The following is a 57,671-nucleotide window of genomic DNA, read 5'->3' on the forward strand; positions in this document are numbered from 1 at the left end:
CAGAAGTTTTATTTACAGGTATTAAAGTAATTGATCTTATCGAGCCTTATGCAAAAGGAGGTAAAATTGGATTATTTGGAGGTGCTGGAGTAGGTAAAACAGTATTGATCCAAGAGTTGATTAACAATATAGCAAAAGGTCACGGTGGTCTTTCTGTATTCGCTGGAGTAGGAGAAAGAACTCGTGAAGGAAATGATTTACTTCGTGAGATGTTAGAGTCAGGAATTATCAAATATGGTGATGACTTTATGCATTCTATGGAAGAAGGAGGATGGGATCTTTCTAAGGTTGATAAAGAAGTAATGAAAGAATCTAAAGCTACTTTCGTATTCGGACAGATGAATGAGCCACCAGGAGCACGTGCTCGTGTTGCACTTTCTGGTCTTACGATAGCAGAATATTTTCGTGATGGAGCTGGAGATGGACAAGGAAAAGATGTACTTTTCTTCGTAGATAACATCTTCCGTTTTACACAAGCAGGTTCTGAGGTGTCAGCACTTCTAGGTCGTATGCCATCAGCGGTAGGGTATCAGCCAACACTAGCTACAGAGATGGGTGTGATGCAGGAGCGTATTACTTCTACTAAGAAAGGATCTATTACATCTGTACAGGCAGTTTATGTACCTGCGGATGATTTAACGGATCCAGCACCGGCAACAACATTTGCTCACTTAGATGCAACAACCGTATTATCTCGTAAGATTGCTGAGCTTGGTATTTACCCAGCGGTAGATCCATTAGATTCTACATCAAGAATTCTTACAGCCGATATATTAGGTGATGAACACTATAATTGTGCACAAAGAGTAAAAGAGCTTTTACAACGTTATAAAGAATTACAAGATATTATTGCTATCCTTGGTATGGAAGAATTATCTGAAGAAGATAAGTTAGCGGTAGGACGTGCACGTCGTGTACAACGTTTCTTATCTCAGCCATTCCACGTAGCAGAACAGTTTACAGGTATCCCAGGATGTTTAGTAGATATTAAAGATACTATTAAGGCATTTACGATGATTATGGACGGTGAATTAGATCACTTACCAGAAGCAGCGTTTAACCTTAAAGGAACAATCGAAGAAGCTATCGAAGCTGGTGAGAAAATGTTAGCTGAAGCATAAATTAGTATAGAGAAGTTAGTACTGAAGTAGTGAGAGTGATTTTTCTCCTTATGTGCTAATTACTCAATACTCAATACTTATAAAATATGTATTTAGAAATAGTAACTCCAGAAGCAGTTTTATTTAGTGGCGAGGTAACTTCTGTTGCTGTGCCAGGTGTGAACGGAGAATTTCAGATGTTGGATAATCACGCACCAATAGTTTCTTTATTAGGAAAAGGAAATGTGAAAGTGTATGGAGATATGAATCTAGAAGAAGAAGTAGCAGAGAAGTTTTCTAAAGAAAATGGAGTTACACTTCTTTCTATCAATTCTGGAACTATCGAAATGAAAGATAACAAAGTAATCGTTTTAGCTGACTAAATGTATTTTTATTAGTTATTACAATTCTAAAGATTATTATATTTAATCCCTGTTATATACTAACAGGGATTTTTTTATGTTTTTTAATAAGTCTTTTCCATATTCTACGTCCTTTAGGGATCATTTACTGATTGCGACTATTTTAAGTTTTCTGGTAGTTTTTATACTAATTTTTTTACAGCCTTTTGGAGCAGGTAATTTTAATAACCCATATAAGAATCTTTATTTTATAGGATATGGTATTATCTCGTTGATAGTCTATATTGCTCTTTATTTTTCATCAAGTTGGTACTACGTTAGTAATAAAACATGGAAATGGAAAGAGGAGTTAGTATTTAGTTTTCTCTACGTTTCATTAGCTATTATTATTGCTTTTTTCTATACAGAACTATTTATAAATAAGAAACCAGAACATATTTATCTTGATTTTTTTGTGACTTGGTTTAGATTAATGTTTTTTGGTTTTGGAATAATTTTATCTATAGTATCTATGTTTGTAAGAAACTACTATGGAAAAACTAATGAGAGTGAAAAAGAAATTAATAAGGATTCTGATAAAGCAGTCTTGCTAAAAAGCTCTTTGAAAAAGGAATCTTTTTTGGTGGTATTAGCAAAAGTTATCTATGTTAAGTCAGAAGATAATTACGTGAACATTTATTATGAAGAAGATCAAAAGATAAAGAAGAAAGTAATGCGTAACACACTTTCTTCGGTATTTGATCAATTAGAAAGTATGATTAGAGTCCATAGATCGTATATTATTAATCCGAGTTATATTTCTTCATTAGAAGGTAATGCGCAGAATGGTAAAGTGCGTTTGGATAATATAGAAGAAGTCATTCCTGTGTCTAAAACTTATTTTGATGAGGTAAAATCCCATATGAATTGACCCCAGAAAAGTAAAATTTCACCACAAAAAATATTTCTCTACCACAGAAAGTATGTAATCATCACATTCTTTTTTTTGTGTGTAGTATAGCACGTTTATTTGAATCATTAAACGATTAGAAATATTACAAATGAAGACATTTATTAAAGCAGGAAAGATAGTTATCGCAGCAACAGTTCTCTTGATAGTTGGGAGTATACTATACATCAGATTTTCTAGATATACTGATGCAATGATTTATCACACCAATGGATTAGAATATGAAAGTTTTGAAACCTCTATGAATCATTCAGAGTACTATTTTGAAATTGATCAGAATACTCAATTACATGGAGTTCTTTTTAAACCGAAGACTCAGGATCCAATAGCTACTATTATTCATTATTCTGGTAAGGGTATGCATTTAATGGCATCCCAAAAGTATTATGAGATTTTAACGAAAAAAGGATTTCAAGTATTTAGTTTCGAACGTAGGAATTTTGGAAGATCTACTGGAGTAGCTGATAATTCATTAATGCTAAAAGAAGATGCTTTGTATGTATTTGATAAGATCATAGTTGATGAGAATATGACAGAAAAACCAATAGTGATTTGGGGGCAATCATTGGGAGGATCATTTGCTATAATGAATGCAGCAGAGCGCAGTGATAAAATAGCTGGAGTAATTGTAGAGGGTACGTTTAATTCGTTTCCTGATATAGGAAAAGTATATGCCAAAGCAATAAACTTAGAAAACTTCAAATGGATGATACCATTGTTAATGAATAATGATTTTCCTGCTGAAAAGGAAATAAAAAAGATAAGTAAGCCAGTAATCATTATCCATAGTGATACTGATGAACAGGTTCCTTATGAGTTGGGGAAGAAGCTTTATGAAGCTTCAAATAAAACAAATACTCAGTTTTGGGAGATTAAAGGAAAGCATATTAAAGCGATATTTGATTATGAAGATGAATATGTTCAAAGGTTTATGGATGTAATAAATTGACTAGATGTTTTTTTGTTAAGTAATTTTTAAAGAAAGATAACATTCATAACTTTTGATCAATGTTAGTTTCATAAAGTCTTAAAGTTGAACTAAACCAAACTAAGAATTACAGTATTATTTTTAGTGTTTAACTAACTTTTAAATTACCAAAACATGAAAAAAAATCTTGCACTTTTAGTTTTAATTACAATCTTTTGTGGATGTGAATCAAATGAGGATATCTACCTTTTTGACGAGAAATTACCAGAAAATAAAAACTCTAATTTCTATTTGGATTTAGCTTATCAGCATGCTCCGGTACATTATCAAGATGTAGATCGCACAGGTTCTCATGGTTTAAGTGGAAAAGCAGATTATATTACTCGTTATGACTTCGATGGTGACCTTAATGCTAAAAATAATTGGGATAATATAGCTAATTCTTCCAGAAAAGGAAACGCTGTGGGATATTATTCTGTGGTAGAAACAAGTACGCATTACTTTATTACGTATGCTTTTTTTCACCCTAGAGATTGGACGGATATATGGTTTTTGTATCATTTTGATGAACATGAAAATGATCTGGAAGGAGTGCTTACTATAGTTAAAAAAGATACCTCTACTTATGGTAAAGCGATCGGAGTGGTAACGGTGTTTCATTCGGATTTTTATTCATACAAAGCTTCTAATTCTGGGTTAACCAATGGAAATGAAAGCATAGATGGAACTTTGACTACACAAAATCATAACGGAGTTAGTCGATTTAAAACTTCTGCCGAGGCAAAAGGTCATGGTGTCAAAGCACACGCAAAACAACAACCGGGAGGAAGCGATTATGTAGTATATTTTCCAAGTAAAACTACTAGCGAATACCCATCCGATATTTATGATAGAAACGTAAAATATAAATTAGTTAATATATTTGAAAATGGAGGTATGTGGGATCAGCGTTTTAATACTAATCTTTTTAGTAATGCTAAATCATTTCAGAAATCCTATGGTAATGGAAGCGCCAATGCACCTTGGAATTGGGATGATAAAAATGACGGAGGCAATCAAGGTTTATTAGCAGGAGGTATTGCATATTATCCTGCGCATTTAGTGGATGAATATTTTAATGGACTAGGAAGTTTTAGTAAAACTTATATCTACAATCCATACTTGGGGATAGAATAATCAAAAATAATGTTGAATGTATATAGAGGAGCCAAAGCATAGATGTACTTGGCTCCTTTTTTATATTATAATTGATTAAAAATTAGATTATAGTAAGAATTTTGTATAAAATTATGTTAAAGAGATATTTGTAGGTAAAACGTTTTATACATTTCGGGGAAAACATAGCTAAACGTAATGATTAAGAACATAATTGCTCTATTTTTTTTCAGTTTTACAACATTGATTTTTGCTCAGAAACGATCTTTGACCCATGATGATTATGATTTATGGAAGAGTATTACTGATACCAAAATTTCTAATTCAGGGAAATTAATAGTTTCCGTGATTGAGACCGCTACAAAAAGAGGAGATGGCTATATAGAGATTTATAATACAGAAAGTAATAAAAAATTCACTTTTTTTAACGGATATGATTCTTCGATCACAGAGGATGAGAGTTATGTAGTTTTTAAACGAAAACCGAAGCATGAAACTGTACGAAAAGAGAAAAAGAAAAAATTAAAAAAAGATAAAACTACAAAAGATGATCTTTTTGTTTACGATGTAAAAGCCAATAAAATTTATGACTCTATTACAAGAGTAAGCTCTTATAAAGTTCCAGATGATTCTAATGGTTGGCTGGTAATAGAAAAATTTAAGAATAAGAAACCAGAAAAAAAGAAAAAGGATACGCTAAAGTCTAAAGCAAAAGATACAGTAAAACTTAAATTAGGAAAGGCATTTAAACAGAATTATGCGCTGGTATATGATCTAAAGACTAAGGAGCGAGACACTATTTTGCAGATCAAAGATTTTGTTCTTTCAGAGAAGGGAAAAAAGTTCTACTATACAAAGAAAGATGAAAAGAAAAAGAAAAAAGATATAGGCGTTTTTGAATATGATATTGTTTCTAAATCCAAGTTTTTGATAGATTCTACTAGATATATTTATAATAAGTTATCGGTTGATAAGAGTGGAGAACATTTTTCATTTATAGCTGCTAAAGATTCCACTCACGTAGATTCTTTGCAGTATGAGTTATTCTATTATAAAAACCAAAAGCTAACAGACTTAGTAGATGTTTTAGGAAAAAATCTGAGAAACAATTGGGAGTTAGAAGATGGCCAGACATCCTTCTTTTCTGAAAATGGCAGTAGACTTTATTTTTATTCTAAACCTAAAGTAGAATTTAATCAGGATACGACACTTTTAGAAGATGAAATTCCGCAAGTAGATGTGTGGAACTGGAAAGATAAAATGATACAGCCTGAGCAAAATGCACGGTTTGAGGAATTAAAAAAAAGAGCGTTTATATCATATTATGACACAGAGAAATCGTCTGTAGTACATATACAGGATGATACATTTGAGGATCTTATTTTCGATAAAGATCAACAGCAAAAATACATATTAGGAGCTACAGGAACCCCTTATGATAGTGAACGTTCTTGGTCGTTGCCTTGGACCAGAGATTTTTATGTTATAGATACATATACAGGTCAAAAACGTTTAGGACTTACCAAAACTGCTTTACGACCTTTTTTGTCCCCAGATGGGAGGTATGCATTATATTACGATATTTTTAAGAAGCATTGGTTTTCCTTGGAATTATCTACTCTAAAGAAAGTTAATCTTACAGAAAAAGTAAAAGTTGCTTTTTATGACGAAGATGACGATCATCCAATGCTACCCTATCCTTATGGTTTTGGAGGTTTTGATAAAGATGGGAATGGCTTAATTTATGATAAATTTGATATTTGGAAGGTTTCTATGTCTGGAGAAACTAAGCCTATTAATATTACTGCCATTGGTAGGAAAAAGAACATAGAATATAGAACAGAAAGGTTAGATTCTGAAAATCGAGATAATGCATCTTATTCTGGTCAAGATTTATTGATTACAAGTTTTGATAAGACTACTAAATCCTCTGGGTTATATGTTTTGAGAGATAATAAATTAGTTGAAAAAATTAAACCTACTGAGTTCTTTTTAGATGAATACAACAAAGCAAAAAAAGGAGAAGTTATTACTTTTAGGAAACAAAATTTTAATACGTTTCAAGATCTACATTATACCAATAATAATTTTGAAAATATAACCCAAATAACAAAGGCTAATCCTCAGAAAGAAGAATTTAAATGGGGTACTGCAGAGCTTTTTAGTTGGAAAGCTTATGATGGTACCAAACTAGATGGGATTATTTATAAACCAGAAGATTTTGATCCCTCTAAAAAGTACCCTCTTATTACTTATTTTTATGAAAAGAGGTCCGATAGTTATAGAACATATTATACACCTAGACCAAGTGCTTCTATCGTAAATCCATCATATTTAGTAAGTAATGATTATATCATGTTTGTGCCAGATATTGTGTATGAGGATGGAAAACCTGGTCCAAGTTCGTATAACTGTGTAGTTTCTGGAGTAGAAGCTTTAGAGAAATTAGGCTATGTAGATAGTGATAACATAGGAATTCAAGGTCAGAGTTGGGGTGGATATCAGGTAGCATATTTAGTAACTGTGACTAATAAGTTTAAAGCGGCAATGGCAGGAGCTCCAGTAAGTAATATGACATCTGCATACGGAGGAATTCGATGGCAATCTGGACTGAGTAGAGCATTCCAGTATGAAAGATCTCAGAGTAGAATTGGAAAGAATTTATGGGACGGTTTTGATTTATATATTGAAAACTCTCCGTTATTTGGAATTCCTAAAATAGAAACTCCCTTACTTATGATGCATAATGATAAAGATGGAGCAGTTCCTTATTATCAGGGTATAGAAATGTTTATGGGTATGCGTAGATTAGGAAAACCTGCTTGGTTGTTGGTATATAATGATGAAGCACATAATCTTAGAAAAGAAAAGAATAGACAGGATTTATCTATTAGAATGATGCAATTCTTCGATTATTATTTACAAGATAAACCAGTGCCAACATGGATGACAAAAGGTGTTCCTAGGATTGATAAAGGAAAAAATCTTGGGTATGATTTAGATAAAAAACCTGTGGAGGTAGAAAAAATTACTCCCAGTTCCAATAGATAATATGCCAAGATATCTGGTCAGCTTCATAAATTAGTAGTGTTTTGAAACCTATAGCATTATGAGCGTTTAAGGAGCGTATGTTGTCTGAAGCTACTTCAGTAATTAAAAGGTCGTATGTATTCTGTAGTTTGGTTTTCATATGTTGATATAAACCTCTAAAAATACCTTGGCCGCGATACTCTTTATCAACACAAACTTGTCCCATGACGATATATTTGTTTGGTTGATCTAATGAGTTTTCTATTTTTTTGAACATAGGTTTGAGAACTTCAATATCGTTCCCAAAGTCCGAAGTCATACATAACGCATAACCAATAACTTTACCGTGATCTTTAGCAATAATATGAGGTTGTTGGTCATTCATCTTTTTTAAGATTTCAAAATCATGTTCTACCGTAACAAAACCTTCTTTTTTCTTCTCTTCTGAGGAAATTGAAGTAGTTAGATTTTTTTGTTGAAGGAGAAGGATTTGTTCTAATTCTTCGTGAGATGTTACAGTCGTATATTTTAGATGTTGAATAGTCATCTTTTTAACTTTAGAATTTAGATATAAAGATAGTATTATACACCTATCTTTGACCAAAATATTTTTATGTCAAATCAGTTTTTAAATCTAGGAGTTGCTGCTCCTTTGCAAAAGAGTTTAGAAGACTTAAAATTTTCTACTCCTACAGATATTCAGGAGAAATCAATTCCTGTTTTGTTACAAAAGAAAGATGATTTTGTAGGATTAGCAAAGACAGGAACAGGGAAAACAGCAGCTTTTGGTTTGCCTTTATTACAATTAATTGATTTAGATACTCCAAAAGTTCAGGCGGTAATCCTTGCTCCAACAAGAGAATTAGGACAACAGATTTATGATAATTTAGTGTCCTTTTCTACCTATTTACCTACCATGTCGATCGCTTCTATATGTGGAGGAATTCCTATTAAACCACAAATAGAACGTTTAAAAAACACTACTCATATCGTAGTGGCAACTCCTGGACGTTTAATTGATTTAATAAAGCGTGATAAAATTGATATCACAGCTGCTGATTATTTGATTCTTGATGAGGCTGATGAAATGATGAATTCCTTAAAAGAAGGATTAGATGAAATCGTTGCAGTCTTACCAAAGAAAAGAAGGACTATTTTGTTTACTGCTACAATGCCAGGGACCATAAAGCAATTAATCCAGAATTATATGTCTAAACATGTGATTCAGGTGACTGCAGATATGGAAACGGTTGGTCATCAAGGAATCGATCATCAATATGTGGTTGTAGAGCCTATAGAAAAATTAGAAGTTCTCATGCATTTTCTTAGTGCTAGAGAAGGAGAGCGTGGGATTATTTTCTGTAAAACGAAAGCGGCAGTTAATAAATTGGCAAAAAACTTAGCAATTAATAAGTTCTCTTCAGGAGCACTTCATGGAAGTTTATCGCAGCCTATACGAGATAGGATTATGGGGCAATTTAGAGAAGGTCATATTAATATTCTTGTCGCTACAGACTTAGCTGCTAGAGGAATCGATGTAAAAGAGATATCCTATGTGGTGAATTACCATTTACCAGATGTGTATGATACCTATGTACATCGTAGTGGACGAACGGCAAGAGCTGGAGCCAAAGGGCTTTCATTAACAGTATTGCAAAAAGAAGAAGTTGAGGATTTAGCCGAATTTACAGAAGAATTAGGAATTACATTTAAGGAATTCAAAAAGGCAGATCCGCAAAGTATAGAAGAGAATAATACACTTTTGTGGGCTAAGAAAATATTTAAAACTAAGCCCAATCATGATGTGTCAGCTGAGTTTAAAGAAAAAATTAAAACTGTTTTCCATCATCTTACAAAAGAAGAATTGATCGAGAAAATACTAGCTAATCATTTGAAAGAAAAAATGAATATTGTTTCTCTAAAAGAAGAAACTCCTAAAAAGAAAAGGAGATAGTTATATGTAATATCTTATTGATAATTATTAGAGGATAAAAAAGAAACTGTAATTGTATAGCTTGTCTATACAATTACAGTTTCTTTTTATAATTATAATGTAATATGAACCTAACCTTTCATGCGGAGAGATCAAAGGAAATACTGTCTAAATTTTAATAAGGATGACTAATTGAAGAGAGTCTAATAATATTTCCTATTGTAGATGTTACCATTTTCCAATCGTTTATTTTACCAAAAGAAAAATCTCTATGATACATATTGTGAGTATTTTCTTGTTTAATAATACCAATATCAACGACGTTTAATGAGCCGTTTTCAAAAACTAAAGCTTCAGAAGATGTCTCGATAGCATTAATATCATATATCTTTCCATTATAAAGAGGTTTGATTTTCGCAACATTTGTATGTCCAACTATGATTTGGGATGCATTATAGGTATCAAGAATAGTATCGATTTGTTGTGGAGTTGCTTTTTTAACTTCATCGTTTTGTCTAACGTAACCTCTGTATTGCGTAACACCTGTTTTTCCTAAAATAACCTCTTTTAGGTTATCATCTACTGATTTGTTTTCCCAATAATCCCACATTGCTTGATTAATTTGCTGTAAACTAAAGTTTTTGTTAGCTGTATCTGGACTTATTCCGCCATGGGTAATAATCATAGAACCAATTTTAACAATAACGGGTCGAGTTCTTAGCCATTTTCCTAAATAGGTTTTATCAGAAAAAGCATCTTTAAAAGACATCATTTGTTGTATTGCGTATAGGTTAAGAGGATCTACTCGACTAAAATTTCCTTTAAGAATATATTGTTCGTGATTTCCAATAAGATAATGTATCATACCGCCAGCTTCTCTTGCTTGTTCTGATAGAGCAACTATTTTCCATAAGACTTTACTAACTTCATTACCACGGTCAACCATATCGCCTGCAATTACTAAATGGTTTTTATTAAAGTTCCAATTTCCTTCAGAATTAATAACATTTAGATTCTTTAGCGTACAATCCATGTATGTATAATCTCCGTGAATATCACTTATAAATGCAATTTTATCAGGAGCATTGTTTATTTCAATTGCAGGTTTGTTGATTTTTGGTAACATAAAATCTAGTTGTTTATCTCCTGTATATATGCTAAAATTTTTAATACTGTTATTGTAATTTTTGTGGTGTACAGTACCATTAAAAAACCAATCCACTGATATGTCCTGATTTTTATCATAAGTAACTATAGGTCCTTCTATAAAATCCTTAGTAAAACTGGTAGAATCAGCGGTACCTGATAAGTTGATATTGATATCTATAAATTTTTCTTTTATTGGCACTTGAAGTGAGGTGTATATTCCATTTTCAGAAAAGAAAACAGAACTTTGATTGAGCTTATACAAGATAAGAGTAAGCATAATTAGAATTATACCTAAAACTGGATAAAAAATGAATACGCGTATTTTTTTTGATTTTTTCATGAGTTTAATTTTTAAAATGAGACAAAGGAGTGACCTATCGAGGCTTTTTGTGAGCTCAATAAATTGATAGTTAGAATCCTTGGAATTCTATAGAATTTTAGTAATGGAAAGGGTTTTTACATAAAAGTATCTAAGAATAGGCTAAGTAATAATGCGATTGATTTCATTTGATTGATTGGTTTAAAAAATTAAGGTTGGTATTCCAGAATATCAGATGGTTGACATTCTAATGCTTCACAGATTGCTTCTAAAGTAGAAAAACGTATAGCTTTAGCTTTTCCTGATTTTAGAATAGATAAGTTGGCCGTAGTTATGCCTATTTTTTCTGCCAACTCTTTACTTTTCATTTTTCGCTTAGCGAGCATAACATCTAGATTTATAATTATTGGCATAGCTATATTGTTAGTTCGTTTTCTTCTTGTAGTGTAAAACCTAATTTGAATATGGTAGCAATAAATGCTGCAAAAATACCTAATCCCAAGTGTAGCAGTCCAGGAGTTATATCGTTAAAAACAATTTTGTTGCTTATCAGAATTCCTATAATTACATAAGCTATGGGTAAAATTAGATTTAATATGGTAAACCATCTTAAGTATTTTATAGCTTCTTCTGTAAAAAGTTTTTCAGCACTAAATGTTTTAAAAATCAAAGATAGTACTAAGAAAAACGCTGAATACAGTATTAGAAAACAGAAAACACCTATAAATGTAATTGTATTATAACCTCCTTTTATCATAGAAGTCGTAAAAGGGATGTATATCTGCAATTCATCTGATTCCGTGATAATAAAATTATTACTTACTAAGGATACTATTAGAAATAGTAGAAAAGCTCCATACCCCATCATTATTAATCGTGTACTATAGAATAATACAGTTGATAGGGATTTTTTTCCAAACATTTTTAGCTCCATAATTATACAGTTAATTGGTTTTCGGATTGAATTTCTACTCCTCTTTTAAAGATGAATGCAATAATAAAAATAATTCCAGCCATGAAAAGGAATTCAGAACTTCCCCAGTCTAATTCAAATATAAATCCCTTTTTTTGTAACCACTTGCAATAGTGATTTGCTATATATGCTAATAAACCTGTCCATAAGGATACATAACTAATAGAAGAAATTAATCTGGCTACAGCTTTGGTAAAGGGTTTATCAAAGTCAATTATTGAAAAAATCTTAATTACTAAATAGAACAAATAAGCTTTTAGAGCAGTTACTGAAATAATTAATGATAATACAAAAGTATAATACTTAACAGAAGACTCGTAAAGATTAGACAAGTCTATATTTAGATATAGGTTTTCTGTGGCTTCTGGGTTTATTAATAGACTAATTCCTCCAGATATTAGTAAGGCTCCTAGTTTGATACATAAGCCAATAAATAATATCCAGGATACTATTTTCATTAATGTTATAATTCGTTTTGTTTCCATAATTATTATCGTTTTACGATAACAAATATATAAAAATTATTGAAAAACAATAATTTTTTATCAAAAAAGAATACTTAATTGTTGTTTTTCAAAATTACAAGTATAAGCTAGAATAATTCTAATGGTTCCATTTTATTGTATTTTTACGGCATGAATGGTTTTCCAAAAAAACTTGAGAAAAGACTTAAGGATAGAGAAGATAATATGGCATTACGCAGCCTTTCTGAACAAGCTGCGGTAATAGATTTTGCATCGAATGATTATATAGGTTTTTCTTCTTCTAAGTTAATTTTTGATAATACTCATAAATCATTAATAGAAAAAGGGATTCATCAAAATGGCGCTACAGGTTCTAGATTATTGTCTGGGAACCACCCATTATATGTTGAAACAGAAACAATGCTTACCACTTTTCATAATGCCGAAGCTGCTTTGATTTTTAATTCTGGATATGACGCAAATGTTGGTTTTTTTTCATCTGTTCCGCAAAGAGGCGATATCATTTTATACGATGAATTTATACATGCTTCTATTCGAGATGGAATAAAGATGAGTAATGCTAGGTCTTATAAATTTAATCATAATGATATAGATGACTTAAAACAAAGGCTTCAACAAACTAGGGAGAATAAAAAAAGTAGTAGCGAACCTTTAGAAGTGTATGTCGTTACAGAATCGGTGTTTTCCATGGATGGAGATACACCTGATCTAGGTGCTTTTAGTACATTTTGTAAAGAGAATAAGTGTCAGCTTATAATTGACGAAGCTCACGCTACAGGAGTTTTTGGAGATAATGGTGTTGGTCTTGTCCAACAATTAGGATTGGAAGATAGAGTATTTGCTCGTATACATACATTCGGAAAAGCGATGGGTTGTCATGGTGCGGCTATATTGGGATCTTCTGAGTTGAAAAGCTATTTGGTAAATTTTGCCAGAAGTTTTATTTATACTACTGGATTACCTCCTCATTCTTTAGTTACAATTCAGACTGCTTTGATAGAACTCCAGACAACATTGGAAATTGAAAAGTTAAAACAGAACATTTTATTTTTTCAGCAAAAATTAGAGGAAACAAAACAGCGATCTCTTTTTATAGAAAGTAATTCAGCAATTCATTGTTGTGTTATTTCTGGTAATGAGAGGATAAAAAAGATTGCATCGAAAATACAGGAAAAGGGTTTTGATGTTAAGCCGATTATGTCGCCTACAGTTCCTGATGGAAAAGAACGATTACGATTTTGTCTACATAGTTATAATACAAAAGAAGAACTTGCAGAAGTTTTAGAGTTGTTAGCTACCTTTACCAAAAATTAAAAACACATCATATCATGTCTAGTAATTCTGAGACAAAGTCAAAAAAAATATTCATTACTGGTATTGGAACCGATGTCGGAAAAACGATTGTGTCGGCTATAGTCGTAGAGGCATTAGAAGCAGACTATTTTAAACCAGTTCAAGCAGGAGATCTTACATATTCAGATACAGATAAAGTAAAAGAATTAGTGTCTAATACTACTTCAAAATTTCATCCAAATAGTTATGCATTGCAAACTCCAATGAGTCCTCACGCAGCAGCAGAAATTGATGGGGTTACAATAGATTTAAAAACAGTAAAATTGCCGGAAACTAATAATGATATTGTTGTTGAAGGAGCGGGAGGATTATTAGTTCCTCTTAATGAAGAAGAAACTATTCTAGATCTTATAAGTTCTGATTATAAGGTAATAGTTGTTTCTAGACATTATTTGGGCAGTATAAATCACACATTGCTAACAGTAAAATTATTACAAGAAAAAGGATTTGATCCGGTAATTATTTTTAGCGGAGAAGAGCACGTAACTACAGAAGATATTATTCAGAAAATGACAGGTGTTCGAGTTATAGGTAGAATAGATAATGAACCTTATTTTGATACTATGGTGGTAAAAGAGTATGCATCCGTTTTTAAAGATAAATTAGAAGCTTTATGAATTTAAAAGAAAGAGATAAGAAACATCTTTGGCACCCATTAACACAGCATAAAATTCATCCAGATGCATTGCCAATAATAAAAGCAGAAGGAGCTTTGCTATATGACGATCAAGGGAAAGAATATATTGATGGGATAGCTTCTTGGTATACCGCTATGTATGGACATTGTAATCCATATATTTTGAAAAAAGTAGAGGAACAAATGCGTAGGTTAGATCAGATTGTTTTTGCAGGGTTTACGCATGAGCCTGCAATTAAGCTTTCTGAAGAACTGATTGATATATTGCCAAATAATCAGGAAAAGATATTTTTCTCTGATAATGGATCTACAGCAAATGAAGTAGGGATTAAAATGGCATTGCAATATCATTTTAATAAAGGAGAAAAAAGAAATACGATTATTGCTTTTCAGGATGGATTTCATGGAGATACATTTGGAGCTATGTCTGCATCAGGATTATCTGTTTATAATGGTCCTTTTGAGGATTTTTTTATTGATGTACAACGAATTCCAACACCAAACAAAGAAAATTTTGATGAGGTAATAAAACAATTACTAGGGATTATCAATTCATACAATGTAGCTGCTTTTATCTATGAACCTCTTGTACAAGGAGCTAATGCTATGCATATGTTTGATACAGAGTGTCTTAATGAAATTCTAAAAATTTGTGCAACGAATAATATCATTACCATTGCTGATGAGGTGATGACCGGTTTTGGTAAGACGGGAAAAGACTTTGCCTCGGAATATATAGAAACCAAGCCTGATATTATTTCTATGTCTAAAGCTTTAACTGCTGGTTTTGTGCCCATGGCTGTTACTAGTTGTACTCAAAATATATATGATGCATTTTTAGACGATTCTGTTGGTAAAGCATTCTTTCATGCACATACATACTCCGCTAATCCAATAGCGTGTTCTGTTGCAATAGCCGGAATAGAACTTTTGAAATCCCAAGAAATTCAAAATAACATTAATACTATTATTAAATCACATCAGAATTTTGATGCGATCATACGAAACCATTCTAAGGTAAAAACTACCAGACAAAAAGGAGTTATTTATGCGTTAGATTTAGATATAGAGATGGATCGTTATGGCAAAAAAAGATATGAGATATTTGATCATTTTATGAAAAATGGGGTTTGTCTTCGTCCGTTAGGAAAAACAATCTATCTATTACCGCCTTATGTTATTAAGAAAGATCAGTTAGATAAAATTTATGATACAATTATTTCTGTTTTAAACTCTTTGTAAACAGATAGCTATAAAATAACTATAAAATTTGATCAAATTTTAGGGTAACAAATATCGCTTTTAAGACACTAACTATCGACTTCGCGTATAGCGAGGATAATTAAACCCATTTAATAATGAAAAAACTTTTATTTCTATCTGCGATTACAATTTTTGCAAGTTGTGATAGTGATTCTGTCTCTGATGAATTTGATAATGCCAACGGGGATACTGCAAAAAAATTAATAGAAAGCGTGGAATTTAATCCTGCGCAAGTTGACGAAGAAGATCAAGTGTTTGCAGTGAACTACGATGCCAATAATAAAGTAACAAGTGCATCTAACGGAATCGAAACCGCTGTTTTAGTACACGAAAACGATGAGTTGTCAACGATTACAGGAGATGGTGATCCTTTTAGTTTAAGTGAATTATATCAAGATCCATATGATGCATTTGAAACAGGAGATGTATTGGAATATGATACTAGTGGAAATCCGATTTCTATTAGTGTACTAGAGGAGTATTATGAGTATAATCAAACTACAGGAGAATATGAAGAAACTATAGAAGAATATATTGCAACAATAACATATGATGCTACACCAAACCCTTATTTCTATACGTTTGAAGCTGCCGGTTTAATTGAAGTTTTAGATAAAGTTCAATTAAACTTTAGTATGATGCCGCAAAGTCCCGAAATTGTTAGAGCGCGTGCACTATTTCCTTTAAATAATATTAAATCTATTGTTTACAAGGATGAAGACGGTGAAGTTGTTGGTGAACTTAAAATTGAATATGTATACGATGCAGATAATTATCCGACTTCTGCAACATTAACAGTGATTGATGAAGACGAGTTGTCTTCAGTATATACAATAACATATATTTATAAGCAATAATCTTGTATAAACTACTCAAAAAAATAAGAGGACTTCTTGAAAAAGAGTCCTCTTATTTTTTATAATACTTTTTGGGTTAATTTTCTTCGGATCCTTTTCCCCACAATAAATCGACTTGTTCGTTTGTTTCTTCTAGTATTACATATAGTTCAGAATATGTCCAAGTGTCATTTTGCTTAGTACCAACAATGTATATTCTAGCTTCTCCATTAGGACCTTTGATCGGGATAGAAATATCGGCAGAACCTTCTTCATTTTCAAATTTTAAGCTACCATTCATTATACCATTAGTTTCTATTGGTTCTCCTAACATTTGTACGACATACTCATCTTGTTGTGCTTTTAAAAGGCCGTCTTGATAAGGTCCAGAGTTTGTAAAAGCTTTAGAAACTCCGAAGACAACTGAGCCTAGGAATACAAAAAAAATAACGATTAAAGTAAAACAACCTCCTACAGGTACTACCCAAGGCCAATTTCTGCTAAACCAACTTTTTTTAGATGTTTGTTCTTCCATATTATAAAGTGCTTTTTGGTTACTCTATAGGTAGGAATTTCTGTTGTTTTGTTACAAGATATATTTATTCATAAAGATAGTTTCCTGCCGCGTCACCCATTTTTCTCATATTATGACCAACATTAGGAATTATTTTTAGCTCCCAATTAAATGGATATCCCATTTCTTTGGCTTTTGATTTGGCTACTTTAAAAAAATACTTTGCTCTTGCCAATCTATGTAATCCTTGTTTATCAACAGTTTTGGAACGCAGTAAAATTCCGCCGGTTTCATTTTCATTATCTAATTCTCCAACAAAAATTATTAGCTTTTGTAGAAAAGCTTTTTTTAATTCTTGTTTCGAAAGGTTAAGATCTTCTATACCAAATGGATATTTTGTATCAAAGTCGGTTAATGTATAGCTACCAGAGTTTGCAGCAACTATTTTATTTGCTTTCGATTTGGTATGCAAAATAGCAAATCGATGTAAAATCTGTCCTCCCGCAGAATGCCCGAATATATCATAACTTTCTTGAGAACTATTTAGGGCAGTTGTTGCTAATTCAAATATGGTATCAAAATCATGATATATCCATGTTGTTTTATCTAGATTTAGTTTGATAGAAGTTTTGTCTTCATCAAGAAAAACCTGATTTGTATTTTTGATGAAAGATATGCTTTCGCGGGTGTTTACATCTTTGACAATTCCTCCTAGATGATAATCTTCATAAGGATATTCTTTTTCAGGATAACTAGGAGATAAGATTAGAATATTGTGCTTTTCAGATTCCTCAATCCAACTATCTCTATAACTATCACCATTTCTGCCAGACCCAGGAATCACTAATAAGACCTTTGATAAAGAGTTAAATGTTTTTGGTTTATAATAATGAACCGTAATAATTTTGTTTTCATTCCCTTTACTTCCTTTAACGGTAAATGTTCCGGAACCTTCTTGGATAGATATTTTTTTATTTTGACCAAATGTAAAAGATACACAAGCTAAAATTATAAGGTATACTATTCGTTTCATTTTGATATAAATTTTAATGTTTTATCAAAAATTGAAAATTTATAACCTATTATTTTTTGATATCGATTACTTAGATAAGTAAACGCCTAGAAAAGTGGTTTTCAAAGACCTATTGTATTTGTCATTAAAACTCGATGATTCATTAGTTTTATGGAGTTATTCGTCGATAATTAAAAATAACCTAGACATATTTATTACTTTAGACTATATGGCTTTTGATTGGATCTTTTCGGAAAAATTAATAGTAAGACTACAGAAAAAGGAATGGACGAGACATTTGATTTTTTGGGTTGTAGTAGTTCTAAGTTTTATTGCAAGGGACCGAATTCTTGATGAACATACTTTGTATACATCTTGGGTTCGTCAGCTATGTCTTTTAATTCCACAACTAATCGGGTCCTATTTTTTAGCATATTATTGGATCCCAAAATATATTGTTAGTAGTAAGAAGTTTCTATATATATTATTTCTGTTTTTGACTGTATACGTGACTATTGTTTTAGCGAGATATTTAATTATTCATGTTTCAGAAACACTTACCAGAACGTTGCCATATAGGCAAGAATCTTTAGTAGAAATAATATTGGATTGGAAGAAATTATTATCAGAATACTTCATTCCTATTTATGCTGTAGTATTAGGATTCCTTTTTATAAAATTCTTTATTCATTATATGGAGGCTAAACAAAAAACGTTACAAATCGATAAAGAAAAAATTGAAACAGAATTAAATTTATTAAAAGCGCAACTAAACCCGCATTTTTTGTTTAACACCTTGAATAATATTTACCTTTTAGCATTAGAAAACTCTTCCAAAACAGCTTATTCTATTGAAAAACTATCTGAGATTTTAGATTATATTTTGTACCGATGTACGGATAAATACGGTTCTTTAAAAGGTGAGGTAAAGATGTTAGAGAACTATATAGAATTAGAAAAGTTAAGGTATGATGATCGATTACAGGTGACTCTAGAAAAGCATATAGAAAAAGATATAAATATAGCACCACTGATTCTACTCTCTTTTGTAGAAAATGCTTTTAAGCATGGTGCTGGAGAAGATAGTGGCTCTCCTAAGATCGATATTTTGATTAGTTATACTAATGGATTATTTATATTTAATATCTCTAATACCGTTGATGCTGTCCCAGATGATAGTCAAAAAAAGAAAATTGGACTTGCCAATATCAAAAAGCAGTTAGATTTATTATATAATAACCAATATAAATTAGAAATAAATAGCAACCAGAAAAACTTGTTTGTGGTCGAGTTGAAAATAAAAATTACTAATGAAAACTAGATGTTTACTTGTAGATGATGAACCACTGGCAATACGGCTGCTAGAAAACCATATTTCTAAAATAGATTCTTTAGAGATAGTTGCTACTTGTAATAACGCAATCAAAGCGCTAGAGATTTTAAAAAAAGAGAAGGTTGATTTATTATTTTTAGATATAAAAATGCCAAATATTACAGGGTTAGAATTTTTAAAAACCATAAAAACTCCTCCAAAAACTATTATTACTACTGCATATAGAGAATATGCGCTAGAGGGATATGATTTAGATATTTTAGATTATTTACTGAAGCCCATTACGTTTGAGAGATTTTTTAGAGCAATAGAACGTTTTTTTAGAAATGAACAAGAGACGATTTCGTTTTCTGAAAAGAATAAGGAATCTACAGAAGAATGTTTACTTGTAAAAACTGGAAATAAATATCATAAAATACATCCTGATGATATTATGTATGTAGAAAGTCTAAAGGATTATATAAAAATATATACGAATACAAAAGAGATACAAACGAAATATAAAATCAGTGATTTTGAAAAAGTACTCCCCGAAAAATCATTTTTAAGAATTCATAGATCTTTCATCATTAATTTGGATAAAATAACGGCCTATACCCAGCATGATATAGAACTTGGTCTTATAGAAATTCCTATTGGAATTAGTTATAAGGAAAAAGTATATTCTCATCTAAAAATCAAAAAGTAATTTGATAATTATGATCCTATATCAATTAATAAATTAACAGTTGAACATGCGAGAACAAACCCCTACATTTGTTCAAAAATTAAGTGTTGCAAAACCCAATATCGATAACTGGAATTTCATCTATATCCCCTCTAGGAATTTCATCCGAGGAGATCTGGAACTTATATAAACAATCATCACATCAGATTACTTTTGAGGACTTTGCTGGAAGTATAGCGCCAGTTGCAAAATTAAATTCAATATCAAGAAAAGAAATAGAAAAACTGAAGGAAAAGAATTCTCAATATGCTTCTTTGGATGATTCTGTTTTGTTTGCTTTATTAGCAGCAAGAAATGCTGTAAAAGATGCGAACTGGGGAGATGAAGTAGATTTTGGAATTAATGTTGGATCTTCTAGAGGAGCAACGAGTCTTTTTGAAAAATATCATAAAGAATTTATAGAAACTAATCAATCCTCTACATTAAGTTCGCCAACAACTACATTGGGTAATGTATCTTCTTGGATTGCTCAGGATTTAGGATCTAATGGGCCGGATATAAGTCATTCTATTACCTGTTCTACTGCTCTGCACGCAGTATTAAATGGTGTTGCTTGGTTACAATCTGGTTTAAGTAATAAGTTTTTAGTTGGTGGTAGCGAAGCTCCTTTAACTCCTTTTACTATCGCCCAAATGAAGGCTTTAAAAATTTATGCATCAGAATCTAAAGATCCTTATCCTTGTCAGGCAATGAATTGGGATAAAACTAGTAATACAATGTTTTTGGGAGAAGGTGCTGGAGTGGCTTGTTTGGAAAATGGAATTTTAGAAAACGCTATTGCGTTGATTACAGGAATTGGATATGCTACTGAATCATTAACACATAATATATCCATATCTACAAATGCGGATTGTTTCCAGAAATCAATGAAGATGGCCTTAGGAACTACGAAGGTAGAAGCTGTTGATGCAGTGGTTTTACACGCTCCTGGAACTGTAAAAGGAGATCAAGCGGAATATAATGCAATTAAGGCTGTTTTTGGAGAAGCTGTTCCTGCGTTAACAACCAATAAATGGAAAATAGGTCACACATTTGGAGCTAGTGGAATTTTAAGCATGGAATTGGCTGTTTTAATGATGAAACATCAGGAATTTATATCAGTCCCTTATATAAAGCATAATGTGATTCCTAAAAAATTGAATAAAATTATGGTAAACGCTGTCGGATTTGGAGGAAATGCGGTTAGTATTCTGTTAGAACTACCATGAAAGTTAATATAGATTGTTATTAAAACTATCGAATTTGATAAAGCTAATTTGTGTTTTTTGATTTTAAACAATTACTTTTGAAAATTCACATACCATTGATTTATGAGCGTTATTAGACACGATTGGACATCACAGGAAATATTAGATATATACAATAAACCATTAATGGAGTTGCTTTATGAAGCGGCATCTGTACATCGTGAATATCACGATCCTAATACAGTTCAAGTTTCTACATTACTATCTATTAAAACAGGAGGTTGTCCAGAAGATTGTGGGTATTGCCCTCAAGCTGCAAGATATCATACTGATATAGAAGGTAATGATTTAATGAGTGTACAACAAGTTAAAGCACAAGCGCTTCGAGCTAAAGCATCTGGGAGTTCTAGAGTATGTATGGGAGCTGCCTGGCGTAATGTAAAGGATGGACCAGAGTTTGATAACGTATTAGAGATGGTGAGAACTATCAATAAGTTAGAGATGGAGGTTTGTTGTACATTAGGTATGATAACAGAAAATCAAGCTCAGAGATTGGCAGAAGCGGGATTATATGCTTATAATCATAATCTAGATACATCAGAAGAATATTATAAAGAAGTGATTTCTACCCGAGGTTATGAAGACCGTCTTCAGACTATTGATAATGTGCGTAAAACTAACGTTACTGTTTGTAGTGGAGGAATCATTGGAATGGGTGAAAAGGCTGAAGATCGTGCTGGGATGTTAGTAGCTTTAGCAAAATTAAGTCCACAGCCAGAATCTGTTCCTATTAATGCACTTGTAGCAGTTGATGGTACACCAATGGAAGATCAAACACCTGTGGAAATTTGGGATATGATTAGAATGGTAGCTACAACTAGAATTGTAATGCCACAGACACAAGTAAGACTTTCGGCAGGGAGAACAGAAATGAGTAGAGAAGGACAAGCTATGTGCTTTTTTGCAGGAGCAAATTCAATTTTTGCAGGGGATAAATTATTGACAACTCCTAATCCAGATGTTAATCAGGATATGGAAATGTTTAAAAAATTAGGATTGAACCCACAAAAACCTTTTGTTAAGAAAGCACAACCCGATACAGTTGAAGCTGAGAATTCTAAGTTTGAAGCTAAAGGAGAAAAACCTAAATGGTCTAGGCCTGAGCATGTCATTGAAAAGAATGAACTTGCTAAACAAAAGGGGAAAGAAGCTTTACTTAATAAATAATTTTGAAGTTTATTAAACTTTGAAAAACAAGGTTTTAGAATTATTTTTTAGTTAGTGGGATTAAATTTAGAGCAAATATCAAGAGTAGAAACAATTACTAAAGAAGAATTTTTGAGGGATTATTTTATTCCTCAAAAACCTGTAGTAATTGAACGACTAATTGAAGATTGGCCGGCATATCAGAAATGGAATTTAGATTATATTAATGAAGTTGCTGGAGATAAAGAAGTGCCTTTGTTTGATGATAGACCGATAAATTCTGAGTTTAAGTTTAATGAACCTCATACTAGCATGAAAATGAGTGAGTATGTGGACCTCCTAAAAAAGAAACCTACCAATTATAGAATTTTCTTGTATAACTTGTTGAAAGAGGTGCCAAAACTTAGAGAGGATTATAAATATCCTGAAATAGGATTGAGACTACTAAAAAAAATGCCTTATTTGTTCTTTGGTGGTGGCGGTTCCAAAGTATTTATGCATTATGATATAGATTTAGGTAATATTCTTCACTTTCATTTTCATGGAGAAAAACAATGTATTCTGTTCCCTCCTTCGGAAACAAAGTATTTGTACAAGGTCCCTCATGCATTAATCGCCCATCAAGAAATTGATTTTACAAATCCCGATTTAGAAAAATGGCCTGCTCTTAAAAAAGCAAATGGATATATTGCAAATCTTACACATGGCGAAACGTTGTATATGCCAGAAGGATATTGGCATCAAATGACTTACCTTACTCCCGGATTTTCAATGAGCATTCGAGCAATGGCAACTAGATTTGGGAATATGAATAAAGCAGCATACAACATTCTTTTTATGCGCTATTTCGATAATGTTATGCGCAGGATTGGAGGTCAGAAATGGATGGATCATAAAAATGATTTGGCTATTAAAAGAACTAATAAACGGAATAGCTTATAATTATAGAAAGCTTGCAACCTTTTTAATTTCTTTTTGTCTTTATTATTAGAAATTATAAATCTTTCTTGATGGAATTTGTGAATATTATTCTATTAATAAGTGTTTCGCAAGGATTTCTTTTTGGTTTTGCGATTTTGTTTTCTCCTTATTTTAAAAGTTCCACCAATAAATATTTAGGGTATTCAATCTTGATTTTAGCGTTTTTGATGTTTAATGTATATCTAGATACCTTAAATGTATATGAACAATATCCCGAGTTTTTAATCTTATATGATATAGAGTGGATATTCTTATTCCCTGTTTTTTTCTTCCTATATATATTAAAATCAATTGATCAAGATTTTGTAGTAGAGAGAAAATGGAATTGGTTGTACATTCCGTTTATATTTTCTGTTATATTGAATGTAGTTTATAATTTAGAGCACATTTACAAATGGGAAATATCGTTTTTATCTGATCAAGCATTAATGTATGAATGGGCTTTTGGCTTGCAAGAATTCGGATATTATTCTTATAATTTTGTAATTGCTATTTGGGCTTATAATATTCTTAAGCATAACAAGTATACGAATCAAATACATGGTAAATGGCTTAAAAAATTATGTATATATGAGGTTTCATTAGTTACTTGTTGGATCTTAATAGATGTTGCTGATATGATTTTTAATATAGGTTATGATATAGGCATCTCTATCATATGCACTATTACCTCATTTTTTATATTTTGGATTGTATATAATGGGATTTACTCTTTGAAAATAAGTAATTTCAAGAATAGTGATGTCAATTTTAATGAAGATACTCTAGAGCCTAAAAACCCTAAAGTTTCAACTCTGGAGCTTTCTTTTTCCAAAGACAATATATATTTCCAAAAGTTAGAAGGTTTATTGGAAAAAGATTATATCTATCGAAACCCTAATTTGAATCAAGAGATGGTCGCACAGACCTTAAATATAAGCTCAGGTTATCTTTCTCAGATCGTAAATGATGTTACTAAAAAGAATTTTACCGCCTATATAAATTCTTATCGTGTAAATGAAGTAAAGGAGATGATACTTAATGAAGAGTTTGATAAATATAGTTTACTGTCAATTGGTTTAGAAGCAGGTTTCAAAGCTAAGTCTACATTTTACACTTCTTTCAAAAAAGAAACTGGATTAACCCCAAACCAGTTTAAAATTGATCATAAAAAGGTACAGTTTTTTTAAATTTTAATAATTCCGAACACCATTTTTTTATTAGCTATCTAGTTTTGAATCAAATCAAAGGTTGGATCAATTCATTTTGATTCTTGGATTAATCTGATGCAACTGATTGATTGTTTAATTGTCAATAGTGATATAATTCTTAAAATGTGATGTTATGATTTTAGATTTTTTTAAAAAGTATTTCCTAGTATTAATTATGGTTTTTTTAATTGGATGTAAATCAGATGATGATACTCCAGTAATTGAAGAAGATACTATAAATGGGTTTTGGTTAGCAGAAGATAAAGGGTATGTGATTGAGTTTACAGATGATCAAGACATCCTTTATAATGTAAATACTTCTGGTTGTTCAATTGCGGATAATAATTTTAAAATAGAAGAATTAGCAGGTCTTCAATTAGAGATGCTGAATAATAATGAACTGATTGGGAGATCAGAATTAATAGCCTCAGATATTAAATTTATAAGGTTAGAGAATCAAAATGAATTTTGTTTAGCTGATCAGATTTCGGAGACTGATGATCCAAAAGTTAATTATGATCATTTCTGGAATATTTTTAATGATTATTATGCTTTTTTTGAAACTAGAAATGTGGATTGGTCGCAATACGAGGATTTAGGTGAACAAGTAACTTCCGAAAATTTTTATCAGATTATTGGTGAACTAGTTTTATTGCTAAATGATGGTCATGTTGCAATTGATGATGAAGAAAATAATATTAGTATAGATGCTGGTTTACCCAATTTATTAGAGCGATTAAATGCAGGATTAACAGGAGATTTAATTATAGATTCTGATGAAACTTATAATGCGCTTTATAATCAACGGTTAGAGATTATCGGGTTAAAATACCTTGGTGGAGAATATAAACTAGATGAGAGTGGAAATATTGCTTGGGGTATGATTAATAATAATGTTGGTTATATAAATGTTTTAGGAATGCAAGGCTATAGTGATGATGAAAGTACAGAATTACAGGTTTTGAATATTGTTCTGGATGAAATGATGGATGATTTTAAAAACTCTGGAGTTTCTAAACTAATAATAGATGTTCGTTTTAATGGAGGAGGCTATGATATGGTATCTGTAGAGATAGCATCTAGATTTATGGATCAAGAAAGATCTGCATTTTCTAAGAAAGCTAGGTTAGGAGATAGTTTTACCGAAACGACTTCCGTTTCGGTTAGTCCTAAAGGAGATTTTCAGTACACTGATGAGATTATTTTACTAACAAGTCCATTAACTGCTAGTGCTGCAGAAATTTTTACTCTATGCCTGAAAGATTTATCATACGTTACTATTGTAGGTGATAACACGAATGGAGTTTTTTCTGATATTTTGGTTCACGCATTACCAAACGGAGCATTTGTTGGATTATCTAATGAAATATATAGTGATGCGCAAGGAGTAATATACGAGTCAATTGGAGTAGGACCTCTTGAGGTAAACAGAGTTCCTCTATTCACAAATGATGATTATTTAGAAGAAAAAGATAGTGGAATAGATAGAGCTGTTGAATTACTAAGTAATCGGAACTAAGTGGTGTTTTTTGTGATTAAAAAAGCTCATTAACTTTCTCAAAAACTAGTTGATTTTCCCATCCTCGATAGAGGAGATAATCAATTAGTTTTTTTCTTTTTTTGAAGGTGTCCGAATCTGTTATTGAATTAAATTTCTTTTCTGCCAAATCATGAAAAGTTTCCAGGTATTCATTTTCAGAGATTTCTTTTAACGCTACTTTAGTACAGTATTCGGATATTTGTCTGAATTTTAATTCTCTAATAATTCGTTGTTTACCCCATTTCTTAATTCGGAATTTTCCTCTTGCAAAACTTTTAGCAAAACGTTCTTCATTAAGAAAATTATGTTCCAAAAGGTGTAGAATGATCTTTTCTTTTGCCTCAGGAATCAGTTTCATAGTATTAAGTTTTTGAGAAACATCCTTATGACAACGATCTTGATAAGCACAGTAGTGCTCCATTTTTTTAATTGCTTCTGTAACGGTAATTGATTCGGGTGTTTTATGGTACATCGCTGTAAAAATACATAATCCGATATTATAAGTTTAATAATAACATTTTATTCGTGATCATGTCTTTTTTTGCTGCTTTGTTTTTCTTTAGAAAATCCCTGATTTTTTCTTGATAAGGCTTCCCTTCGAAGCTTTGAAGAAGATTTTTTCTTGTTAGTTTTTTTAATTCTAACGGTAAGTGTTTTGATTTATAATGATAGGTGTTAAAAATGTGCCAATCAGGTAAAAACCTATTTATTTCCTTATATATATGAATTACTCCGTTACTTCCTATAAATTCGCAAAAATTTCCGCTAGGAAGTATGTTAAAGTAGAAAGGATCAATTTCTTCACTATTTACTTCAGAAGTAATAATGTTTTTAACATCATCTAGGTTCACTGGACCATTAATATAATATAATAAAATTTCCATTTTATGAATAAGATCAAAGCTGTCAATTTTTGACATTCCTTCAAAATTTTTCATAATACTACAGAGTATTTTGTGATGTTTATTTTCCATATCAATGTTAGTTTAAGTTAAAATAGTATAGAATTATTGATGAATAACAATTCCTTCTATTTCAGAGAAAAGAAGGAATTGTTAAGTTAAAGCCATATAAATATTATCTACTATCCAAAGATTGTATCTGGATCTGGAAATGTAGGTCCCGTTGTAGGTTTGATTATTATAATCACTGGTCCTGTGCATCCTCCACCATTACCGTCATCAATAACGCTTGGGTTATGATTTCCACCGGTGATAGTCTTGATTTCTTGACTTGTCAATGTTGTTGTTTGGTTTTTTAAATTTTTCATAAGATATTTATTTTAAATTGATAATTAAGAAGTGAATTAAATTCCAAAACCAGTATTATTGATGCTTTCGAAGTTTTGATTAATCTCGTCATCATAACGGTTTATTGGATCTCCAAATGGTACAATTTCTATTAAAGTAGATATTGTTGTTTCAGTTGATAAACCTCCACCGGTGTAATTTTCTAATTCTTGTTGACTTAGTAAAATCGTGTTTAAATTTTTCATGATGTGTTGTTTTAACTTATTAAATATTGATGTTGTGCAATTGCTTTTACAGTACAATAATACTAGCTTGTAGTCTCATTATTTGAGACCCTTTTCTTTTTTAATTTTTTTTTCAGTAGGTTAAAATAAGTTTGAAATTGCAACTTGAAAGAACTACAAAAGGTGAACTTTACTCACTAAGTTCACCTTTTGTTCATTGATGTTGCGCCCATACGGACTTGCCAGGTTAGACAAAATACTCAACAAAATATCCCGGCTATATTTTCTAAAAAGATAGGTTTGTTTCTACTATCCGAAGATAGAATCCCATGCACTTTCTAATCCATCTATAATAGTTTCGGCCGCATCTGTTAATGTATCAACAGCTATTTCTACAACTTCTCCAAAATCTAAAGATGATCCTCCAGATGATCCTCCAGAGCTCCATAAATAACCATGGTTTCCTCCATCAATAGTAATTTGTTCTTCCTTATTTATTTCTGCTAGTCCTAAATTTTCCATTATGATAGTTTTTAAATTATAAAATAAATGTATTACCTGTTAATTTCATTTAATGAGATTGATGAAAATATCGGCTTTTATCCCTGTTGATGTTCATTGATTGTATCCATAACTTCGTCAATTACTTCTTGAACTTTGTTTACTACCAATTCTTCAAGAGCTTCTAAAGCGTCAGTAAACCAGTTACCACCTTCAATATTTATTAATTCTGTTTGACTGATTTCTTTAAGTTGAATGTTTTCTAGATTTTTCATTTTGAATGTTTTTAAATTTTATATTACAATGATATGATGTTTAAATCTCATTATATGAGAGTGTTATTTTGGTTTTGGCGAATATTTTTCACAAATGGAAGCGTATTTAATTTTAACATTATGAAAAGAGAACGGCATAAAATTCCTTATAAGTTTACTTTTGGAGATTATATACTTTTTTAGATTTTATGAACTTTATTTCAATATTGCTAAGCTTATCCTTTATAGTATTGAAGGAACAAAATTGTTCTATTGTCTCAATAGATTTACCATTTATTAAGAATCCTTTCATATATGGTTTTAAACCAATTGAATCAGCTTTACTTCCCTCTATGATGGATCTAATATAAAGTCCTTCTTCAAATCCAAATCGTATACCAAATCCTTTTTCAGTAAGATTCATTGTTTTTGTTTTCTGTACCAGTGTTAACATTTTATTCGTCCAATCAATTGTTACTAAAAAGTTTTTCAAAACTCCTATGCCTAAGGCTTTAAAAGACGATTTTTCACTAACCTTTACTGATATGTCAGATATAGGTAGTTCTTTGTTTTTCCCCAAGAATAAGGAATTAAAATGCAGTAAATATTGTTTTGAGTCACTTTTACCACCAAGTCCTCTACTACCTTCTCCAAGAATATTTCTTTTTTTATTAGTGGAGGTCAATTTATTGATTTCCTTAGGCGAAAGACTAATATTTCCTCCAAGTCCAGTATCTAATATTATTTTTGTTTTTACATTAGATTCTATATGTAGAGGAATGTATAAGTGATGACTGAATTTGTTTTCTTTTAGCTTTATTTTAATTTCTTTTTCTTTAGTTTTTGATAAATATTTTATGTCTTTCGCTATATGTATGATTTTATTTTGAAAATCAATTTGCCAAACAAAATGATGCATGATGTTTTTACCTATAATTCCATAAATCTCTTCCGTACAATTAAATTTTGTGGTAGAAATACTAAATGCGATATTCTCTAATTCAGTATCTCCGATTTTCAAAAAAGGAATCGTATATATTCTTGGGAAAGAAATTTTTCCATTAGTGTCCTTGCTTATTCCTTTCCCTATTGATTTTCCAATATTTTTAGTTGGAAAATTATGGAATAAATAATTGGAGGCTCCTGTATCTAGAATAAAAGGATATGTTTTTCCAGAATCATCTATATTAAGATCAATTAAAATATGACCAGAAGAACTGTGCCTAAATGGAATAGAGTTTACCTCAGATGTTCTTCTTATCTTTAGTTGATCTAGCTTTTTATAATGGTTAATAAAAAAGAACACAAATACTGTTAAGCATACGACAAGAATACCCATAATTATAAATATTTTTTTTATCATTTTTTTAGGCGTTTAGACACAGTTTAATTTACTACTATTGCTAGTCAGTGTAATCCGATATAGGATCTGCTAATCCATCAATAAAATCATTTACAGATGTCACAGCTTCATCCCAAACTTCGCTTATAGAGTCTATAGTATCATTTACAGTGTCTACTATGTCATCAAACCAATTTCCTCCATGAATAGTTGTCATTTCTAGAAGAGTCATTTCAGTGATTCTGGTAATTTCATTTTTTTTCATAATCTTGTTATATGTGTTTTAAATTTCTAATGGTAAAAGAGGTCCACTAGTTTCAATAATAATATCCGATAAGAACGATAAAAACTCTCCTATTGCTTCTCCAATTTCATGTCCATTATTATAGGCATCACTATTGCAATCGTCGTTTCCTCCGTATAGATTAAGTAATTCGTTTTTGTTTAAATCGTTCATTTTTTTGTTTTATGAGTGTTATACTTAAATTGTAAGAGTAAAAAGAGACTATTTATTAATAGCCTCTTTTTAAAGCACATATTAAAATTTTTTAGGTTTTAATGTGTCTTAGAAATTTAGTCTGAAAAAGGAGAAATAGCATCAATTATATTTCCAATTCCTTGAAGAATCTCACCTACTACTTGTCCTACTTGATAAGCAGTACTTTCTTCGTGATTTCCGTCTACACAGTCGTTACCTCCGTTGATTATCACCAACTCGTTTAATGTTAATTCTTTCATTTTAAAAAGTTTTTATATTAATAATTATACTTGTTCTGAAGACATTTTCAGATTAGTCTTCCATTGCGTCGTTAAGACCTCTAAAGAAATCTGTAACAACATGGATTATTTCGCCAATTACTTCACCTACAGCGTGTCCATTATTATATGCATCACTGTTACAGTCATCTGTTCCTCCGTTGATTGTCATCAACTCATTTAAATTTAATTCTGTCATGATATTATTTTTTTATATAATTAATTAACCTGCGATACCGTCTATTCCTTCTTTGATACCATCCCAAAGACCTGAGAAGAAATCTCCTACTGCTTCTACTGCTTCACCCACTGCTTCACCTACTGCGTGTCCTGCATTGTATGCTCCATCATTACCTCCTGTAATAAGGATCATCTCGTTTAAATTTAATTCTTGCATAATTTTATTTTTTTAATTTTTAGTATATATATTAATCTTCAAAAGCTGCATTCCATCCATCAGCTACTCCATCAGCAAAACTACTAACGGCATCTACTACTGCGTCTGCAGCATCTGATACAGCTTCTACTGTTGCATCCCAAGCATCTCCGAACCAATTTCCACCTTCAATTGAGTTTAATTCAAAGTTGTTTAACTCTTGAACTCCAAAATTTTCTAAATTTTTCATTTTTTAAAATTTTATAATTAATATTTGTATGATCTGTCAAACTGTTTTGGTGCACCTGTTTCGTTTTGACAATGTAAAAGTAGGTTTAGGGAATCTCATTAATTGAGAGCGTATTTTTTAAAATGTTAAAATTTGTTAATTTCATATTTATAGTAGAAAACAACGGTTTTTTATTTTCTGAATTCAGGCATCATTTTATGAAGAGTGCTATCTTATTATATACATAGAATTTAATTAGGTTAGGTACATTGTGATGTAGGGGGTTTGGGTAGATTGATACAGTCCTATGTTTTTTAAGTATTCTAAATAAAAAAAGGAGCTGTATACATACAAACTCCTCTTTTACGAATCAAACTCAACAATTTTTAAAACCAGTCAGGTATATCTTCTTCTATAGGTATATGATAATCCTCTGAGTATACCATTACATCCGAAATGATGGATTGTAATTCTGGATCATTTATATTTTCAAATCTATACTTCTTTTTAGTGATTTTTTCTTTTGTGTACTTTTTCATAGGTAATAAGATTAAGTTATACAATTTGTAGATATGGATAGTTAAAAGCAGGTTCTACCAAAACTCTCTGAAAGCTACCTCCACTAATTTCCAATACTTCTTCACCTTGAAGATCCTTGGTATAAAAACCAAACCTAAAACTAACTTGTTCTTCATATACATAACTCTGTAATCCAATATCAAATATGATGGGTGCATTTAATCGTTTCATTACTTCGAATATTCTGAACAATGAAGCTTTAGATATATCCAATCTTCTGGCTAATTGCTGTGGATTGCCAGTAGCCTGCATTCTTATTAATCGATCTAGTCGTTCAATTAATTCTATTTGTCGTTCTATTTTTGTCATGATTCGAGTGTTTTTTTGATTATTTTTTATTTCATATGCTATATTCTCAGGCAACAGCTTCAATTTTATTGATAGTATCTATTGAAGGCATTTGTTGTTGCCATAATTGATAATATTTTTCTTTACGTTGATATAAGTCTTGGTGATTTCCTTCTTCTAGTACTTCTCCTTTTTCTAGAACTACAATTTTGTCAGCCTCAATAACTGTACTTAGACGATGAGCGATTACGATAATTGTTTTGTTTTCTGCTCTAAGGTTTTGTATAGTTTTCTGGATGTAATTTTCAGAAGCACTATCTAATGAAGAGGTTGCTTCATCAAGAACTAATATTTCAGGTTTTTTGTACAATGCTCTTGCAATGGCAATACGTTGTTTTTGTCCTCCTGATAATGAAGCGCCATTTTCTCCTAAATAGGTGTTAAATCCGTTAGGAAGTTCTTCAATGAAACCTAAAATACCAATGTCTTTGCAGATAGTAATAATCTCTTCCATATTAGGATTGAATTCTCCAACAGCAATATTTTCGATAACATTGCCTGCAAAAAGATCTATTTTTTGTGGTACCACACTTACTATAGTTCGAAGACTTTCGTTATCGATATACCTTAGATCTTTATCTCCTATGCTAATGATTCCGCTTCGGATTGGGTAAATGTTTTGTAATAATGACATTAACGTAGACTTTCCAGATCCGCTTTCGCCAACAATAGCGGTAAGCTCTCCTTTATTAATGGTAAGGTTAAATTTTTTGAAAACTTCTTTTCTACTACCATATCTAAAAGCAACATCTGTAAAAGAAATATTTCCTACTGCATTTCTGTTAAGTTTCATTTTGTTTTCTGTGTCCTCGCGTTCCAAATCCATGATTTCAAAAAGACGATCTGCTGCGATTAGCGCATTTTGTATTTGTTTATTAGCGCCTACTAAACTTGCAACAGGTCCTGTAAAGTATCCTACTATAGCGTAAAAAGACATTAATTCTCCAGCAGTAATTTCTCTTTCTATTACAAAAAAAGAACCTGACCATAGAAGTATAATAACAAATAATTGTGCGATAATTCCTGTAGATGTTCCGGAGAACACAGAGTTTAGAGCAGATTTGTAGCCACTTTGTAGTAAGTTTATAAATCGTGTTTCGGTTTTGATATTAGCAAAGTCTTCTAAACCGAAACGTTTAATAGTTCCCACAGAGTTCAAAGATTCTACCAGCTGACTTTGTAACTCAGCTCCTTTTTCCATCACTTTTCGTTCTGCTTTTTTGTTAAGTCGATTCATGATATAGTAGATACCGGCGTATAAAGGGATCACGCATAACATAATTAAGGCAAGTTTCCAGTAATAAAAAAACATCAATCCAAATGAGAAAAACAATATCATTACATTGACAGTAAGTGATAATGCTACTCCATTAATAAAATTTCTAATCTTAACTGCATCACCAATTCTAGATGTTATTTCTCCTACCCTCATAGTGTCAAAAAACTGTTGGGGTAATTTCAATAAATGTTTGTAATATCCTAGGATCAATCGGGTATCAATTTGTTGACCTGTTTTGATCAAAAACACATCTTTAAAAACACCTATAATAAACTTTAAAACCAATAGTCCGATCATAATTATTCCTAAAAGATTAAGGAGTTTTGTGTTGCCTCCGACAAGTACATAGTCTGTAATTTTCTGTATAAAAATGGAAGTAGAAAACCCAAGAAGTGTGTAAACTATTGCTCCGATTAAAGCTTGCATTACAACTAATCTGTGTGGTTTTAGTAAAAACCAAAAGCGTTTATAAGAAGAAATTTTTTCATTTCCTTTTTCAAAACTTTCATTAGGTGATAATAGTACTAATACGCCTGTCCATTCCTTTTTGAATTCTTCATAAGATTTTTTGTGCATCCTACCATCACCAGGATCCATTACGAGTACGTATTTTTTGGTAACTTCATAGATTACTACAAAATGTTGTAGTTTACCTTTAATAATAACGTGTGCAATTGTAGGTTTTGGAATTTTTGATAGACTTTCGAAATCTCCTCGAACACCTTTCGCTGTGAAACCAATTTTCTGAGCAGCTTCCAAAAGTCCTAGTATGTTCGTCCCTTTTTGATCCGTACTAGCATATTGTCGAATTCTAGCTATGGGTAATTTTAATTTATAATGAGCAGATATAGATGCAAGACAAGCGGCTCCGCAATCTGTGATATCGTGTTGTTTTATTTTAATTTTAGCCATGATGCTTAATTTTATTGTTGAATTTGTGCTATTGAAGGATTTGAAGGACTTGATGGATTCAACCAGTCATCTACTTTATCGTAGAGTAGATCAAAAAGTGTACGTTCCGTTAATTGAAATCTGGCGCTCAGTGTCATTCCTTTATTAAAGTTTCCTTTAAAACCATTTTTAAGAGCTAAATGTTCTTGATCAATCTTGCAGCGAACTTTAAAAACTGGTTGGTTATTTACCATATCTATGTCTTTACTAATGTCTAATATTTTTCCGGTAGCTAATCCCCATTGATTGTAATTAAAAGCATCTACTTGAAAACTTACTTGTTTTTCTTCGCTTACCAATCCGATATCTGATGGAGATAAATAACATTCTACGATCAAACCTGTATCTGGTGATATTTCTGCAATAGGAGATCCACTGATAATCATGCTTCCTGGCTCTATACCTTTTACACTTTTTAATATGCCGTCTATTGGAGCGGTAATGATATATTCTTTTTGATTTTGTTGTATTTGTGATACACTACTATGTAGTTCACGTATTTCTACAGAATAATCTGTAAGTTGTGTTTGCCAAGTGTTTTTTTGTTGTTTTTTAAATTGATGCAACGTATTGATAGATAATTGATGTTCGAACTCGGTATTTTCAAACTCTATTTTGGCAATTACTCCTTTGTCATATAGTTTTTGATCCCTTTCAAAATCAATTAATGTTTTTTCAAAACGTGTTTGCAATTCCCCAAGCTTTTGAGTGTAGTACAGAAATTCTTTTTGATAACGAGCTGAGATAAGTTTATTAAAATGTGGATGGGCTGTATTGATAAGATATTTGCAGTCCGTAATAAACTTCTGAGTTTCTGTAATTGTAGTGGTAGAAAGCTGTATTTTTTCATCTAGAATCTCTCTATTGGTCATTAACAATGTATCACCTTTTTTTACTTGTTGGTTGTCTAGTAAGTCCACATAAACTACTTTTCCGGATTGTAATGGTGTTATTGCGATACGTTCTTTACTTGGTTTTAGCATTCCACGTGCGGTAGTATAGATATCTACTTTTATGAAAGGTAATAAAATGAATGCGATCAAGATGGCTGCTAGAATCAACCCATAAATGACTTTGCTTCTATTGCGATGTTTAAACTGATGCACCTCTACAGTGTTTTCGATTATTTCTTTTGGGAATAGTTGTTTCATAGTTTTGATATTTACGAGTTAAAAAACGAATTGGTATATTCCTATCACAAATTCTAAGAGATTAGTAACAAGTTTTATTAGTAATGTGACCATAGCGAGTTGATTATTGATATCTCAAATATAGTCTTGGTAAAAGCTTAATAACAAGGAGACTACATCTGTATTCGGGAAAACAGACCCTGTATTCAGGGAATTCAGACATTGTTTTTTTAGAGATAAAAAGCTGGCTGGTTGTGATTTAAAAAAATAAGGATATCATTTAAAAAAAAAATGAAAATGGTATATTTGCACCCTATTATTTAGGTAGACTATAGCCCCAAAGACACCAAAATTTCACCACTATTGCAACGATTATTTTGTAGTATGGTTTATATAGATGATAAAAAAATAGTCTATATAGATAAGGCATACTTATTGTGAATGGCTACGTATTAAAAATTTAATTTTAGGTAGATACATACCATGTATGAGATGATAAAACGTTACACCAATCACATTGCAGTTTGCATTATTTTCTTTTTACTCCACCAACTCTCTGCACGGCAAGATCAGGTTATTGTAGATTCTTTGAAAGAAAAAACGAATGATGAATATCTTATACAAATTAGAGTACACGATTCTATTCTTAGTAAAGAATATTCATACGAAGAATTATATTATCGTTATTATAATTCAATAACTAAAAAAGAAAAGGAAAGAGCTGCTGAGTATGCAAATGCATATATTAAAAAAGCAAAAATCGAATCAGATAGTATCAGATTAGCGGATGGGTATTATAACCTAGCATATCTTTTAAAAGATCAATTGGCTAATATTTATATGGATAGCGTTATTGCTATCAGTTATAACCAAAAAAATAAAAGGTACCCTGCAGCAGCATACATACTTAAAGGTTCTGTTTTTTATAATAAGAGAGCGTTTAAAAAGGCTTTGGATAATTATATTTTAGCTAATGAGTACGCTAGAAAAAATTATAGCCCTGATTTGATTTTATATGTTAATCATGAAATAGGTCTTTTAAAAGATCGTATAGGAGAATATGAAGAAGCTCTAAAATTACATAAGGAAAATTACAACTACCTTAAGAAGGCTGATGGTTATAAAACTAATAACAAACAGTACTTAAATAATTTGTTTGCAATGGTTCAATCTTTTTACCGTTTAAATAAATTAGATTCTGCTTCTACATATAATTCAATTGGAATTGAAAAATCATTAAAAGCAAAAAACAGAGATATGTATAATTATTTTAAAATGACCTCTGGAGTTATAAGTTTTTTCCAAAATGATTTTAATAAAGCGAAGGATAGTATAAATCAGGCTATAAATTATTTCAAAGGGGTTAATAATAAACCAAATTTAGCCGTTGGATATTATTATCTGGGAAAGATTAATTATGAATCTGAAAATATTGAAAAAGGTATTTTTTATTTTAAAAAACTAGATACCATTTTTCAACAACAAAAAGATATTTTACCAGAAACACGAGATGGTTATGAGGTGTTGATTGATCATTATAAAAAAACAAATAATCAGGAACAACAGTTAGTATATATTGAAAAGTTGATAGAAGTTGATAGCGTATTGAACAGTAATTATCGCTATCTGCAAAAAAAGATTACCCAGAATTACGATACCCCACTATTAATTCAGGAAAAGGACCAAATTATAGGTTCATTAAAAGATGAAAGAGTCATATCTAGATTTGGATTAGTTATACTTGGTTTGGTCAGCGCTCTTACGGCAATATTATTATTTTTGAATTATAGAAAAAGAAAAAAATATCAAGAAAGGTTTGAAAATTTACTGAATCAGAAAAATGGTAAAAAAGAAGTACTTGAACAAATAGAAGAAATCGAGACGAAACAGACTGAGGACATTGGTATTTCGGAAACTATAGTGAAAAACATTTTAGCATCTTTATCTGATTTTGAAAATAGACAGTTATTTTTAACTCCCAATATCACCACAGCTGGATTAGCAAAACAATTTGAGACTAACGCCAAGTATCTTTCTAAGGTGGTTAATTTTTACAAGCAAAAAAGTTTTATCGCTTATATAAATGATTTGAGAATAGATTATGTTGTAGAAAAGTTGCAAACAGATCAAAAGTTAAGAAATTATACAATTAAGGCAATTGCACGAGAGATTGGTTTCAATACAACCGAAGCGTTTTCTAAATCTTTTCTTAAAAAAACAGGTATTTATCCGTCTTATTTTATCAAACAACTGGAAAAGAATCAATTTTAGTTAAAACTCTGTAATTCAAATTTTTAAAAGTCTGAATTCCTGAATACAGAGACCTACTATAAGATAATTGACAACATTATAAGCATATTTGATTAGTTTTGACTCAGACAAATACTCACAAAAACTTTTACTCTAAAATGAAAAAGAATAAAAACGAACAAAAATTAACTCTGAAGAAGTTAAACGTTGCAAGATTAAATAATACGCATTTAATAAAGGGAGGCTCATATTTAGTAGATGCTTTAGATGATGGTAGTGATACAACGGGTGGTGATAGACCTGCACCTCCACCGCCACCACCAAATTGTATTACATCAGTTATTCCGATAAATCATGCAGGATAATAATTTTAAATACAACCTTATAGATTCTCAACTATAAGGTTGTATTTAATAATAAAGTAGTTTAAATAAGAATGTTGAATAATCAATTATACAGAGTACGTTGGTTTTTTGTTATTTTTTTTATGTGTGGTTCTTGTATAATAGGTCAAACACCTAAAAAAGAATCTAACAAGAAAATAAGAATTGACTGGTTTCATCAAGATTTGTCAAACGATTCTGTTCCTGGAATTAGTTTGGCAAAAGCATATGAAAAGATACTTGATACAATAAAAAAACAGGAAGTTATTGTTGCAATAATTGATATGGCAGTAGACGTTAATCATGAGGATCTAAAGGGAAAGATATGGTCAAATGCTAATGAGGTGCCAAATAATAATATTGATGACGACAAAAACGGATATATAGACGATGTTCATGGTTGGAATTTCTTAGGAAACGAAAAAGGTGAAAATATACTTTTTACCAATTATGAATACACCAGGATTATTAGAAAATATGATAGTATTTTTAAAGGTAAAGTAGTTTCGGATATTTCTAAAGATCAAAAAGATGATTTTTTACAATATAGCAGAGCTAAGAAAAAATATGAGAATCAATTAGTATATGCAAAAAATGATAAAGCCTATATTGATTACTATGATACTGGATATATAGCTGCATCCAAAGCGTTAGCGAATTACTTTCCAGAAAAGAGATATACTAAAAAGAAATTAGATAGTATTAAAAGCCTTTATAAAGATGATAAGGTTTTAAATGTTCACTTAGATTATATGTTGGTATATGTTCAGTATAAACTTACCCAGAAATGGATACAAGATTATAAGCTGAAAGCTTATGAAAGATTAAACAAGCTCTTAAATTTAGATTATGACGAGCGTTTGACAATTATTGGTGACGATCCCGAGGATATTACCAATATTGTGTATGGAAATAATCAAGTTAATAATAATATAGATATTGTCTCTCATGGAACTAAAATAGCAGGAACTATAGGGGCTATCAGGAATAATGATTTAGGTACAAATGGAGTTGTTAATAATGTTAAAATAATGCCATTATGTGTATCTCCATTAGGGGATGAACACGACAAAGATATGGCTTTAGCTATACAATACGCTGCAGATAACGGAGCGAAAGTTATTAATATAAGTTCCGGGAAAGAGTTTTCATTACATCAAGATTGGGTGTTAGATGCTATAAAGTACGCTGAAGAAAAAGAAGTGTTAATAGTTACCTCTTCCGGCAATGAAGGCCTAAACATTGATAACCTGTCAGTTTATAATTATCCAGATGATATGGATAAACAAGGGAATGAGGTTGCTTCAAATTTCATAAAAGTGGGATCATCTTCTAATTTTTTAGACCATAGATTAATTAGTTTATTTAGTAATTATGGGAAACAGAAAGTAGATCTTTTTGCTCCAGGAGATAAGGTGTTAACTTTAATTCCAGATAATAATTATGAGTTAGATAAGGGTACGTCAATATCTTGCGCTGTAGTTTCTGGAGTGGCAGCATTGATACGATCTTGTTATCCAGATTTATCTGCAGCTAAAGTGAAAGAAATTCTTATGAAATCAGGAACTTCTTATGATATTAAAGTAGAAATTGAAGAGAAAGATAAGACTAAAAAATTAGTGCCATTTTCAGAGCTTTCTAAGTCAGGTAAGATTGTGAATGCTTATAACGCATTGTTTATGGCAAAGCAAATTTCTTTAGAATAGAGTTTTCTAAAATATTTAATAAACAAAAAAACCCAGCCTACAATGTAAGCTGGGTTTCATTTTATTTTATCATTTCTCCGTCTTTATCGTGGAAATGATATTCTAAATACGTGTAAGCGTCTCTAGGTATAATTTTTACCCATCTTTTATGGTCCATGAACCATTTAGATCGGGCGGATGGAAATCCTTTAGTTAAAAAAGCTGCAATAAAAGGATGCGCGCTAAGCGTTAACTTTTTATGTTCTTTTTTAATTAATTTTTCTAAATCGACCTTTATTTTATCTACTAAAACTATTGGCGCCTCAACTTCGCCATTTCCTCCGTTAGGGTTTTCCTCACGGGTTTTGATATTCATTTCTGGTCGTACACGCTGTCGCGTTATTTGAATCAGGCCAAACTTACTTGGCGGTAAAATTTTATGCTTTGCCCTGTCGTCTTTCATCTCTTCACGTAAGTGGTTGAAAAGTGTTCTGCGGTTATCAGCATTATTCATGTCTATAAAATCGACTACAATAATACCTCCCATATCCCTAAGACGTAGTTGGCGTGCTACTTCGGATGCACTGATTAGGTTGACTTCTAGTGCAGTGTCTTCTTGGTTTTTGGCTTTGTTAGATCGATTTCCACTATTTACGTCAATGACGTGCATTGCCTCAGTGTGTTCGATTACAAGATAGGCTCCCTTACTCATGGATACCGTTTTACCAAAACTTGTTTTGATTTGTCGTTCGATACCATGTTTTTCAAAAACAGGTACTTTAGACGTGTGTAACTTTACGATAGATTCTTTTTTTGGTGCAATTTCTTGCAGATAATCTTTGATTTGGTTGTAGAGATCTTCTTCATCTACAACGATCGAAGTGAAGGTGTCATTAAAAACATCTCTTAATATAGAGGATGCTCTATTCATTTCACCTAAAATTTTTGATGGATGGGGTGCTTTGTATAATTTTTTACACATAGACTCCCAGCGTCCCACCAAGTTTTGCAAATCTCTGTCTAGTTCTGCTACTTTCTTGCCTTCTGCTACAGTACGAACAATAATTCCAAAACCTTTTGGCTTAATACTTTTTACCAGTCTTTTTAGACGTTCTTTTTCTTCTGATGATTCTATTTTCTGAGAAATAGATACTCTGTTAGAAAAAGGTACTAATACAATATATCTACCGGCAATCGAAAGCTCTGAGCTAATTCGAGGGCCTTTTGTAGAAATAGGTTCTTTTACTATTTGTACTAATAGCGATTGATTTGATTTTAACACATCGGTTATTACTCCGTGTTTATCAATATCGTTCTCAAAAGGAAAATTCTTAAGAGAATAATCTTTTAATTTACCTGTGCTTACACGTTTAATGAATTTAAGTAAAGAAGATACTTGAGGGCCCAGATCGTGGTAATGCAGAAATGCATCTTTTTCATAACCCACATTTACAAATGCGGCGTTAAGACCTGGAACAGCTTTACGGATTTTGGCAATAAAAATATCACCTACTGCAAAATTGCTGTCGTCTTCTTCCTTATGTAATTCAATTAGTTTTCCATCTTTTAATAAGGCAAAATCAGTAGAGGAACCAGATCTAATGATCAATTCTTTGTTCACTCTGATTAGATTTTTATCCACCTCGATATGTTCGAGACAGATGGATTAAACAAATTTTTTCACAGGAATTTTATAATTCCGTTGAAATAAAGTCTTATAAAGGTAGTGGTATAAGATACTTTATTTCGATTTCAAAGAACATTCTTAAATAGAAAAAGTAGTTAGAAAACTACTTTTTCTTATGGCGATTAGCTCTTCTTCTCTTTTTACGCTTGTGCGTAGCTACCTTGTGTCTTTTACGTTTTTTACCACTTGGCATAGTGCGTCTATTTATTGATTATTAATTGTTACTTAACTTCTACGTTAGTTTTTACACCTTCCACAAATACTTTTGCCGGTTTAAAGGCAGGAATATTATGTGCAGGTATTTTGATTGTAGTGTTTTTAGAAATGTTACGACCAGTTTTTTCAGCTCTTGTTTTGATGATAAAGCTACCAAAACCTCTAAGGTATACATTATCACCGCTCTCTAAAGAACTTTTTACTTCTTCCATAAAGGTTTCAACAGTTGCCTGAACATCTCCTTTTTCAATTCCTAGTTTTTCTGAAATTTTTGCTACAATATCTGCTTTAGTCATTATATTACCTATTTAGGGGTTTTTAAATTTTCAAGGGGGCAAATATAGCAATTTAAAATCCAAAATATCAATACTTAAGATGAAATTATCATCTTTTAAAGGTTTAATTTTACAAAACTTACAATTTTCACATGATTTTTTATAAAAAACTCATTACGTGGTACTTACAAAACAAAAGATCGATGCCATGGCGAGAAACAATCGATCCATATCACATTTGGTTAAGCGAAATCATACTTCAACAGACGCGAGTTGCACAAGGATTACCATATTATTTGTCATTTACCGATCAGTATCCTACTGTTTTTGATTTAGCAAATGCAGAAGAAGAACAAGTGCTAAAACTATGGCAAGGATTAGGTTATTATTCTAGAGCCAGAAATTTACATGCTACTGCGAAATATATAGCAAATGAGCTTAATGGTATTTTTCCTTCTAACTATAATGATTTATTAAAACTAAAAGGTGTGGGTGATTATACCGCCAGTGCTATAGCTTCGATATGTTATAATGAAGTGGTTCCTGTGGTAGATGGTAATGTATATCGCGTTTTATCTAGATATTTTAATATTAACACTCCTATTAATAGTACTCAAGGAATTAAAGAGTTTAAGAAAATTGCTTTTGAGTTAATTGATCCAGAGCAACCCGCTACCTATAATCAGGCGATTATGGAATTTGGAGCGTTGCAGTGTAAGCCACAAAATCCATATTGTATCGTTTGTCCATTAAATGATAGTTGTGAGTCATTAAATAAAGGAACAGTTACATCATTACCGGTTAAATTGAAAAAAACTAAAGTCAAGAAAAGATATTTCAATTACCTGATATTTTCTGTCAGTGATCAATATACTATTATTAAACAACGAACAGGCAAAGGTATCTGGCAGAATTTATACGAGTTTCCACTGATAGAAAGCGAGAATGACGTAGACCTTGATTATATAAAAGAACATGTTCTGTTTAAAAGTTTATTAGGAGATTTATCTTATGATATCACTTGCTATGAAGAAACATTTAAAATACATAAACTTTCGCACCAGCACTTATATACTCGATTTTATATCATAAAAACCAACAAAAAGCCCAAAATCAATACTGAACTAGAGCAGATTAAAATAGATAATATTCGCGAATATCCCGTTCCTATATTATTAGGTAATTTTATAGATAGCTTTTTTTAGGTATGATGCTTTTTTATTACATTTACTATAAATAATAAAGGATATGTCTGGAACGTTGAATAAGGTAATGCTTATTGGTCATACAGGAGATGAAGTAAAGATGCATTATTTTGAAGGAGGAAACTGTATTGGCAGATTTCCGCTGGCAACTAATGATTCTTATGTAAACAAAACCACTGGAGAGAGAGTTACTTCTACAGAATGGCACAATATTGTGGTGCGTAATAAAGCAGCTGAAATCTGTGAAAAATATTTAAAGAAAGGAGATAAAGTATATATTGAAGGTCGTCTTAAAACTAGAAAATGGCAAGATGAACAAGGAAAAGATCGATATAATACAGAGATACAGTGTACCGATTTTACATTTTTAACTCCAAAAACTGAAGGACAACAATCCGAAACAACTGCAAGCAGTCAGCCGGTAAGTAATGCAAACCCTTCAGTAGGTACAACACAATCGATATCATCCCCATCTACAGAAATGGAAGAAGATGATCTTCCGTTTTAATATGTTTAACTAAACCGCTATAATTTGGATCCTGATCCCGAACCTTTATTTGTTTTATTTGTTGCTTTTGATTCCATGCAGGCAATTAATTTACTTGCCCTTATTTTACTATTGATTTGTTCTGCTTTAATCTCGGGTAGTGAGGTTTCTTTATTTTCGCTTACTCCCTCAGATCTTAAAATAGAAGGAGAAGAAGAAACTGTAAATCAAAAGATAATATCAAAGTTATTAAGTAGGCCAAAGAAATTGTTAGCTACAATATTAGTGGCTAATAATTTTATAAATATTGCTATTGTATTACTCTTTGATGCTTTAGGAGAGATTTATTTTAAAGATCTTGATATCATTTGGTGGGGTTGGATGGATGTAAGATTTGTTGTAGAGGTAATTATTGTAGCATTCCTTATTTTATTATTTGGAGAAATTTTACCAAAGATATATGCGAGTAGAAATAAAGTGAAATTTGCCAATTTTATGGCAAGACCATTAAGAGTTTTGGACTGGGTTATTACTCCGATTAGTTTACCAATGAGAAGTGTGACGATACGAATTCATAATAAATTAGGTAAGCAGAAATCGAATATCAGTGTTGATCAATTATCACAAGCGTTGGAGTTAACCTCAGACACCGATACTACTTCTGAGGAGAAGAAAATTTTAGAAGGTATTGTTTCTTTTGGTAATACTGATACTAAACAGGTAATGAAACCTAGGATAGATATTTTTGCCTTAAATCGCGATATGAAATATACCGAGGTTATTCCTGAAATTATAGAAAAAGGATATTCTCGTATTCCAGTATATGAAGATAGTATTGACAAAGTTATTGGTATTCTTTATGTAAAGGATTTATTGCCTTATATCAATCATAAAGATTATAATTGGGTAGATCTTGTAAGAGAACCTTATTTTGTTCCGGAAAACAAAAAGTTAGATGATTTGCTTAATGATTTTAAGAATAAAAAGAATCATTTGGCAATTGTAGTAGACGAATATGGTGGAACAAGTGGTTTGATCTCTTTAGAGGATATTATTGAAGAAATAGTTGGGGATATTAGTGATGAATTTGATGATGAAGATTTAATATTTTCTAAGTTAGATGATCTCAATTATGTGTTCGAAGGAAGAACTTCTTTAAAAGATTTTTATAAAGTATTGAAGTTGGAAGATCAAACAGTTTTTGAGAGTAAAAAAGGGGATGCAGAAACGATTGCAGGATTGCTATTGGAGATATCCGGAAGCTTTCCTAAAAGAGGAGATGTAATTGTATTAGAAGAATATGTTTTTAAAATAGAATCTCTAGATAATAAACGTATCAAAAGGATTAAATTAACGATTAATGAAGAGTAAAATCTATAATTTTTTTGTGATTGCAGTTGCAAGTGCTTTATGTTCTTGTGGTGGAGATGTTTTACCAAAGCCTAAAGGAATGTTACGGTTGGCTTATCCAACACCAAAATATGAAAAGGCTTCACTAGATTGTTCGTATACTTTTGAGAAGAATAATATTGCAAATTTTAAAAAAGCTAAAAACAATAAAGAATGTTGGTATAATATAGATTACCCGAAACTGAATGCAACTATTTACGTTTCGTATTACAATGTAGATAAAAACTTAGACTCGCTATTAAGAGATGCACAAAACTTAACACAAGAACACCATATTAAAGCTGATGGAATAGATCAAAAAGATTTTATTCTGCCGGATAAAAAAGTTTATGGAAGCATTTTTGAAGTTACGGGAAATGCTGCTTCTTCTTGCCAATTTTATGTAACAGATAGTCTTAATCATTTTGTTTCTGGTTCAGTGTACTTTAAAGTAAAACCAAATTATGATTCCATTCTTCCTGCAGCGAAATATTTAAGAAATGATGTTGTTCATTTTATGGAAACAATTCAATGGGAAGAAGAACGCTAAACGTTCGTTAATTTTTCTACATAAAAGAGTATCGCTTGTTTAATTTTATTGATTTTTGCAGCTTATAAAATGATCGATGCAAAACTCAAAACTAAAATGGATATATCTTGCGATACTTTCGCTAGTATGGGGTAGTTCGTTTATATTAATTAAGAAGTCGTTGATAGGTCTTACTCCTATGCAGTTAGGGGCTTTAAGGACTCTGTTCGCAGCAATTTTTTTATTCCTGATTGGTTTCAGAAGTATGAAAACCATTAAGAAAGGAGAATGGAAGTGGATTGTTATTTCTGGTTTTTTAGGGACATTTATTCCCGCATTTTTATTTGCTTTTGCAGAAACGGAAATAGATAGTGGTATTGCTTCTGTTCTTAATTCTACAACTCCGCTTGTTACCTTAATATTAGGGGTGCTGCTATTCTCGATTCGATTTAGTAGAAATCAATTAATTGGTGTTGTCGTTGGGTTAATTGGATGTTTGGCTCTTATTTGGGAAGGAGCTTCTATAAATCCTAATCAGAATTATTGGTACGCAGCGTTAGTGCTTTGTGCTTCGGTTTGTTATGCAACCAATGTGAATATTATAAAACGTTATATGCAAGAAATTTCTCCTATGGCGATAGCTAATGGTAATTTTATTGTGTTAGTAATTCCTTCTCTTGTAGTGTTATATTATTCTGATTTTTTTAATAATACGGTAATAAGTAATCCAGAAGTACATACGAGTTTGATGTATATTTCTATTCTTGCAGTAGTGGGAACCGGAATTGCTAAGGTTTTATTCAATAAATTAGTTCAAATGAGTAGTCCTGTTTTTGCCACTTCGGTAACGTATACAATTCCGATAGTAGCTTTGATGTGGGGGTTACTGGATGGCGAAGAATTTTCTTTTTATCAAGTAATTGCTACTGGGATAATAATTTTAGGAGTATATATCGCTAATCGAAAAAAATAAAGGCCCGTTTATTAGAACGGACCTTTATAAATAAGTGAGTTATAGATTTTATTTAAAATCTTCTTCTGTTACTCCTTCGTTAATTTTAATTTCTGAAACATTAAAATCAAACTTCTGTGGACCAGCAGATATTGACATTGTATGAGGGAATTTGATTCCATTAACTTCTTTGTAGTTGCTATATCCAATTGTAGAAGGTATTTTTTGACCTCCTTGTTCCTGGATTACAATATCTTTTATTTTTAATCCTGTTTCTGTATCGAAATAAGAGGTTCTCTTATCGCTTATTTTAACTTTATAAGCTTTACCATTTTCGTAAGGTTCAAGACCTTCTAGTTTAGCATCTGTATTTTTTAGTTCCGGGAAAGGGTATATTTCTTTTTTTGCATCAGCAATCTGAGCTTCTGTATAGTCAATTTTTTGACCTTGAGCCATAGCATATCCTTTAGTACCGTCGAACACATTTTTGTTTACAGAGTTGCCTCCAAATAATATATCAGTAAGCGTTTGGTTTTTCGAAGTAACTTTAGATATCATCTGTAGTGTTGCTCCTCCCATAGATGCTTCGGCTGTAGTGAAGGTAGATTGTACTGCTGTCAATTTATCTTTACCGCCAATAGCTTTTAAATAATTATCTAAAACTGACTGGGCAGTAACTCCCTCTGGGGTAGCTGCATTGTAATCAGGTTTTTCAGTTTTGTTTCCATATTTGTCAAAATATAGAACAGGAATTTTCTTTCCTTCGAAGCTAATTTTTTCTAGGTTTTCTAGAACATCACTTCCTTTACCAACTAATACAATTCTAGCTTTGTCTAGATTAAAATATTTGTTAGCAATCCTTTTAATATCAGCTTTGCTAACTGCGTTGATTTTTGCAATAAAAGTTTCGTAAAAATCTTTTGGAAGATTTTGAGTTTTGATATCAATACTTCTTGCTGCTATTGTTCTATCATTTTCGGAAGCTAGAATAAAGTCTCCTAAGAATTTTGCTTTCGCATTTTTTAATACTTCGTCATCTACATCTTCAGTTCTGATTCTTTTAATTTCTTTTAGAGTTTCTACAACAGCACTATCTGTTACCATATTTCTTACTTTAGCTGTAGCTCTAAATAGCGTTTTAAAGTTTTTGTTTCTTGGTAATGTAGATCGTCCTCCATATGTGTACCCGTGCTCTTCTCTTAGGTTCATATTGATATAACTACCAAATGACCCTCCTAAAACATAGTTAGCTACCAATGCAGCGTGATGATCTTCGTCAGCCATCTTTAGATTAGAAACGCTCATTACAGCCATTTCTGTTTGTACAGCATTCGGCATATCGATAAAATTGATCTGTCTGTATTGCGCGTCTTTAACTTCTGGCATTCCAAAAGAAGGAGCTTTTCCAGCTTTCCAAGAAGTAAAATTCTTTTCTACTAATTCTTTAGCTTTATCATTACTGATGTCTCCACTAATTACCATATATGCATTTGCAGGGACAAAGTTGTTTCTGTAGTATGTTTCTACATCTGCTAAGGTGATATTATTAATTGTTTTTTCTGTAATATACTCTCCAGCTGGGTGATTTTTTCCGTAACCAAGAACGCTTCTTACTCGATCAGCAACTGCTTCTGCACTATTTTCTCCTGATTTAATACCTTCGATAAGTTTTTTCTTTTCAAGGTCTAACTCCTCTTGCGTAAAGTTTGGATTTAAAGAAGCTTTTGCAAAAAGTTCGATGATACGATCAGAATATTTAGATAAGGATTGTGCGAATCCACCTGATGCTCCCGTATTAATGAAAGCACCAAGAAAATCAACTTCTTCATTAAAAGCATCTTTGCTAATGTCTTTAGTCCCTTTTCCCATTATTTGGGATACTATTCCTTCGATTCCTGCTTTGTCACCTTCGGCATTTGGAGGGTTGTCTAATGATAAGCTTACTGTGATTCTCGGTAGCTTTTTGTTTTCTACAACAAGAACGGTAAGTCCATTACCCATTTTAAATGTATATGGCTCTCCTAAATTTATAACAGGAGTAGGTCCTGATTTTGGCATTTTTGATCGATCTATCTGTGCTTGAGCACTTATTGCAACCAATAAAAAAGCTATGATAAAGGTTATATTTTTTTTCATTTCTGTATCCATTTATATTATTTGCTTGACTCTGGTAAGTAGTCAAGATTAAGACGTTGATTTTTATTCAGATATTTCTTAGCAACATTTTGAATGTCTTCTCTGGTAATTGATCTGTAGATTTCAATTTCTTTATTGATAAGATTAGTATCGTCATAAAGCATGTTGTAACGAGCCAATGAATTTGCAATTCCTTCAATACTAGAGTTAGAGTTCACGAAGTTATTTTCAAATTGATTCTGAAGTTTATTGAATTCTCTTTCAGAAATTAGTTCATTTTGTAACTTTGCGATTTCGCTATCCATTTCTGCTAGAAGTTTATCTAAACTAACATCTCCAAGAGGTAAAGCTCCCATTAGATAAGTGCCATAGTCTTCTTGAGAATCTGTAAAGGCGATTACTTGTAATGCCATTTTTTTATCCTCTACCATGTTTTTCTGCATTCTAGAGCTGTTTCCTCCTGTTAAAATAGTAGAGATATAATCTAACACATAGGCGTCTTTTTCAGTTTGCTTAGGCGTTCTGTATACTAATACTTTTGCAGGGATTTGGATGTTTGCATCTTTTTCTACCGCAGTGATTTCTGATGTAATAGGATCTTCTACTATTGTCGTTCTTGTTATTTTTTCTCCATTATTTTTAATAGAACCAAAATAATCCGAAATCATTTTCTTAGCATCTTCAATTTGGATATCTCCAGCTACTACTAAGGTTGCATTATTTGGGTTATAGTATTTTTTATTAAAAGCTACGAACTCATCAAGTTTAGCAGCGTCAAGATCTTCCATACTTCCGATCACAGATTGACCATAAGGGTGTTTTTTGAACAGATATTTATTTATCCCAGTCTTATAAATAATTTTACCATAAGGCGCATTATCTATTCGTTGTCTTTTTTCTTCTTTTACAACTTCATTCTGGGTGTCTACTCCAATTTTATTGATTACAGGATGTAACATACGTTCAGATTCCATCCATAATCCTAGTTCTAGATTATTAGAAGGTAATGTTTCATAGTAATAAGTTCTATCCTGAGTAGTGTTAGCGTTGTTTCTTCCACCGTTTGCAGAAACGATATCAAACCACTTTCCTCTTTCTATGTTTTCTGTCCCTTCGAATAATAGGTGTTCGAAAAAATGAGCAAAACCGGTTCTTCCTTTTTCTTCATCTTTTGCTCCTACATGATACATAACACCTACAGTTACTACAGGTGCTTTATTTTCTTGATGTAAAATTACATGTAGACCATTATCTAAGTCATATTCTGTAAATTCTACTTCTTGAGCACTTCCGGAAATTCCAATCAAGAGCGCACAAGCGATTGTGTAAAGTTTATTTTTCATTAGTAATAATTTTGTTTATTGAATTTTTGCAAAGATCGCATTTTGTTATGATTTTAACGAAAAAGAATTTTATCGACCTAAAGTACTTGTTTTTAATAAATTAACAGTTCTTTAAGCCAAAGAATGACTAATTATCCATAAATTTCTGTTAAATCTAAATAATAAAAATTATGAAAAAGTCTACAATTCCCGTTAGATATGGTTCTTTAATCGCAGTAGGGCTGATTGCGTATTTTCTAATTTTATCATTATTTGGGGTGCAAACAAATCCCGTTTTTAGTTTAGGTAATGGAATAATTGTTGCCTTTGGATTGTATAAAGCTATGAAAGATTATAAATTCGAAAAGAGAAGCGAATTTGAATATCAAAAAGGTTTTATGGCTGGATTGTTCACAGGATTCAATGCTACTCTTATTTTTACTATTTTCTTTGCTATTTATGTTACTAATATAAATACTAATTTTCTTCCAGAAATGCTAGCTAATTGGAGTTCGCATTATCATGTGGGTGTAGGAATAGTAGTGTTTGTAGCAGCTATTATGGGTTTTGCAACTACCTTTGTCTTAACATTGTCTTTTATGCAATTATTAAAAGAAAGTTGGAACATCAAAAAAACACATAATTCTCCTCCTATAAAAGCGTAAAATATTTGTCAGTTAATTAATTAGCAGTATATTTGCATCCGCTTATTTTAGATAAGTGATAGTTCTTTATATAAAAAATTAATTAAACGTTACGCTATGTACGCAATTGTAGAGATAGCAGGGCAGCAATTTAAAGTTGCAAAAGACCAAAAAGTTTTTGTTCATCGTTTAGCAGGAGAAGAAGGAGATAAAGTTTCTTTTGACAAAGTACTTCTTACTGCAGATGGAGACAAAGTTACTTTAGGCGCCCCGGCTATAGATGGAGCTCAAGTAGGAGCAAAAATCACAAGACACCTTAGAGGTGATAAAGTTATTGTTTTCAAGAAAAAGAGACGTAAAGGATACCGTGTTAAAAATGGTCACCGTCAATCTCTTACTGAAATCGTAATTGAAAGTATAGTTGCTTCTGGAGCTAAAAAAGCTGCACCAAAGAAAGAAGCTAAGAAAGCTGCACCAAAAACTGAAAAGAAAGTAGAAGCTAAAGTCGCTGCTCCTAAAAAGGAAGAAGCACCAAAGAAAGCTGCTCCTAAGAAATCAGCTAAAGCAGATGATCTAAAAAAGATTGAAGGTATCGGACCAAAAATAGCTGAAACTTTAAAGGCTAATGGGATCGTTACTTTTGCTGATCTTTCTAAAGCAGATCCTAAGCAAATTGCAGAGTTCATTAAAGACGTACGTGGAAATCACGTTCCTGATACTTGGCCTAAGCAAGCTGAAATGGCTGCTGATGGTAAGTGGGACGAGTTAAAAGAATGGCAAGATAAATTAGACGGCGGGATTGAAAAATAATCTCCGTTATTATTAACGATATAAAACCTTAAGAAAATGGCTCATAAAAAAGGAGTTGGTAGTTCTAAGAATGGTAGAGAATCAGAATCGAAACGTTTAGGTGTTAAGATTTTTGGTGGACAAGCTGCCATAGCCGGTAACATCATTGTAAGACAAAGAGGTACGGCACACAAACCAGGTGAGAATGTTTATGCTGGTAAAGACCACACATTACACGCAAGAGTAGACGGTGTAGTTAAATTCACTAAGAAAAAAGATAATAAATCTTATGTTTCTATAGTTCCTTTTGAAGCATAAGAATATTTTCCTTTGTAATAAAGATGAAGCCCTTTTCAAATTAATTTGAAAAGGGCTTTTTATTTAAACTATAACTCTTAAAATATAAATTTCATGAAATTATCAATGCATAGAATTTTGTTCTTTTTTGTTTTTCTGGTAACCACAACCACAGCAATATCTCAGGAAATACCAAAATATGATTATTTAGAAATCATCGTAGTCCAAAAAGCTAATAATAGTGGGCGGGTTAAAAGGGTGAAAGTACAAGAACAAAAATCATTGGAAGGTAAGCAGATCACGATTAAAGAAATCGAAGATTTAGAAGGGACTTCTGATTTGTTAAACTATATGAATGCTGCTAATTGGGAGTTCGTAGATCGTCAATCTGTGGTGTCCGAAGAAAATGATCCCGTATGGATGAGCTATATTTTCCGAAAGAGGAAATAAAAGACTAAGGTGTAACATAAAAATAATATCTAAATAACATTCTATAATAGGTGTATCACTAGATTTATAAGATTTTTACTTTTTAGTAAGAGTTTTGGAATAGATTTTTATGAGACAAGAATTGTCATGGTTACTTATATGTATATTGTTAATCATTTCTTTTTGTAAAGTTGTTGCACAGGTTGATAATAGTTTAGAAAAAGATAAGAAACAGATTAATGATGCATTGCAGGTTTTAAGAGTAGAGTTAAGAACTGCACAGAAAAAAGGATCACCTATTAGTATTGCTGAGAAGTATTTTCTTTTAGGTAGCTTTTATCAAAATGCAAGAGTATATGATGAAGCTTTAGAACAATATAATAAGGCTCTAGTTTTAATTGAAGAGAAAGACACTCTTTTTGTCCTTCTGAAAAACGAGATAGGTAACATATATCTCTCTACAAAGAATTTTCCTAAAGCCAAGCAGTATTTTAATCAGAGCAAATTAATATCCTCTAAATTCGGATATAAAAAAGGAGTAGCTATTGCTAAAAGATTGCTAGGGTCTTGTTTTGAAAAAGAAGGCGATTACCTTAGCGCTTTGCAATATCAAAAAGAGAGTCTTAAAATATTCTCGGAACTTCAGAATATTGAAGGTGTTGCTGTTGTAAATGAAAACTTAGGAAGTATATACGAAGATTTAGAACAGTATGATGTAGCTTATGAATATTTTAAAAAGTCAAATGAGTACTTTGAAAAAATGGATAAGGCTGGAAAAATTAGCGTTTTTAATAATTTAGGAGATATATGTAGAAAAACTGGAAATTATAGTAAAGCTATCGAATATACCAATAAAGCGCATCAATGGGCGCTGTATTTTCATGATAAATATCAAATTAAAAGCGCTCACAAGGATCTTTCTAAAACTTATAACCTTATGGTAGATTTTAAAAAAGCTTTTGATCATCTTTCCAAAAGTGAAAAAATTAATGAAGAGCTTATTCTGTCTGAAAATATTAATCAACTGAATACACTTCAGGTAATTTATGAAACCAAACGAAAAGAAGCTCAAATAAGTACATTATTGCAACAAAAAGAAATTAGTCGTGCTAATCAAAATCTGTTATTAGTTAGTTTAGCTGCTATTATGTTAATTGTAAGTGTCCTATATATTTATTATCGAAAGAAAGGGAAAGAGAGCTTAAAAATTCAGGAGTTTGAACAAAGAACTTTGAAAGCAGAATTAGAGAAGAAGGAGTTTGAAGAAAAAAACTTGCAAAGGGAAATTCACTTAAAGACATCTACATTATCCAGATATAGCCTTCATCTGTCTCAGAAAAATAAAATTTTATCTGATTTGTCTTCTACCCTATCTAATATAGCGGATAGAAAAGGGATAGATGTAAATACCAATATAAAACGTATAGTAAAAGAGATTAATTTCAACTTAAAGCAAGAAAGAGAATGGGACGAATTCCATAATTTTTTTAAAGAGATTCATCCAGATTTTATTAAGAGATTATCCCAGTTATCTGAAGACAAACTATCACCTTCAGAATTGCGTTTAGGAATGTTATTACGACTCAATTTATCTTCAAAAGAAATTGCTTCCATTCTTAGAGTTACTCCAGATAGTGTAAGAGTAGCTCGTTATCGATTACGAAAAAAATTACCTATCAATCAGAAAGAAGAGTTGGTTAATTTTATGATTGCTTTGTAATAAAAACCAGAAAAATACACTGTTCTTTTAGTCTATGTTATTGTAATGTAAATAAATCTTAATTGTTGCCTTGTTGTTTATCGTTATTAAGAAAAATGTTTATCCTTTGTTGCTTTACGTTTTTAAAGTAAAACATTGTGTAGTAGTAGTTTTATAGTGATTTTAAAACACTAACAAATGACACCAATCAAATTACTAAAATTAGTATCTGTAACGCTCATTTTCTTTTTGAGTATACATTTTGTACATGCTCAAAAAGGTTCTGTTAAAGGAATTATTACCGATGAGAATGGAATTTCCATGCCAGGAGCTTCTATTATAATTAATTCGATAAACAAAGCAACCATTTCTGATTTTGACGGAAAGTTTACACTTGTAAATATAGAGGAAGGTAGCTATATGATCTTAGTGAAATATCTTGGATATGCTGATTTACAAAAAAAAGTAAATGTCTCTTCTTCTCGAACTACTTTTGTCTCTTTATCACTACAAGCAGAAGGTGTTCAATTAGATGATGTTACTATTTCGGCTTATGGAAATAGCGGGCAAGCAAGAGCTTTAAATACGCAGAAGAATAATATTAATATTACTAATGTAGTATCAACGGATCAAATAGGAAAATTTCCTGATGCTAACATTGGAGATGCGGTAAAGCGTATTCCAGGGATAACTATGCAGGTAGATCAAGGAGAGGCACGAAATATTATTGTAAGAGGTTTATCTCCTCAGTTAAATTCTGTAACATTAAATGGAAGTAGAATCCCTTCTGCAGAAGGTGATAATAGAAATGTACAAATGGATTTAATACCGTCCGATATGATTCAAACCATAGAGGTTAATAAGGCAGTAACTCCCGATATGGAGGCGGATGCTTTAGGAGGGTCTGTTAATCTAGTAACTAGAACAGCTCCACAAGGGTTTAGGCTTTCTGCTACCTTGGGTTCAGGAATTAATTTCATTACAGATAAAAGAATATTAAATGGTTCCTTTTTAGTTGGAGATCGATCTAAAAACAAAAAGTTTGGATGGATGTTATCAGCATCAATTAACGATAATGATTTTGGGTCTGACAATATCGAGGCGCAATGGACAGATGAGTTTGAGTTTTATACAGGTGTCGATGATGCTGATGGCGAACCAATATTAGATGAGGTTTCTGTAAATCCGTATACTAATGAATTTCAGATAAGAACATATCTAGTTCAGAGAATTAGAAGAAGTTTTGCAGCAAATTTTGATTACGAATTTGATAATAACAATTCGATGTATCTGAAAACAATTTATAACTGGCGCGATGATAGAGAAAATAGGTTTCGTTTAGAGCATCAAATGTTAGATGCGGAAGATATCGAAGCAGGCGATTTTGAGGTGGTAAATGGAAATCTTACCCGTTTTCCTGTCGAAGTAGCGCGACAAACGAAAGGCGGAATAGATAATAATAGGAGTAAAAATCGAAGATTAGAAGATCAGCGTATGCAGAATTATAGTTTAGGTGGAGATCATTTGTTTGGAAATGTTAAGATAGATTGGATGGCCTCATTTGCTAAAGCATCGGAGGAAAGGCTTAATGAAAGATATGCGGAATATCAATCAGAATATAGTATAATTAATGATAACTCTGATCCAGAATTTCCGATATATACGCCTGTTAATAGTGCTGATGCTAATGATGTATCTGCTTTTGAATTTGGTGAGATTACCGAAGAAAATCAATATACAGAAGAGCAAGATATTAACTTCTTTGTAAATGCTGAATTATCCTCTGATTTTTTTGGTAATGGTAATGGAACTATAAAGTTTGGAATACGAAGTAGATTGAAAAGTAAATTAAGAGATAATGACTTTTTTGAATTTGATTTAGAAGGAAGTGTTCCTACGTTGGGAAATGTTCCTACCCGTAGTTATAGTGATCCTGATTTTCTTGCTGGAAGTCAATATCAGGCCGGATTATATGCAGATGAAAGATGGTTAGGAAGTCTTAGTCTCGTGGATGGAGAATCAGTTCCTGATGAGTTTTTAAGAGCTAATTATGATGTAGAAGAAGATGTGTTGGCAGGATATCTTATGACGAATCAAAAGCTTTCAGAAAAGTTTAGCGTATTGGCAGGTATTAGATTAGAACATACCAAAATTAATGCTACTGGAAATCAAATTGAAGATGAAGAAAATAGAGTGGGTGAAGTAACAGAAGAGCAATCATATATAAATGTGTTGCCAGGAATACATTTGAAATATGATCTTAATTCGCAAACCGTTTTTAGATTTGCTTGGACCAATACATTAGCAAGACCCAATTATGTTGATTTAGTGCCGTCTCTTGATGTATTATTTGGGGATGAGGAGATTGTTACAGGTAACCCTGATCTTGACCCAACTACTTCTATGAATTTTGATGTAATGGCTGAACATTATTTTAAATCAGTTGGAATATTATCTGGAGGTTTATTTTACAAAAAAATAGATAATTTTATTTATACTTTTAGAGGAGAAACTGAGGATGATCGATTTGGTACAGGTACAGAGGGGTTTGATATTTTTCAGCCACTTAATGGAGAAAAGGCTTCTATTTTTGGAGCAGAGTTATCTATTCAACGTCAACTAGATTTTTTACCTGGTTTTGCTAAGAATTTTAGTGTATATCTTAATTACACATTTCTTACTTCTAGTGCAGATGGAATCCGAAATGAAGATGGAGAAGAACGATCAGATCTCGATCTTCCGAATACATCACCAAATATGTTTAACGGATCTTTAGGATATAACAACAATAAGCTAAGCTTACGATTGTCTGCCAATTTTTCTGATGCCTATATAGATGAGATAGGTGGAAACTCTTTTGAAGACAGGTATTATGATAAACAGTTTTTTCTGGATTTTAATGTAAGCTATGCAATTACCAAGAATTTAAGTGTTTATGCAGATTTAAATAATATTACCAATCAACCACTACGTTTTTATCAGGGAATATCAGAAAGAACAATGCAGGCAGAATATTACGAAAGACGCCTTACTTTTGGTTTGAAATATGATCTTTTTAAGAAATAATACAGATACTTTATTTTATGAAAATTTATAGACTAATTCTTGTAGTGAGTACTTCACTTATTATTTCGTGCGATAAAAAAGAACCGTTAATCAAACCAGATTTGATTACAGAAAAAGTGTTATATGATACTGATGACCCTGCAATATGGGTTCATCCAACTGATCCTTCGAAAAGTATAATTTTTGGAACCGATAAAGATACTAATGGGGCTATTTATGCCTTTGATTTAGATGGGAAGGTAATTCCTGAAAAAGTGATCAGAGATATAAAATACCCAAATAATATTGATTTGGAATATGGATTTAGGTTAAATGATTCTACTACAACAGATATTATTGTTTTTACTGAAAGAGAAAAAAATCAAATCCGCTTATTTTCGGTTCCTGATATGAAACCACTTGATGATGGTGGTTTTCCTGTTTTTGAAGATGAAAAAAATCTAGAGTTAAGAAGGCCTATGGGAATAGGTTTGTATAAAAATCCGGATAACCTTAGTGTTACCGCAATTGTAAGCAGGAAATCAGGCCCCGAAAATGATTACCTCTACCAATATCAATTGGTAAGTGATAGTTTGGGAGTACACGCTAAGTTAGTTAGGAAATTTGGAAAGTTTAGTAAGCAAAAGGAGATAGAAGCAATAGCTGTAGACGATGAGCTTGGGTTTGTGTATTATTCTGATGAAGGTGTTGGTATTAGAAAATATTATGCAGACGTTAAGATGGGAAATGAAGAATTAGCTTTTTTTGGAGGTGAATTTTTTAAAGAAGATATTGAAGGTATTGCGATTGCTTCCAAAGAAAATGGTCAGGGTTTTTTAATTGTGTCTGATCAGCAAAAGGGACAATTTAA

At 31.6% G+C, this 57,671-nt stretch carries 61 protein-coding genes (2 of these 61 cut by a window edge); 33 read left to right on the forward strand and 28 right to left on the reverse strand.

The window, feature by feature from the left end; translation table 11 throughout:
* The 6 genes from atpD to J8L88_RS02475 all read left to right on the forward strand — a co-directional run.
* Window positions 1-1,121, forward strand: partial view of a F0F1 ATP synthase subunit beta gene (gene atpD, locus J8L88_RS02450; RefSeq protein ID WP_027394767.1) — the 3' portion only. Its footprint begins 388 nt before the window's first position; only the last 1,121 of its 1,509 coding nucleotides appear in the window; its start codon lies beyond the left edge, outside the window; its stop codon occupies window positions 1,119-1,121.
* A gap of 86 nt (window positions 1,122-1,207) precedes the next feature.
* Entirely contained in the window at window positions 1,208-1,483 is a 276-nt protein-coding gene (locus J8L88_RS02455) for a F0F1 ATP synthase subunit epsilon (protein WP_027394768.1), read from the forward strand.
* A 76-nt stretch (window positions 1,484-1,559) separates the two neighbouring features.
* A complete protein-coding gene (locus J8L88_RS02460; protein ID WP_211059846.1) occupies window positions 1,560-2,372 on the forward strand; it encodes a LytTR family DNA-binding domain-containing protein in 813 nt (270 codons plus the stop codon).
* Window positions 2,373-2,502: 130 nt separating this feature from the next.
* On the forward strand, window positions 2,503-3,360 hold the full coding sequence (locus J8L88_RS02465; RefSeq protein WP_211059847.1) for an alpha/beta hydrolase: 858 nt from the start codon (window positions 2,503-2,505) through the stop codon (window positions 3,358-3,360).
* Window positions 3,361-3,513: 153 nt separating this feature from the next.
* Window positions 3,514-4,515, forward strand: a complete 1,002-nt coding sequence (locus J8L88_RS02470; RefSeq protein WP_211059848.1) for a hypothetical protein — start codon at window positions 3,514-3,516, stop codon at window positions 4,513-4,515.
* Between the two features lie 177 nt (window positions 4,516-4,692).
* Entirely contained in the window at window positions 4,693-7,545 is a 2,853-nt protein-coding gene (locus J8L88_RS02475) for a S9 family peptidase (RefSeq protein ID WP_211059849.1), read from the forward strand.
* Here J8L88_RS02475 and J8L88_RS02480 read toward each other — a convergent pair.
* On the reverse strand, window positions 7,523-8,071 hold the full coding sequence (locus tag J8L88_RS02480; RefSeq protein ID WP_211059850.1) for a GNAT family N-acetyltransferase: 549 nt from the start codon (window positions 8,069-8,071) through the stop codon (window positions 7,523-7,525). The two genes, J8L88_RS02475 and J8L88_RS02480, sit on opposite strands and share 23 nt — an antisense overlap.
* 66 nt (window positions 8,072-8,137) lie before the next feature.
* On the opposite strand from J8L88_RS02480, the gene J8L88_RS02485 reads away from it, so the two are divergent.
* Window positions 8,138-9,478 (forward strand): DEAD/DEAH box helicase, encoded by a 1,341-nt coding sequence (locus J8L88_RS02485; protein ID WP_211059851.1) that lies wholly within the window; start codon window positions 8,138-8,140, stop codon window positions 9,476-9,478.
* A 154-nt stretch (window positions 9,479-9,632) separates the two neighbouring features.
* Here J8L88_RS02485 and J8L88_RS02490 read toward each other — a convergent pair whose 3' ends face one another.
* From J8L88_RS02490 to J8L88_RS02505, 4 genes are all read right to left on the reverse strand, one after another.
* Complete coding sequence (locus J8L88_RS02490) at window positions 9,633-10,946, reverse strand: metallophosphoesterase (protein WP_118387981.1); 1,314 nt, start codon at window positions 10,944-10,946, stop codon at window positions 9,633-9,635.
* Between the two features lie 188 nt (window positions 10,947-11,134).
* The gene (locus J8L88_RS02495) at window positions 11,135-11,338 is read right to left on the reverse strand and encodes a helix-turn-helix transcriptional regulator (protein WP_027394774.1); all 204 of its coding nucleotides are present in this window, start codon (window positions 11,336-11,338) and stop codon (window positions 11,135-11,137) included.
* A gap of 2 nt (window positions 11,339-11,340) precedes the next feature.
* The gene (locus J8L88_RS02500) at window positions 11,341-11,859 is read right to left on the reverse strand and encodes a DUF2975 domain-containing protein (RefSeq protein ID WP_035086146.1); all 519 of its coding nucleotides are present in this window, start codon (window positions 11,857-11,859) and stop codon (window positions 11,341-11,343) included.
* Between the two features lie 2 nt (window positions 11,860-11,861).
* The gene (locus J8L88_RS02505; protein ID WP_118387979.1) at window positions 11,862-12,383 is read right to left on the reverse strand and encodes a DUF2975 domain-containing protein; all 522 of its coding nucleotides are present in this window, start codon (window positions 12,381-12,383) and stop codon (window positions 11,862-11,864) included.
* Between the two features lie 150 nt (window positions 12,384-12,533).
* Here J8L88_RS02505 and J8L88_RS02510 point away from each other — a divergent pair, with 150 nt between their 5' ends.
* The 4 genes from J8L88_RS02510 to J8L88_RS02525 all read left to right on the forward strand — a co-directional run bounded on the left by J8L88_RS02510 (window position 12,534) and on the right by J8L88_RS02525 (window position 16,493).
* Complete coding sequence (locus J8L88_RS02510; protein ID WP_211059852.1) at window positions 12,534-13,697, forward strand: pyridoxal phosphate-dependent aminotransferase family protein; 1,164 nt, start codon at window positions 12,534-12,536, stop codon at window positions 13,695-13,697.
* A 14-nt stretch (window positions 13,698-13,711) separates the two neighbouring features.
* Window positions 13,712-14,353: a dethiobiotin synthase gene (gene bioD, locus J8L88_RS02515; RefSeq protein ID WP_211059853.1), complete on the forward strand. Its 642-nt coding sequence runs from the start codon at window positions 13,712-13,714 to the stop codon at window positions 14,351-14,353.
* Window positions 14,350-15,615 (forward strand): adenosylmethionine--8-amino-7-oxononanoate transaminase, encoded by a 1,266-nt coding sequence (gene bioA, locus J8L88_RS02520; RefSeq protein WP_211059854.1) that lies wholly within the window; start codon window positions 14,350-14,352, stop codon window positions 15,613-15,615. The genes bioD and bioA overlap by 4 nt, the downstream gene beginning before the upstream one ends.
* 116 nt (window positions 15,616-15,731) lie before the next feature.
* Complete coding sequence (locus tag J8L88_RS02525; RefSeq protein ID WP_211059855.1) at window positions 15,732-16,493, forward strand: hypothetical protein; 762 nt, start codon at window positions 15,732-15,734, stop codon at window positions 16,491-16,493.
* A 76-nt stretch (window positions 16,494-16,569) separates the two neighbouring features.
* On the opposite strand, the gene J8L88_RS02530 is transcribed toward J8L88_RS02525, so the two are convergent.
* Window positions 16,570-17,007 carry a cytochrome c oxidase assembly factor Coa1 family protein gene (locus J8L88_RS02530; RefSeq protein WP_118387968.1) on the reverse strand — a complete coding sequence of 146 codons (438 nt, stop codon included), beginning with the start codon at window positions 17,005-17,007 and terminating at the stop codon, window positions 16,570-16,572.
* A 64-nt stretch (window positions 17,008-17,071) separates the two neighbouring features.
* Complete coding sequence (locus tag J8L88_RS02535) at window positions 17,072-18,019, reverse strand: hypothetical protein (protein ID WP_211059856.1); 948 nt, start codon at window positions 18,017-18,019, stop codon at window positions 17,072-17,074.
* A 118-nt stretch (window positions 18,020-18,137) separates the two neighbouring features.
* Here J8L88_RS02535 and J8L88_RS02540 point away from each other — a divergent pair, with 118 nt between their 5' ends.
* The 7 genes from J8L88_RS02540 (at window position 18,138) to J8L88_RS02570 (ending at window position 26,141) form a co-directional block, all read left to right on the forward strand.
* Window positions 18,138-19,319 (forward strand): sensor histidine kinase, encoded by a 1,182-nt coding sequence (locus J8L88_RS02540; protein ID WP_247666398.1) that lies wholly within the window; start codon window positions 18,138-18,140, stop codon window positions 19,317-19,319.
* Window positions 19,309-20,019, forward strand: a complete 711-nt coding sequence (locus J8L88_RS02545; protein WP_118387964.1) for a LytTR family DNA-binding domain-containing protein — start codon at window positions 19,309-19,311, stop codon at window positions 20,017-20,019. Before J8L88_RS02540 ends, J8L88_RS02545 begins: the two co-directional genes overlap by 11 nt.
* A gap of 86 nt (window positions 20,020-20,105) precedes the next feature.
* Window positions 20,106-21,266: a beta-ketoacyl synthase N-terminal-like domain-containing protein gene (locus J8L88_RS02550; protein ID WP_211059857.1), complete on the forward strand. Its 1,161-nt coding sequence runs from the start codon at window positions 20,106-20,108 to the stop codon at window positions 21,264-21,266.
* A gap of 102 nt (window positions 21,267-21,368) precedes the next feature.
* A complete protein-coding gene (bioB, locus tag J8L88_RS02555; RefSeq protein ID WP_118387962.1) occupies window positions 21,369-22,472 on the forward strand; it encodes a biotin synthase BioB in 1,104 nt (367 codons plus the stop codon).
* 54 nt (window positions 22,473-22,526) lie between these two features.
* Window positions 22,527-23,393, forward strand: a complete 867-nt coding sequence (locus J8L88_RS02560; protein WP_211059858.1) for a cupin-like domain-containing protein — start codon at window positions 22,527-22,529, stop codon at window positions 23,391-23,393.
* 68 nt (window positions 23,394-23,461) lie between these two features.
* The gene (locus tag J8L88_RS02565) at window positions 23,462-24,601 is read left to right on the forward strand and encodes an AraC family transcriptional regulator (protein ID WP_211059859.1); all 1,140 of its coding nucleotides are present in this window, start codon (window positions 23,462-23,464) and stop codon (window positions 24,599-24,601) included.
* Window positions 24,602-24,755: 154 nt separating this feature from the next.
* The gene (locus tag J8L88_RS02570) at window positions 24,756-26,141 is read left to right on the forward strand and encodes a S41 family peptidase (RefSeq protein ID WP_211059860.1); all 1,386 of its coding nucleotides are present in this window, start codon (window positions 24,756-24,758) and stop codon (window positions 26,139-26,141) included.
* Between the two features lie 16 nt (window positions 26,142-26,157).
* On the opposite strand, the gene J8L88_RS02575 is transcribed toward J8L88_RS02570, so the two are convergent.
* The 17 genes from J8L88_RS02575 to J8L88_RS02655 all read right to left on the reverse strand — a co-directional run bounded on the left by J8L88_RS02575 (window position 26,158) and on the right by J8L88_RS02655 (window position 35,402).
* The gene (locus J8L88_RS02575) at window positions 26,158-26,583 is read right to left on the reverse strand and encodes a regulatory protein RecX (RefSeq protein ID WP_371813605.1); all 426 of its coding nucleotides are present in this window, start codon (window positions 26,581-26,583) and stop codon (window positions 26,158-26,160) included.
* Window positions 26,584-26,659: 76 nt separating this feature from the next.
* Complete coding sequence (locus J8L88_RS02580) at window positions 26,660-27,100, reverse strand: hypothetical protein (RefSeq protein ID WP_211059862.1); 441 nt, start codon at window positions 27,098-27,100, stop codon at window positions 26,660-26,662.
* A 146-nt stretch (window positions 27,101-27,246) separates the two neighbouring features.
* Window positions 27,247-27,432 (reverse strand): hypothetical protein, encoded by a 186-nt coding sequence (locus J8L88_RS02585; RefSeq protein ID WP_091406955.1) that lies wholly within the window; start codon window positions 27,430-27,432, stop codon window positions 27,247-27,249.
* Between the two features lie 36 nt (window positions 27,433-27,468).
* A complete protein-coding gene (locus tag J8L88_RS02590) occupies window positions 27,469-27,657 on the reverse strand; it encodes a hypothetical protein (RefSeq protein ID WP_211059863.1) in 189 nt (62 codons plus the stop codon).
* Window positions 27,658-27,945: 288 nt separating this feature from the next.
* Window positions 27,946-28,158: a hypothetical protein gene (locus J8L88_RS02595; RefSeq protein ID WP_211059864.1), complete on the reverse strand. Its 213-nt coding sequence runs from the start codon at window positions 28,156-28,158 to the stop codon at window positions 27,946-27,948.
* A 77-nt stretch (window positions 28,159-28,235) separates the two neighbouring features.
* Window positions 28,236-28,412 carry a hypothetical protein gene (locus J8L88_RS02600; protein WP_211059865.1) on the reverse strand — a complete coding sequence of 59 codons (177 nt, stop codon included), beginning with the start codon at window positions 28,410-28,412 and terminating at the stop codon, window positions 28,236-28,238.
* Window positions 28,413-28,566: 154 nt separating this feature from the next.
* Window positions 28,567-29,754 (reverse strand): aspartyl protease family protein, encoded by a 1,188-nt coding sequence (locus J8L88_RS02605; protein ID WP_211059866.1) that lies wholly within the window; start codon window positions 29,752-29,754, stop codon window positions 28,567-28,569.
* 40 nt (window positions 29,755-29,794) lie between these two features.
* Entirely contained in the window at window positions 29,795-29,998 is a 204-nt protein-coding gene (locus J8L88_RS02610; protein WP_211059867.1) for a hypothetical protein, read from the reverse strand.
* 18 nt (window positions 29,999-30,016) lie between these two features.
* Window positions 30,017-30,190, reverse strand: coding sequence for a hypothetical protein (locus J8L88_RS02615; RefSeq protein ID WP_211059868.1), 174 nt, complete (start codon window positions 30,188-30,190; stop codon window positions 30,017-30,019).
* 116 nt (window positions 30,191-30,306) lie between these two features.
* Complete coding sequence (locus tag J8L88_RS02620) at window positions 30,307-30,471, reverse strand: hypothetical protein (RefSeq protein WP_211059869.1); 165 nt, start codon at window positions 30,469-30,471, stop codon at window positions 30,307-30,309.
* A 52-nt stretch (window positions 30,472-30,523) separates the two neighbouring features.
* The gene (locus J8L88_RS02625) at window positions 30,524-30,688 is read right to left on the reverse strand and encodes a hypothetical protein (RefSeq protein WP_211059870.1); all 165 of its coding nucleotides are present in this window, start codon (window positions 30,686-30,688) and stop codon (window positions 30,524-30,526) included.
* Between the two features lie 24 nt (window positions 30,689-30,712).
* Entirely contained in the window at window positions 30,713-30,886 is a 174-nt protein-coding gene (locus J8L88_RS02630; RefSeq protein ID WP_211059871.1) for a hypothetical protein, read from the reverse strand.
* Between the two features lie 31 nt (window positions 30,887-30,917).
* Window positions 30,918-31,115, reverse strand: coding sequence for a bacteriocin (locus tag J8L88_RS02635; protein ID WP_091406966.1), 198 nt, complete (start codon window positions 31,113-31,115; stop codon window positions 30,918-30,920).
* Between the two features lie 365 nt (window positions 31,116-31,480).
* Entirely contained in the window at window positions 31,481-31,633 is a 153-nt protein-coding gene (locus tag J8L88_RS02640; protein ID WP_211059872.1) for a hypothetical protein, read from the reverse strand.
* 16 nt (window positions 31,634-31,649) lie between these two features.
* Window positions 31,650-31,982, reverse strand: coding sequence for a hypothetical protein (locus tag J8L88_RS02645; protein ID WP_211059873.1), 333 nt, complete (start codon window positions 31,980-31,982; stop codon window positions 31,650-31,652).
* A gap of 46 nt (window positions 31,983-32,028) precedes the next feature.
* A complete protein-coding gene (locus J8L88_RS02650; protein WP_211059874.1) occupies window positions 32,029-34,212 on the reverse strand; it encodes a peptidase domain-containing ABC transporter in 2,184 nt (727 codons plus the stop codon).
* Window positions 34,213-34,223: 11 nt separating this feature from the next.
* On the reverse strand, window positions 34,224-35,402 hold the full coding sequence (locus tag J8L88_RS02655) for an HlyD family secretion protein (protein WP_211059875.1): 1,179 nt from the start codon (window positions 35,400-35,402) through the stop codon (window positions 34,224-34,226).
* A gap of 471 nt (window positions 35,403-35,873) precedes the next feature.
* On the opposite strand from J8L88_RS02655, the gene J8L88_RS02660 reads away from it, so the two are divergent.
* The 3 genes from J8L88_RS02660 (at window position 35,874) to J8L88_RS02670 (ending at window position 39,720) form a co-directional block, all read left to right on the forward strand.
* The gene (locus tag J8L88_RS02660; protein WP_211059876.1) at window positions 35,874-37,652 is read left to right on the forward strand and encodes a helix-turn-helix domain-containing protein; all 1,779 of its coding nucleotides are present in this window, start codon (window positions 35,874-35,876) and stop codon (window positions 37,650-37,652) included.
* A 137-nt stretch (window positions 37,653-37,789) separates the two neighbouring features.
* Complete coding sequence (locus J8L88_RS02665; protein WP_211059877.1) at window positions 37,790-37,996, forward strand: hypothetical protein; 207 nt, start codon at window positions 37,790-37,792, stop codon at window positions 37,994-37,996.
* A 74-nt stretch (window positions 37,997-38,070) separates the two neighbouring features.
* Complete coding sequence (locus tag J8L88_RS02670; RefSeq protein ID WP_211059878.1) at window positions 38,071-39,720, forward strand: S8 family serine peptidase; 1,650 nt, start codon at window positions 38,071-38,073, stop codon at window positions 39,718-39,720.
* A gap of 61 nt (window positions 39,721-39,781) precedes the next feature.
* Here J8L88_RS02670 and J8L88_RS02675 read toward each other — a convergent pair whose 3' ends face one another.
* Both J8L88_RS02675 and J8L88_RS02680 read right to left on the reverse strand, forming a co-directional pair.
* The gene (locus J8L88_RS02675; protein WP_027394791.1) at window positions 39,782-41,320 is read right to left on the reverse strand and encodes an Rne/Rng family ribonuclease; all 1,539 of its coding nucleotides are present in this window, start codon (window positions 41,318-41,320) and stop codon (window positions 39,782-39,784) included.
* A gap of 287 nt (window positions 41,321-41,607) precedes the next feature.
* Window positions 41,608-41,898 (reverse strand): HU family DNA-binding protein, encoded by a 291-nt coding sequence (locus tag J8L88_RS02680; protein WP_024768281.1) that lies wholly within the window; start codon window positions 41,896-41,898, stop codon window positions 41,608-41,610.
* Window positions 41,899-42,029: 131 nt separating this feature from the next.
* Here J8L88_RS02680 and mutY point away from each other — a divergent pair, with 131 nt between their 5' ends.
* The 5 genes from mutY to J8L88_RS02705 all read left to right on the forward strand — a co-directional run bounded on the left by mutY (window position 42,030) and on the right by J8L88_RS02705 (window position 46,460).
* Entirely contained in the window at window positions 42,030-43,082 is a 1,053-nt protein-coding gene (mutY, locus tag J8L88_RS02685) for an A/G-specific adenine glycosylase (RefSeq protein ID WP_211059879.1), read from the forward strand.
* A 43-nt stretch (window positions 43,083-43,125) separates the two neighbouring features.
* A complete protein-coding gene (locus J8L88_RS02690) occupies window positions 43,126-43,590 on the forward strand; it encodes a single-stranded DNA-binding protein (RefSeq protein WP_118387954.1) in 465 nt (154 codons plus the stop codon).
* A 24-nt stretch (window positions 43,591-43,614) separates the two neighbouring features.
* Window positions 43,615-44,940, forward strand: a complete 1,326-nt coding sequence (locus J8L88_RS02695) for a gliding motility-associated protein GldE (protein WP_211059880.1) — start codon at window positions 43,615-43,617, stop codon at window positions 44,938-44,940.
* Window positions 44,930-45,508: a gliding motility lipoprotein GldD gene (gene gldD, locus J8L88_RS02700; RefSeq protein WP_211059881.1), complete on the forward strand. Its 579-nt coding sequence runs from the start codon at window positions 44,930-44,932 to the stop codon at window positions 45,506-45,508. The genes J8L88_RS02695 and gldD overlap by 11 nt, the downstream gene beginning before the upstream one ends.
* 76 nt (window positions 45,509-45,584) lie before the next feature.
* Window positions 45,585-46,460 (forward strand): DMT family transporter, encoded by an 876-nt coding sequence (locus J8L88_RS02705; RefSeq protein WP_027394796.1) that lies wholly within the window; start codon window positions 45,585-45,587, stop codon window positions 46,458-46,460.
* Window positions 46,461-46,508: 48 nt separating this feature from the next.
* On the opposite strand, the gene J8L88_RS02710 is transcribed toward J8L88_RS02705, so the two are convergent.
* Both J8L88_RS02710 and J8L88_RS02715 read right to left on the reverse strand, forming a co-directional pair.
* Window positions 46,509-48,575: a pitrilysin family protein gene (locus J8L88_RS02710; protein WP_211059882.1), complete on the reverse strand. Its 2,067-nt coding sequence runs from the start codon at window positions 48,573-48,575 to the stop codon at window positions 46,509-46,511.
* A 17-nt stretch (window positions 48,576-48,592) separates the two neighbouring features.
* Entirely contained in the window at window positions 48,593-49,918 is a 1,326-nt protein-coding gene (locus J8L88_RS02715; RefSeq protein WP_211059883.1) for a pitrilysin family protein, read from the reverse strand.
* A 170-nt stretch (window positions 49,919-50,088) separates the two neighbouring features.
* Between J8L88_RS02715 and J8L88_RS02720 the strand changes: the two genes are divergently transcribed.
* The 7 genes from J8L88_RS02720 to J8L88_RS02750 all read left to right on the forward strand — a co-directional run.
* Entirely contained in the window at window positions 50,089-50,562 is a 474-nt protein-coding gene (locus J8L88_RS02720) for a DUF4199 domain-containing protein (protein WP_027394799.1), read from the forward strand.
* A gap of 96 nt (window positions 50,563-50,658) precedes the next feature.
* Window positions 50,659-51,351 carry a 50S ribosomal protein L21 gene (gene rplU, locus J8L88_RS02725; protein WP_027394800.1) on the forward strand — a complete coding sequence of 231 codons (693 nt, stop codon included), beginning with the start codon at window positions 50,659-50,661 and terminating at the stop codon, window positions 51,349-51,351.
* Window positions 51,352-51,387: 36 nt separating this feature from the next.
* Window positions 51,388-51,648 (forward strand): 50S ribosomal protein L27, encoded by a 261-nt coding sequence (rpmA, locus tag J8L88_RS02730; protein WP_027394801.1) that lies wholly within the window; start codon window positions 51,388-51,390, stop codon window positions 51,646-51,648.
* Between the two features lie 93 nt (window positions 51,649-51,741).
* Window positions 51,742-52,077, forward strand: coding sequence for a hypothetical protein (locus J8L88_RS02735; protein WP_108804845.1), 336 nt, complete (start codon window positions 51,742-51,744; stop codon window positions 52,075-52,077).
* A gap of 109 nt (window positions 52,078-52,186) precedes the next feature.
* Complete coding sequence (locus J8L88_RS02740; RefSeq protein WP_211059884.1) at window positions 52,187-53,776, forward strand: tetratricopeptide repeat protein; 1,590 nt, start codon at window positions 52,187-52,189, stop codon at window positions 53,774-53,776.
* A gap of 177 nt (window positions 53,777-53,953) precedes the next feature.
* Window positions 53,954-56,821: a TonB-dependent receptor gene (locus J8L88_RS02745; RefSeq protein WP_211059885.1), complete on the forward strand. Its 2,868-nt coding sequence runs from the start codon at window positions 53,954-53,956 to the stop codon at window positions 56,819-56,821.
* A 17-nt stretch (window positions 56,822-56,838) separates the two neighbouring features.
* Window positions 56,839-57,671, forward strand: partial view of a phytase gene (locus J8L88_RS02750; protein ID WP_211059886.1) — the 5' portion only. 178 nt of this gene lie beyond the right edge of the window; the window shows 833 of its 1,011 coding nt (coding positions 1-833); its start codon is at window positions 56,839-56,841; its stop codon lies off the right edge, out of view.

Origin of the sequence: Aquimarina sp. MMG015 (assembly GCF_018100855.1) — a bacterium.
GTDB classification, from domain to species: Bacteria; Bacteroidota; Bacteroidia; order Flavobacteriales; family Flavobacteriaceae; genus Aquimarina; species Aquimarina latercula.

Bases quoted from the DNA above. Each gene is read 5' to 3' on its own strand.
- J8L88_RS02455 (WP_027394768.1), top strand. From the start codon at position 1,208: ATGTATTTAGAAATAGTAACTCCAGAAGCAGTTTTATTTAGTGGCGAG.
- J8L88_RS02460 (WP_211059846.1), top strand. From the start codon at position 1,560: ATGTTTTTTAATAAGTCTTTTCCATATTCTACGTCCTTTAGGGATCAT.
- J8L88_RS02465 (WP_211059847.1), top strand. From the start codon at position 2,503: ATGAAGACATTTATTAAAGCAGGAAAGATAGTTATCGCAGCAACAGTT.
- J8L88_RS02470 (WP_211059848.1), top strand. From the start codon at position 3,514: ATGAAAAAAAATCTTGCACTTTTAGTTTTAATTACAATCTTTTGTGGA.
- J8L88_RS02475 (WP_211059849.1), top strand. From the start codon at position 4,693: ATGATTAAGAACATAATTGCTCTATTTTTTTTCAGTTTTACAACATTG.
- J8L88_RS02480 (WP_211059850.1), bottom strand. From the start codon at position 8,071: ATGACTATTCAACATCTAAAATATACGACTGTAACATCTCACGAAGAA.
- J8L88_RS02485 (WP_211059851.1), top strand. From the start codon at position 8,138: ATGTCAAATCAGTTTTTAAATCTAGGAGTTGCTGCTCCTTTGCAAAAG.
- J8L88_RS02490 (WP_118387981.1), bottom strand. From the start codon at position 10,946: ATGAAAAAATCAAAAAAAATACGCGTATTCATTTTTTATCCAGTTTTA.
- J8L88_RS02495 (WP_027394774.1), bottom strand. From the start codon at position 11,338: ATGCCAATAATTATAAATCTAGATGTTATGCTCGCTAAGCGAAAAATG.
- J8L88_RS02500 (WP_035086146.1), bottom strand. From the start codon at position 11,859: ATGGAGCTAAAAATGTTTGGAAAAAAATCCCTATCAACTGTATTATTC.
- J8L88_RS02505 (WP_118387979.1), bottom strand. From the start codon at position 12,383: ATGGAAACAAAACGAATTATAACATTAATGAAAATAGTATCCTGGATA.
- J8L88_RS02510 (WP_211059852.1), top strand. From the start codon at position 12,534: ATGAATGGTTTTCCAAAAAAACTTGAGAAAAGACTTAAGGATAGAGAA.
- bioD (WP_211059853.1), top strand. From the start codon at position 13,712: ATGTCTAGTAATTCTGAGACAAAGTCAAAAAAAATATTCATTACTGGT.
- bioA (WP_211059854.1), top strand. From the start codon at position 14,350: ATGAATTTAAAAGAAAGAGATAAGAAACATCTTTGGCACCCATTAACA.
- J8L88_RS02525 (WP_211059855.1), top strand. From the start codon at position 15,732: ATGAAAAAACTTTTATTTCTATCTGCGATTACAATTTTTGCAAGTTGT.
- J8L88_RS02530 (WP_118387968.1), bottom strand. From the start codon at position 17,007: ATGGAAGAACAAACATCTAAAAAAAGTTGGTTTAGCAGAAATTGGCCT.
- J8L88_RS02535 (WP_211059856.1), bottom strand. From the start codon at position 18,019: ATGAAACGAATAGTATACCTTATAATTTTAGCTTGTGTATCTTTTACA.
- J8L88_RS02545 (WP_118387964.1), top strand. From the start codon at position 19,309: ATGAAAACTAGATGTTTACTTGTAGATGATGAACCACTGGCAATACGG.
- bioB (WP_118387962.1), top strand. From the start codon at position 21,369: ATGAGCGTTATTAGACACGATTGGACATCACAGGAAATATTAGATATA.
- J8L88_RS02565 (WP_211059859.1), top strand. From the start codon at position 23,462: ATGGAATTTGTGAATATTATTCTATTAATAAGTGTTTCGCAAGGATTT.
- J8L88_RS02570 (WP_211059860.1), top strand. From the start codon at position 24,756: ATGATTTTAGATTTTTTTAAAAAGTATTTCCTAGTATTAATTATGGTT.
- J8L88_RS02575 (WP_371813605.1), bottom strand. From the start codon at position 26,583: ATGGAGCACTACTGTGCTTATCAAGATCGTTGTCATAAGGATGTTTCT.
- J8L88_RS02580 (WP_211059862.1), bottom strand. From the start codon at position 27,100: ATGAAAAATTTTGAAGGAATGTCAAAAATTGACAGCTTTGATCTTATT.
- J8L88_RS02585 (WP_091406955.1), bottom strand. From the start codon at position 27,432: ATGAAAAATTTAAAAAACCAAACAACAACATTGACAAGTCAAGAAATC.
- J8L88_RS02590 (WP_211059863.1), bottom strand. From the start codon at position 27,657: ATGAAAAATTTAAACACGATTTTACTAAGTCAACAAGAATTAGAAAAT.
- J8L88_RS02595 (WP_211059864.1), bottom strand. From the start codon at position 28,158: ATGGAAAATTTAGGACTAGCAGAAATAAATAAGGAAGAACAAATTACT.
- J8L88_RS02600 (WP_211059865.1), bottom strand. From the start codon at position 28,412: ATGAAAAATCTAGAAAACATTCAACTTAAAGAAATCAGTCAAACAGAA.
- J8L88_RS02605 (WP_211059866.1), bottom strand. From the start codon at position 29,754: ATGATAAAAAAAATATTTATAATTATGGGTATTCTTGTCGTATGCTTA.
- J8L88_RS02610 (WP_211059867.1), bottom strand. From the start codon at position 29,998: ATGAAAAAAAATGAAATTACCAGAATCACTGAAATGACTCTTCTAGAA.
- J8L88_RS02615 (WP_211059868.1), bottom strand. From the start codon at position 30,190: ATGAACGATTTAAACAAAAACGAATTACTTAATCTATACGGAGGAAAC.
- J8L88_RS02620 (WP_211059869.1), bottom strand. From the start codon at position 30,471: ATGAAAGAATTAACATTAAACGAGTTGGTGATAATCAACGGAGGTAAC.
- J8L88_RS02625 (WP_211059870.1), bottom strand. From the start codon at position 30,688: ATGACAGAATTAAATTTAAATGAGTTGATGACAATCAACGGAGGAACA.
- J8L88_RS02630 (WP_211059871.1), bottom strand. From the start codon at position 30,886: ATGCAAGAATTAAATTTAAACGAGATGATCCTTATTACAGGAGGTAAT.
- J8L88_RS02635 (WP_091406966.1), bottom strand. From the start codon at position 31,115: ATGAAAAATTTAGAAAATTTTGGAGTTCAAGAGTTAAACAACTTTGAA.
- J8L88_RS02640 (WP_211059872.1), bottom strand. From the start codon at position 31,633: ATGAAAAAGTACACAAAAGAAAAAATCACTAAAAAGAAGTATAGATTT.
- J8L88_RS02645 (WP_211059873.1), bottom strand. From the start codon at position 31,982: ATGACAAAAATAGAACGACAAATAGAATTAATTGAACGACTAGATCGA.
- J8L88_RS02650 (WP_211059874.1), bottom strand. From the start codon at position 34,212: ATGGCTAAAATTAAAATAAAACAACACGATATCACAGATTGCGGAGCC.
- J8L88_RS02655 (WP_211059875.1), bottom strand. From the start codon at position 35,402: ATGAAACAACTATTCCCAAAAGAAATAATCGAAAACACTGTAGAGGTG.
- J8L88_RS02660 (WP_211059876.1), top strand. From the start codon at position 35,874: ATGATAAAACGTTACACCAATCACATTGCAGTTTGCATTATTTTCTTT.
- J8L88_RS02665 (WP_211059877.1), top strand. From the start codon at position 37,790: ATGAAAAAGAATAAAAACGAACAAAAATTAACTCTGAAGAAGTTAAAC.
- J8L88_RS02680 (WP_024768281.1), bottom strand. From the start codon at position 41,898: ATGACTAAAGCAGATATTGTAGCAAAAATTTCAGAAAAACTAGGAATT.
- mutY (WP_211059879.1), top strand. From the start codon at position 42,030: ATGATTTTTTATAAAAAACTCATTACGTGGTACTTACAAAACAAAAGA.
- J8L88_RS02690 (WP_118387954.1), top strand. From the start codon at position 43,126: ATGTCTGGAACGTTGAATAAGGTAATGCTTATTGGTCATACAGGAGAT.
- gldD (WP_211059881.1), top strand. From the start codon at position 44,930: ATGAAGAGTAAAATCTATAATTTTTTTGTGATTGCAGTTGCAAGTGCT.
- J8L88_RS02705 (WP_027394796.1), top strand. From the start codon at position 45,585: ATGCAAAACTCAAAACTAAAATGGATATATCTTGCGATACTTTCGCTA.
- J8L88_RS02710 (WP_211059882.1), bottom strand. From the start codon at position 48,575: ATGAAAAAAAATATAACCTTTATCATAGCTTTTTTATTGGTTGCAATA.
- J8L88_RS02715 (WP_211059883.1), bottom strand. From the start codon at position 49,918: ATGAAAAATAAACTTTACACAATCGCTTGTGCGCTCTTGATTGGAATT.
- J8L88_RS02720 (WP_027394799.1), top strand. From the start codon at position 50,089: ATGAAAAAGTCTACAATTCCCGTTAGATATGGTTCTTTAATCGCAGTA.
- rplU (WP_027394800.1), top strand. From the start codon at position 50,659: ATGTACGCAATTGTAGAGATAGCAGGGCAGCAATTTAAAGTTGCAAAA.
- rpmA (WP_027394801.1), top strand. From the start codon at position 51,388: ATGGCTCATAAAAAAGGAGTTGGTAGTTCTAAGAATGGTAGAGAATCA.
- J8L88_RS02735 (WP_108804845.1), top strand. From the start codon at position 51,742: ATGAAATTATCAATGCATAGAATTTTGTTCTTTTTTGTTTTTCTGGTA.
- J8L88_RS02740 (WP_211059884.1), top strand. From the start codon at position 52,187: ATGAGACAAGAATTGTCATGGTTACTTATATGTATATTGTTAATCATT.
- J8L88_RS02745 (WP_211059885.1), top strand. From the start codon at position 53,954: ATGACACCAATCAAATTACTAAAATTAGTATCTGTAACGCTCATTTTC.